50 protein-coding genes (2 of these 50 cut by a window edge) are annotated in these 57,671 nt (G+C 38.2%); 21 read left to right on the forward strand and 29 right to left on the reverse strand.

The window, feature by feature from the left end; genetic code table 11:
* A protein-coding gene (locus AC0L3W_RS09950) for an ABC-F family ATPase (RefSeq protein ID WP_409438994.1) crosses the window boundary here: on the forward strand, window positions 1-801 show its 3' portion. It extends 792 nt beyond the left edge of the window; only the last 801 of its 1,593 coding nucleotides appear in the window; its start codon lies off the left edge, out of view; the stop codon is at window positions 799-801.
* A gap of 92 nt (window positions 802-893) precedes the next feature.
* On the opposite strand, the gene chrA is transcribed toward AC0L3W_RS09950, so the two are convergent.
* Window positions 894-2,066 carry a chromate efflux transporter gene (gene chrA, locus AC0L3W_RS09955; protein ID WP_409438993.1) on the reverse strand — a complete coding sequence of 391 codons (1,173 nt, stop codon included), beginning with the start codon at window positions 2,064-2,066 and terminating at the stop codon, window positions 894-896.
* A 378-nt stretch (window positions 2,067-2,444) separates the two neighbouring features.
* A complete protein-coding gene (locus tag AC0L3W_RS09960) occupies window positions 2,445-3,458 on the reverse strand; it encodes a hypothetical protein (protein ID WP_290041126.1) in 1,014 nt (337 codons plus the stop codon).
* Between the two features lie 202 nt (window positions 3,459-3,660).
* Between AC0L3W_RS09960 and yddG the strand changes: the two genes are divergently transcribed.
* Window positions 3,661-4,572: an aromatic amino acid DMT transporter YddG gene (gene yddG / locus AC0L3W_RS09965; RefSeq protein WP_409438992.1), complete on the forward strand. Its 912-nt coding sequence runs from the start codon at window positions 3,661-3,663 to the stop codon at window positions 4,570-4,572.
* Between the two features lie 148 nt (window positions 4,573-4,720).
* A complete protein-coding gene (locus AC0L3W_RS09970; RefSeq protein WP_409438991.1) occupies window positions 4,721-5,011 on the forward strand; it encodes a putative quinol monooxygenase in 291 nt (96 codons plus the stop codon).
* 61 nt (window positions 5,012-5,072) lie between these two features.
* On the opposite strand, the gene AC0L3W_RS09975 is transcribed toward AC0L3W_RS09970, so the two are convergent.
* From AC0L3W_RS09975 to AC0L3W_RS09990, 4 genes are all read right to left on the reverse strand, one after another.
* Window positions 5,073-5,909 carry an aspartate dehydrogenase gene (locus AC0L3W_RS09975; RefSeq protein ID WP_409438990.1) on the reverse strand — a complete coding sequence of 279 codons (837 nt, stop codon included), beginning with the start codon at window positions 5,907-5,909 and terminating at the stop codon, window positions 5,073-5,075.
* A 77-nt stretch (window positions 5,910-5,986) separates the two neighbouring features.
* A complete protein-coding gene (locus AC0L3W_RS09980; RefSeq protein WP_409438989.1) occupies window positions 5,987-7,261 on the reverse strand; it encodes a TRAP transporter large permease in 1,275 nt (424 codons plus the stop codon).
* Window positions 7,262-7,321: 60 nt separating this feature from the next.
* Complete coding sequence (locus AC0L3W_RS09985; RefSeq protein ID WP_409438988.1) at window positions 7,322-7,822, reverse strand: TRAP transporter small permease; 501 nt, start codon at window positions 7,820-7,822, stop codon at window positions 7,322-7,324.
* Window positions 7,823-7,907: 85 nt separating this feature from the next.
* Window positions 7,908-8,891, reverse strand: coding sequence for a TRAP transporter substrate-binding protein (locus tag AC0L3W_RS09990; protein ID WP_290041134.1), 984 nt, complete (start codon window positions 8,889-8,891; stop codon window positions 7,908-7,910).
* Window positions 8,892-9,192: 301 nt separating this feature from the next.
* Here AC0L3W_RS09990 and AC0L3W_RS09995 point away from each other — a divergent pair, with 301 nt between their 5' ends.
* Window positions 9,193-10,107, forward strand: a complete 915-nt coding sequence (locus tag AC0L3W_RS09995) for a LysR family transcriptional regulator (RefSeq protein ID WP_409438987.1) — start codon at window positions 9,193-9,195, stop codon at window positions 10,105-10,107.
* A gap of 533 nt (window positions 10,108-10,640) precedes the next feature.
* On the opposite strand, the gene AC0L3W_RS10000 is transcribed toward AC0L3W_RS09995, so the two are convergent.
* The 7 genes from AC0L3W_RS10000 to cobT all read right to left on the reverse strand — a co-directional run bounded on the left by AC0L3W_RS10000 (window position 10,641) and on the right by cobT (window position 19,092).
* A complete protein-coding gene (locus AC0L3W_RS10000; RefSeq protein WP_290041136.1) occupies window positions 10,641-11,867 on the reverse strand; it encodes a type II secretion system F family protein in 1,227 nt (408 codons plus the stop codon).
* A gap of 151 nt (window positions 11,868-12,018) precedes the next feature.
* Window positions 12,019-13,704: a type IV-A pilus assembly ATPase PilB gene (gene pilB / locus AC0L3W_RS10005; protein ID WP_409438986.1), complete on the reverse strand. Its 1,686-nt coding sequence runs from the start codon at window positions 13,702-13,704 to the stop codon at window positions 12,019-12,021.
* 6 nt (window positions 13,705-13,710) lie between these two features.
* Window positions 13,711-14,133 (reverse strand): pilin, encoded by a 423-nt coding sequence (locus AC0L3W_RS10010; protein ID WP_409438985.1) that lies wholly within the window; start codon window positions 14,131-14,133, stop codon window positions 13,711-13,713.
* Window positions 14,134-14,829: 696 nt separating this feature from the next.
* Complete coding sequence (gene nhaD / locus AC0L3W_RS10015; protein WP_409438984.1) at window positions 14,830-16,272, reverse strand: sodium:proton antiporter NhaD; 1,443 nt, start codon at window positions 16,270-16,272, stop codon at window positions 14,830-14,832.
* A gap of 273 nt (window positions 16,273-16,545) precedes the next feature.
* Window positions 16,546-17,202 (reverse strand): histidine phosphatase family protein, encoded by a 657-nt coding sequence (locus tag AC0L3W_RS10020; RefSeq protein ID WP_409438983.1) that lies wholly within the window; start codon window positions 17,200-17,202, stop codon window positions 16,546-16,548.
* Between the two features lie 13 nt (window positions 17,203-17,215).
* A complete protein-coding gene (gene cobS / locus AC0L3W_RS10025) occupies window positions 17,216-17,977 on the reverse strand; it encodes an adenosylcobinamide-GDP ribazoletransferase (protein ID WP_409438982.1) in 762 nt (253 codons plus the stop codon).
* A 59-nt stretch (window positions 17,978-18,036) separates the two neighbouring features.
* Window positions 18,037-19,092: a nicotinate-nucleotide--dimethylbenzimidazole phosphoribosyltransferase gene (cobT, locus tag AC0L3W_RS10030; protein WP_290041143.1), complete on the reverse strand. Its 1,056-nt coding sequence runs from the start codon at window positions 19,090-19,092 to the stop codon at window positions 18,037-18,039.
* A 212-nt stretch (window positions 19,093-19,304) separates the two neighbouring features.
* Between cobT and srmB the strand changes: the two genes are divergently transcribed.
* Window positions 19,305-20,666, forward strand: coding sequence for an ATP-dependent RNA helicase SrmB (gene srmB, locus AC0L3W_RS10035; RefSeq protein WP_409438981.1), 1,362 nt, complete (start codon window positions 19,305-19,307; stop codon window positions 20,664-20,666).
* A gap of 152 nt (window positions 20,667-20,818) precedes the next feature.
* Window positions 20,819-22,354, forward strand: coding sequence for a hypothetical protein (locus tag AC0L3W_RS10040; RefSeq protein WP_409438980.1), 1,536 nt, complete (start codon window positions 20,819-20,821; stop codon window positions 22,352-22,354).
* 80 nt (window positions 22,355-22,434) lie between these two features.
* Here the strand turns inward: AC0L3W_RS10040 and dacB are convergent, their stop codons facing one another.
* Complete coding sequence (gene dacB / locus AC0L3W_RS10045; protein WP_409438979.1) at window positions 22,435-23,913, reverse strand: D-alanyl-D-alanine carboxypeptidase/D-alanyl-D-alanine endopeptidase; 1,479 nt, start codon at window positions 23,911-23,913, stop codon at window positions 22,435-22,437.
* A gap of 170 nt (window positions 23,914-24,083) precedes the next feature.
* On the opposite strand from dacB, the gene pyrB reads away from it, so the two are divergent.
* The 3 genes from pyrB to rraA all read left to right on the forward strand — a co-directional run bounded on the left by pyrB (window position 24,084) and on the right by rraA (window position 26,306).
* A complete protein-coding gene (pyrB, locus tag AC0L3W_RS10050; RefSeq protein ID WP_409438978.1) occupies window positions 24,084-25,019 on the forward strand; it encodes an aspartate carbamoyltransferase in 936 nt (311 codons plus the stop codon).
* A 9-nt stretch (window positions 25,020-25,028) separates the two neighbouring features.
* Entirely contained in the window at window positions 25,029-25,484 is a 456-nt protein-coding gene (gene pyrI / locus AC0L3W_RS10055) for an aspartate carbamoyltransferase regulatory subunit (protein ID WP_290041148.1), read from the forward strand.
* Between the two features lie 306 nt (window positions 25,485-25,790).
* Complete coding sequence (gene rraA / locus AC0L3W_RS10060) at window positions 25,791-26,306, forward strand: ribonuclease E activity regulator RraA (protein WP_290041149.1); 516 nt, start codon at window positions 25,791-25,793, stop codon at window positions 26,304-26,306.
* A 107-nt stretch (window positions 26,307-26,413) separates the two neighbouring features.
* Here rraA and AC0L3W_RS10065 read toward each other — a convergent pair whose 3' ends face one another.
* Window positions 26,414-26,647, reverse strand: coding sequence for a cell division protein ZapB (locus AC0L3W_RS10065; RefSeq protein WP_290041151.1), 234 nt, complete (start codon window positions 26,645-26,647; stop codon window positions 26,414-26,416).
* 172 nt (window positions 26,648-26,819) lie between these two features.
* On the opposite strand from AC0L3W_RS10065, the gene AC0L3W_RS10070 reads away from it, so the two are divergent.
* Window positions 26,820-27,053: a DUF1653 domain-containing protein gene (locus AC0L3W_RS10070; protein ID WP_290041153.1), complete on the forward strand. Its 234-nt coding sequence runs from the start codon at window positions 26,820-26,822 to the stop codon at window positions 27,051-27,053.
* 19 nt (window positions 27,054-27,072) lie between these two features.
* Here AC0L3W_RS10070 and cysE read toward each other — a convergent pair whose 3' ends face one another.
* A complete protein-coding gene (cysE, locus tag AC0L3W_RS10075; RefSeq protein WP_290041154.1) occupies window positions 27,073-27,852 on the reverse strand; it encodes a serine O-acetyltransferase in 780 nt (259 codons plus the stop codon).
* 27 nt (window positions 27,853-27,879) lie between these two features.
* Window positions 27,880-28,815, reverse strand: a complete 936-nt coding sequence (locus tag AC0L3W_RS10080) for a cation diffusion facilitator family transporter (protein WP_290041155.1) — start codon at window positions 28,813-28,815, stop codon at window positions 27,880-27,882.
* A 345-nt stretch (window positions 28,816-29,160) separates the two neighbouring features.
* Here AC0L3W_RS10080 and trmL point away from each other — a divergent pair, with 345 nt between their 5' ends.
* Entirely contained in the window at window positions 29,161-29,625 is a 465-nt protein-coding gene (gene trmL, locus AC0L3W_RS10085) for a tRNA (uridine(34)/cytosine(34)/5-carboxymethylaminomethyluridine(34)-2'-O)-methyltransferase TrmL (protein ID WP_409438977.1), read from the forward strand.
* Between the two features lie 50 nt (window positions 29,626-29,675).
* Here the strand turns inward: trmL and recJ are convergent, their stop codons facing one another.
* The 3 genes from recJ to xerD form a co-directional block, all read right to left on the reverse strand.
* Window positions 29,676-31,409 carry a single-stranded-DNA-specific exonuclease RecJ gene (gene recJ / locus AC0L3W_RS10090; protein WP_409438976.1) on the reverse strand — a complete coding sequence of 578 codons (1,734 nt, stop codon included), beginning with the start codon at window positions 31,407-31,409 and terminating at the stop codon, window positions 29,676-29,678.
* Between the two features lie 56 nt (window positions 31,410-31,465).
* Entirely contained in the window at window positions 31,466-32,221 is a 756-nt protein-coding gene (dsbC, locus tag AC0L3W_RS10095) for a bifunctional protein-disulfide isomerase/oxidoreductase DsbC (protein ID WP_290041160.1), read from the reverse strand.
* Between the two features lie 131 nt (window positions 32,222-32,352).
* Window positions 32,353-33,249 (reverse strand): site-specific tyrosine recombinase XerD, encoded by an 897-nt coding sequence (gene xerD / locus AC0L3W_RS10100; RefSeq protein WP_409438975.1) that lies wholly within the window; start codon window positions 33,247-33,249, stop codon window positions 32,353-32,355.
* Window positions 33,250-33,306: 57 nt separating this feature from the next.
* Here xerD and fldB point away from each other — a divergent pair, with 57 nt between their 5' ends.
* Together fldB and AC0L3W_RS10110 are read left to right on the forward strand one after the other, a co-directional pair.
* Window positions 33,307-33,825, forward strand: a complete 519-nt coding sequence (gene fldB / locus AC0L3W_RS10105) for a flavodoxin FldB (RefSeq protein WP_290041163.1) — start codon at window positions 33,307-33,309, stop codon at window positions 33,823-33,825.
* Window positions 33,826-34,266: 441 nt separating this feature from the next.
* The gene (locus AC0L3W_RS10110) at window positions 34,267-35,787 is read left to right on the forward strand and encodes a DUF3360 family protein (RefSeq protein WP_409438974.1); all 1,521 of its coding nucleotides are present in this window, start codon (window positions 34,267-34,269) and stop codon (window positions 35,785-35,787) included.
* Window positions 35,788-35,895: 108 nt separating this feature from the next.
* Here the strand turns inward: AC0L3W_RS10110 and AC0L3W_RS10115 are convergent, their stop codons facing one another.
* Complete coding sequence (locus AC0L3W_RS10115; RefSeq protein ID WP_409438973.1) at window positions 35,896-36,399, reverse strand: glycine cleavage system transcriptional repressor; 504 nt, start codon at window positions 36,397-36,399, stop codon at window positions 35,896-35,898.
* A 475-nt stretch (window positions 36,400-36,874) separates the two neighbouring features.
* On the opposite strand from AC0L3W_RS10115, the gene pflB reads away from it, so the two are divergent.
* The 3 genes from pflB (at window position 36,875) to rlmA (ending at window position 41,003) form a co-directional block, all read left to right on the forward strand.
* Window positions 36,875-39,160 (forward strand): formate C-acetyltransferase, encoded by a 2,286-nt coding sequence (pflB, locus tag AC0L3W_RS10120; RefSeq protein ID WP_290041169.1) that lies wholly within the window; start codon window positions 36,875-36,877, stop codon window positions 39,158-39,160.
* A 183-nt stretch (window positions 39,161-39,343) separates the two neighbouring features.
* Window positions 39,344-40,084, forward strand: a complete 741-nt coding sequence (gene pflA, locus AC0L3W_RS10125) for a pyruvate formate lyase 1-activating protein (protein WP_290041171.1) — start codon at window positions 39,344-39,346, stop codon at window positions 40,082-40,084.
* A 103-nt stretch (window positions 40,085-40,187) separates the two neighbouring features.
* Complete coding sequence (rlmA, locus tag AC0L3W_RS10130) at window positions 40,188-41,003, forward strand: 23S rRNA (guanine(745)-N(1))-methyltransferase (RefSeq protein WP_409438972.1); 816 nt, start codon at window positions 40,188-40,190, stop codon at window positions 41,001-41,003.
* Here the strand turns inward: rlmA and yfbV are convergent.
* Window positions 41,000-41,449, reverse strand: a complete 450-nt coding sequence (gene yfbV, locus AC0L3W_RS10135; RefSeq protein ID WP_290041176.1) for a terminus macrodomain insulation protein YfbV — start codon at window positions 41,447-41,449, stop codon at window positions 41,000-41,002. The genes rlmA and yfbV overlap by 4 nt on opposite strands.
* Window positions 41,450-41,728: 279 nt before the next feature.
* On the opposite strand from yfbV, the gene AC0L3W_RS10140 reads away from it, so the two are divergent.
* The 3 genes from AC0L3W_RS10140 (at window position 41,729) to AC0L3W_RS10150 (ending at window position 46,029) form a co-directional block, all read left to right on the forward strand.
* Complete coding sequence (locus AC0L3W_RS10140; RefSeq protein ID WP_290041178.1) at window positions 41,729-42,928, forward strand: acetate kinase; 1,200 nt, start codon at window positions 41,729-41,731, stop codon at window positions 42,926-42,928.
* 62 nt (window positions 42,929-42,990) lie between these two features.
* Complete coding sequence (pta, locus tag AC0L3W_RS10145; RefSeq protein WP_290041179.1) at window positions 42,991-45,156, forward strand: phosphate acetyltransferase; 2,166 nt, start codon at window positions 42,991-42,993, stop codon at window positions 45,154-45,156.
* A 270-nt stretch (window positions 45,157-45,426) separates the two neighbouring features.
* The gene (locus AC0L3W_RS10150; protein ID WP_409438971.1) at window positions 45,427-46,029 is read left to right on the forward strand and encodes a hypothetical protein; all 603 of its coding nucleotides are present in this window, start codon (window positions 45,427-45,429) and stop codon (window positions 46,027-46,029) included.
* Between the two features lie 114 nt (window positions 46,030-46,143).
* Here AC0L3W_RS10150 and AC0L3W_RS10155 read toward each other — a convergent pair whose 3' ends face one another.
* A complete protein-coding gene (locus AC0L3W_RS10155) occupies window positions 46,144-47,073 on the reverse strand; it encodes a class I SAM-dependent methyltransferase (RefSeq protein WP_290041183.1) in 930 nt (309 codons plus the stop codon).
* Window position 47,074: 1 nt separating this feature from the next.
* The gene (locus AC0L3W_RS10160; RefSeq protein WP_290041185.1) at window positions 47,075-48,196 is read right to left on the reverse strand and encodes an AI-2E family transporter; all 1,122 of its coding nucleotides are present in this window, start codon (window positions 48,194-48,196) and stop codon (window positions 47,075-47,077) included.
* A 351-nt stretch (window positions 48,197-48,547) separates the two neighbouring features.
* Here AC0L3W_RS10160 and adhE point away from each other — a divergent pair, with 351 nt between their 5' ends.
* Window positions 48,548-51,232, forward strand: a complete 2,685-nt coding sequence (gene adhE / locus AC0L3W_RS10165) for a bifunctional acetaldehyde-CoA/alcohol dehydrogenase (RefSeq protein WP_290041187.1) — start codon at window positions 48,548-48,550, stop codon at window positions 51,230-51,232.
* A gap of 93 nt (window positions 51,233-51,325) precedes the next feature.
* Here adhE and AC0L3W_RS10170 read toward each other — a convergent pair whose 3' ends face one another.
* Window positions 51,326-51,577 carry a hypothetical protein gene (locus tag AC0L3W_RS10170; protein WP_290041189.1) on the reverse strand — a complete coding sequence of 84 codons (252 nt, stop codon included), beginning with the start codon at window positions 51,575-51,577 and terminating at the stop codon, window positions 51,326-51,328.
* Window positions 51,578-51,830: 253 nt separating this feature from the next.
* On the opposite strand from AC0L3W_RS10170, the gene AC0L3W_RS10175 reads away from it, so the two are divergent.
* On the forward strand, window positions 51,831-52,286 hold the full coding sequence (locus AC0L3W_RS10175; protein ID WP_290041191.1) for a MerR family transcriptional regulator: 456 nt from the start codon (window positions 51,831-51,833) through the stop codon (window positions 52,284-52,286).
* A 258-nt stretch (window positions 52,287-52,544) separates the two neighbouring features.
* Here AC0L3W_RS10175 and AC0L3W_RS10180 read toward each other — a convergent pair whose 3' ends face one another.
* The 4 genes from AC0L3W_RS10180 to AC0L3W_RS10195 form a co-directional block, all read right to left on the reverse strand.
* Window positions 52,545-52,730, reverse strand: a complete 186-nt coding sequence (locus AC0L3W_RS10180) for a DUF1289 domain-containing protein (RefSeq protein ID WP_409438970.1) — start codon at window positions 52,728-52,730, stop codon at window positions 52,545-52,547.
* Between the two features lie 15 nt (window positions 52,731-52,745).
* Window positions 52,746-53,186 carry a hypothetical protein gene (locus AC0L3W_RS10185; RefSeq protein WP_290041195.1) on the reverse strand — a complete coding sequence of 147 codons (441 nt, stop codon included), beginning with the start codon at window positions 53,184-53,186 and terminating at the stop codon, window positions 52,746-52,748.
* Window positions 53,187-53,631: 445 nt separating this feature from the next.
* Window positions 53,632-55,089, reverse strand: a complete 1,458-nt coding sequence (cls, locus tag AC0L3W_RS10190) for a cardiolipin synthase (protein WP_409438969.1) — start codon at window positions 55,087-55,089, stop codon at window positions 53,632-53,634.
* Between the two features lie 189 nt (window positions 55,090-55,278).
* Window positions 55,279-57,671, reverse strand: partial view of a sensor domain-containing protein gene (locus AC0L3W_RS10195; protein ID WP_409438968.1) — the 3' portion only. 313 nt of this gene lie beyond the right edge of the window; 2,393 of the gene's 2,706 nt are visible here — the last part of the coding sequence; its start codon lies beyond the right edge, outside the window; it ends in the stop codon at window positions 55,279-55,281.

The raw sequence follows: 57,671 nt of genomic DNA on the forward strand, positions 1-57,671 counted from the left end.
TTACAAGAATTCGTAAGCCGTTTCTCTGCAAATGCATCAAAAGCAAAACAAGCTACATCTCGTGCTAAGCAAATGGATAAAATCCAGTTAGATGAAGTTAAAGCATCTAGCCGTGTTAACCCTTACATTGTCTTTAAACAAGAGAAGAAACTGTTCCGTAACGCATTAGAAACCGTTGCGATGACGAAGAGCTTCGACAACACCTTATTTAAAGACTTAAACCTAATGATCGAAGTAGGTGAACGCGTTGCTATCATTGGCCAAAATGGTGTGGGTAAAACAACCCTATTACGTACTTTAATGGGTGAAATTGAGTTATCTTCAGGTGAATACAAATGGTCTGAAAATGCACAATTAGGTTACTACGCACAGGACCACTCATCTGATTTTGAAAAAGACCAAAATCTAATGGACTGGATGGGTCAATGGATGCAAGAAGGCGATGATGAGCAAGTCGTACGTGGTACATTAGGTCGTTTACTATTTGGTGCAAATGACATCACTAAATCAGTTAAAATCATCTCTGGTGGTGAGCAAGGTCGTATGCTGTTTGGTAAGTTAATGATGAATAAACCAAATATCTTGCTAATGGATGAACCAACCAATCACTTGGATATGGAATCGATTGAATCATTAAACTTAGCCTTAGAAAACTATGAAGGCACTCTATTATTTGTCAGTCATGACCGTGAGTTTGTATCTTCATTAGCAACACGTATTATCGAAATCAAAGAAAATGAAGTGGTTGATTTCCACGGTACTTACGAAGAGTACCTAAAAAGCCAAGGTGTTGGTGAGTAACTTTAATGATTAACTTTTGCTATTCATTTAGCCATTAAGTTTAATGAAATCTAAAAATCCGATGCTTTTATAAGTATCGGATTTTTTTATGTTTAAATATAGCCTAACACCAAACCTATCATGGCGAATAAAAGTACTAGGTATACAATCGGAAACTTAAGATTTTTATGTAGGTAAACGCCAACTAGAATGATCGCCATATCTAAGCCATCAAAGACCGCACTTATAAACACAGGTTGATATAGCGCACTAATCAACAAACCAACAACTGCAGCATTAACCCCACTGATAGCAGCATTAATGCAAGGAATTTTTGCAAGGCGTTGCCAATTTTTTAAACAAGCTAATAGTAATAAGAAGCCCGGTAAAAATACCCCAAGTGTCGCCACTAACGCCCCTAGTAACGGCATTTCAGGCAACATAAAGTAGCCAATATAAGTCGCAAAGGTAAACATTGGCCCTGGCACCGCTTGGGCAATGGCGTACCCCGTTAAGAATTGATCCGACGTTAACTGTTCAGCAACGATATTTTGTAATAAAGGGAGAACAACATGCCCCCCACCAAACACTAAACTACCCGCTTGGAAAAAGTCTGAAAAGACTGAGAATAAAGGTGTAAAACTGGCTAAGAATGGGATGATGCACAGTAACAGAATAAACAATGATAACGGGCGGTAATGTAATGAGCGTAGAGGATTAAGAATCAAACAATGTGTTTTTTTATCGGTAAACTCCTGTTCTTTCATTTTAAATAAAACCACACCGGTTAACGCAGCAAGCAGTAATACCAGTAATTGAGTAATAACACTTGGCATAACCAGTAAAGCGCAAGCGCTTAGTAAACAAAGCGATATATGCGCTTTATCTTTACAAAATTGTTTATACATCATCAGAACGGCATCTAAAACAACCACAACCGCAAGTAACTTCAGTCCATGGATCACTGAATGAAATATACTATTGTCAATTAAGTATCCTGCACTGATGGCTAATATGCTCACTAACATAATAGACGGTAAGGTAAACCCTAGAAAGGCACATATTGCGCCCTTTAATCCTGCTCTGTGGTAACCGATAGCAAAACCAACTTGGCTTGAACCTGGACCCGGTAAAAACTGACTTAGGGCAACAAACTCAGCATATTGACGCTCGCTTAACCAAGCTAAACGTTGAACAAATGTCTCCCTAAAATAAGCGATATGAGCGGCTGGGCCGCCAAAACTATAACAACCTAAGAGTAAGAAAGTTTTAAATATGTTCCACATTGTCGACGCTTCCATTGTCAATTTTATCTATGCATTAATAGCAATTATGCAAGTCACCTAACTGATATAAGACCAACCCAATCAATTTGCATCATTTGTAAACTGAAGGTCAGCTTTTAACATTTAGCTTAAAATAACCAGTGATTCGCATGACTTGAACTCAAAAAATAAATACCAAATTGATTTTGACGGCAACTGCGGCATTTAAACAAATCAAAATTACATCAGTTAGATGACAGAAAAATGACAAGTGCAATATTTAATACATAAATTAAAGAAAAGACTGTCAAAGGAGGTTAGCAGAGATATGGGGAGTTATTTTCACTTTATCACTTTTTAAAGCGTTATTTGCTCTACTTTTACAGCAAAGCAATTTATTCAACTCACTGTGTTAGGTTTCGTCAAAACGAGGTGTAAATACTGTAGGTCATTATCCCAAAGCGTTAAAAACTGTCGACTTTTCTGTTTATTATTAAGGCATTTAGCAAAAAGAATTATTTTTGCTCCTTTTAAATCTTCGGCCTGCGTGATCTCATATCGCGATAACAATTCCTCTTTGAAATGACTAATAGGAATAGAGAGCTGTTTGTTATCAGCGACATTTAACCACAACAACTGGCTATCGCTATGACTAATGTTTCCCCAATACATTCTAGGAGCCACTTTTTCTAGCTGTTCAGCATCACGAAAATGCACAAATAAGTTTTTAGCTCGCCAACGATGTTTTTCACTGGTATGTACCCAAACATCAGAGGTTGCTAAAGAGCTTTTCTTGAATAGACTTTTTAGTAACGCGCTTAGCGTTTGTGTTACTGGTTTATCTGTTTGCTCACTTTGTTTAAGTACTGAATGTTCACGATCAGTGTTGTTTGATTTATTCGCTGTTGAACTCTCTATTTTTTTGATATCAGCTAATAAAGGCTTACTTTTTATAATACGCTTCGCAGTGAAGTCGATCGTGAATCCTTGCTCACTTAGTTTTAGCTTTTTTGATTTGTCTAACGATGCAACAGAATCGGCATCAGGGGCTACAACAACTTGAGGCAATTGATTACCCTTTGACTCCACCAGCACATGTTCTGATTGCAGGAGCTTACTCTCGCTGACTATGTTTTTATCTCGACTATGAGTATTTAGTTCTGAACACCCTGCAAGATGATAACGAGAGCCAAAGCAAGCCTGTTTACCATCTTTAGAGGCGCGTCTAAAATACGCAACTTGTAAGCATTCAGGACAGTACAAAGCGTGTCGATATTGCTCAATTTGTTCAGTTGGCAGTAATTTGAATTCAAAAATAGAAAAAATCGTTTGCGCTTTAGCTTCACCTTCCGCAGTCTGATAATGCTTAGTCGGCTGATGGCCTTTAGATAAAATACAAATCGCATCTAACATTCAATACTCACCTTAACAGTTAACCATAAAACAACTCGCTCTTTCCCATACACAGGCATAACCTCTACCTAGTCTATTAATAGGATAAGTTAGGATAGAATAACCTAAAATAGCATTGAATAATTAAGTTAATCTATTGCATCCACATGATTAATATCCATAATGAGGATCCGATTTTAATATAATGATAAACATGGTGTTTATGTCCTTTATTAATAAAAATAGATATACATTTTATGGCGTTTTTGCCATTTTGCTTTGGAGCTCTGTTGCGGCATTAATCAGAGATTTATCTGAGTTATTTAGCCCAATTGCAGGGGCAGCGATGATGTATAGTATCAGTGCTCTATTTTTAATGTGTGTGATGGGTGTTCCTAAGATTAAAGATTACCCTATGCGTTATTTACTCATTGGCGGTGGTTTATTTGTTACCTATGAAATCTGCTTAGCATTATCCTTGGGGATGGCAAACGATCGACATCAAGCCATGGAAATGTCCATTATTAACTACCTATGGCCGGCACTAACAATATTATTAAGTGTGTTAATTAACCCTAAGAAAGTGAATATTTTAGTATATCCGAGCATTCTTATTGCGTTCGCAGGTGTAGGATGGTGTATTGCTGGTGATCAAGACATTTCAATCAATACATTGGTTACCAATATTTCAGATAATCCAATCACTTATTTAATGGCTTTTTCAGCTGCATTTATTTGGGCTATCTATTGTGTGATCACTAAAAAAATCAGCAATGGTAAAAATGCCATTGTATTATTCTTTGCCGCCACCGCAATCACACTATGGGTAAAGTACTTTTTCAGCCATGAACCAAGCATACATTTCACGCTGCCTTCTACTTTAATCTTAGTGATTGCAGGGATCAGTATTGGTACTGGCTATGCATTATGGAATCAAGCAGTGATAGGCGGTAACATTATATTATTAGGCACGCTTTCCTACTTTACGCCTGTGTTCTCTACGCTATTCGCTTCTGTTTATTTATCGTTATCTTTAACAGGATCGTTTTGGCAAGGTGTCGCGCTAGTAACCTTAGGGTCTCTGATCTGCTTTTTAGTAACCAGATCAAAACCAGAAGGTAATCAAACTAGTTAAGAGTATTCACTTTATTAAAAATGGATGTTCGCTTTTACTTATCATTTATGAACATTAAAAATGACATTAATGTTCATCAAGCTTTTAGTCGTTTAATATAAATATTTAAACAATAACTCGCTGATGAATAATGATAAAGGAAACACCAATGACTCAACTTACTATTACTGCCAATATTATTGTTAAAAAAGATAAACTAGAACGAGTAACAACTGCACTGTTAAAATTGACCGCAGCAACACGCACAGAGCAAGGCTGTATCAATTACACGCTACATCAAGATAATGACGATGCAACACACTTCCTATTCTTTGAAACTTGGGAATCAAGAGAAGCATGGCAAGCTCATATGAACCATCAAAACCTCAAGAGCTATAAAGCAGCAACAGTAGGCTGCATAGAAAGTGTTAGCTTGAATGAAATGACTGATATCAGTTAAAAGCATTTATAACCCCAGTAGCAGAATGAGTAGAGTTACTCACAATGCTACTGGACGTTTACTACGCGCCGTAATTGATCGACGATGATAAGTTTCTAATACATTTAACAATTGCTAAAGGCACATCGGCACTAGTACTTGGATTAGTTATAGATGGGACACCTTGCCAATTTACTTGCAGCTTACCCACAGTACTGTCAAAGTCGATATAGGTATTCATGATTTCACTTGTTGGATCTGCAACGAGCTTCACCTTTGTCTGATCTAACCCTATGGTTGCCAGAGCAAGCATCGCACTTATATTACTGCTTTTAGGAAAAAGATTAGCCGATTCACGAGCCGTCCCTTCAAAGAAACAAGTAGGATCTTGTAATGAGTTGAGATCAATAAACTCTTCAGCAGGTGTGTTCTTCCATGAGGTCACCGGTTTTGTTTGAGTAATTGAAATATTATTCACTTCAGATAATGAGGCAGCTGACATCCAATCAACTGCAGGTAACGCTCCAGTGGAAAGTAAGATCTTCGCGCCAGATCGGTCCGCTGCCTCAATAAATTGAGTTAAAGCTCGATCATCAGTGAACAAACCAATGCTAGACACTAATAGGTCAATCCCTTTTGCTAATACCATTTCACCATAATGCTTTAAAGTAGGCTGCCCAGCGGCTTCTATCACAATGTCTGGCTGTGCAGCAAAAAACTCATCAATATCATCAGTAATAATTGATTTAAAATGTTCCGATTGATCTGCACTTAATAAAAGGTTTTTATTTTTATCTCTACACAGTAAAGATACAAGCTGCGCTTCGCCAACCTTGCCACTTTCGATACGATTAGCCACTTCTCGACCTATCGCACCTAAACCAATGATGCCTACTTTTAATTTTCGTATATGTTTCATTGTAACCCTTTGTTAAATATATATAGCAACGACATAGTTAATAGTTAGCCTGCTTTTTAATTCACTTTTACGATGGCCTAATATAAGAGGCTAGGTATTGCCAAACTTAACCAAGGTACATAAGTGATAATCACTAGCCCGATAATCATGATGGTTAAGAATGGAATACACCCTCTGAAGATCTCTAATAGGTTCATTTTTGAAATTGCCACGGCAACAAAAAGGTTTAAGCCCACAGGCGGCGTGATCATTCCCACGGAATAGTTAACCAAGTTAATAATGCCAAAGTGAACGGGATCGATCCCTGCATCTGTAGCAATCGGCATCATCAATGGCGCTAGTACAATAATCGCCGACACGCTGTCCAGGAAGAAGCCTGCTATTAACATAATCACATTTAACAATGCAGTGATCACAATAGAAGAATCACTTAATGAGAGTACTGAATTAGCTAAAATAGAAGCAGAACCCGTCATGGTCAGTAACCAAGAGAAAGCTGAAGCACCAGCAGTAATCAACAACAGAGAGCCCGCAGTTAACCCAGTGGTTTGTAATATTTCCCATAGCGCTTTGGCATTAACTTGCTTATAAATCACCATGCCAACAAATAATCCGTATGCACAGGCAACCGCGGCAGACTCTGTCGCAGTGAAGATACCGCTATAGATACCGCCTAGTAGAATTACCGGTAAACCTAATCCCCAAGCTGAACCTTTAAAAGCATCAACCACTTCTTTGAAAGTAGGGAAAGGCGCATTAGGGTATTTTTTTACTTTTGAATAAACCATGCAATAAGCGATGATTAAACCACCCAGTAATAACGCAGGTAATATACCTGCTGCAAACAATTGGCCAACACTAGTAGAAGTCACCGAACCATAAATAATTAATGCGATACTAGGTGGTACAATCGGCCCTAAGGTCCCAGCAGTGGTTAATAAACCAATGGCAAAACGTTTACTGTAACCAGCGGCTACTAACGCAGGAAACATGATGCTACCAATTGCTACAACCGTTGCAGGGCTTGAACCTGAAATAGAACCAAAAAATAAACAAGACAACACAGCAGCAGACGCTAAACCACCAGGCGCCCAACCAATCAATACTTGCGCTAGTTTAATTAATCGAGCAGATAACCCGCCCACGCGCATTAATTCGGCGGCTAAAATAAAAAATGGAATAGCCATTAACGAAAAGTTATTCATACCTGAGAACATTCGCATAGGTACGATCGTAGGATCCATTGTATTTGTCACCTCCATTGCACCAACAACAGAGAATGCAAGAGAGCCATAAATAGGCAGTCCCAGTAATAACAGGATTAAAAAAATAATTAACAAAAACATTATCATGTGAAAAACCTTACTGTGTAAAAAAGGACATTAATGAGATATTAGGATCTTTGTACTAATTTACGGTTGAGGAGACTGGCTCTTAATAGAATGATTCTTTAATACTGAATAAATGATTTCTGTATATCGGAATATTTGCAGTAATGCCGTCGCTGGAATAAAGGCATAAACAGAGGCGACAGGTATTCTTAATGCCGGTGAAAGCTGGCCACGCTCAAGCGTATTAAGAAAAAGATTTCCACCGTAATAAAATAATGCGATGCCAAAGGCAATGCCGATCACGGAGGAAATCAGAATAAAAAAAGGAATAATAAATGGCGGTAAACATGACTTTAATAGATCTAAGGTAATGTGTGTGCCCTTTCGAACTCCCAAACTGGTGGAAAGAAAGCTCATTGATATAATCAAATATAAAACCGCTTCCTCAGCCCAAAAAATAGAATCATTTAGTGCGTAACGAAAAAACACTTGTGTGAAGGTTAATAGTGAAGCCACTGCGAGTATGCTGGCGATAAAAAAGCCTTCTATTTTATCTAAGTACTTACTGATTAGCTCAAACATACCTTCCTCCCTACACTTGATTAATATTTTCGCGCTGAATAAAACGTTTGAACGCTATTAGCTCAAACGTCGATACTTACCGTGCTTACTCTTTCAGCTCATTAATATCAGCGTAAACATCATCTAATAGATCAGAAGTGATCGTTTCACGGAACTCTTCATGCACAGGTAAACTCGCTTTAACAAAGACTTGGATTTGCTCAGGGCTTAACTCTGTCACTTCAGTATGTTTTTTAATGTTGTCTAAAGCATCGGCCTCTAACTTATCTGTTAGATCACGTGAAACGTCTCTACCGTAGTTAAATGCATTGGTCATCACTACTTTTAGATCATCAGGTAAAGATGCCCAAGCTTTATCATTCATAATAGCGGCATAACCGTGGTAAGCATTAGCAGTTAACGTCATGTACTTTTGTACTTCGTAAAAACGCTTACTGGTGATATTGGCAATTGGATTTTCTTGCCCTTCGATAACACTTTGTTGTAACCCGTTATACACTTCAGAATAAGCCATCGCCGTTGGATTAGCATCAAAGTTACGGTAAGTACTTAATAGAATTGGAGATTGCATAGTACGCATCTTAAGCCCTTTTAAATCATCAGGACTGTTAATAGGACGTACATTATTGGTCATGTGGCGGAAGCCAGCGCCCCAGAAGTTTATTGCATGCATACCGTGACCATCTAAGGTATCTAGAATTTTGCGTCCTGTTGGACCATCTAATACTTTTTTCATCACTTCTTTAGAAGGTAATAAAAAAGGCAGATCTAGAATTTGCACACGTGGTTCAAAGTTACCTAGAGTAGCCGTAGGTGGGATAGCGATTTGTACCATGTTCATTTGTAACTGCTCGATGATTTCAACATCACCACCCAGTTGTCCTGCTGGTAAAACCATCACGTTGATGCGACCGTCAGACTTTTCATTCACTTCTTTAGCAAATGCACGTACTGCTTGGCCATTAGGAGTTTGGTCACTTAGTACATGAGCGAAGGTAAAATTAAATTCAGCCGCCAAAGTCGACGTACTCATGAATAGTGTCAGTGCTGCTATTATAGATTTTTTCATCATATTTCCCTATCGTTCTTCAGTTTAAGTCCAGTTAATCTTGCGAAGAAAAAACTAACACTCTCTTTGTGTTTGTCTTTTGATGGTTTCAAATTAGCCCCTTAGTCCTTTAAAAACAATAGAGCTTTATTTACAGTAGGTGTTAAAATATTTACAATCAAGGCTAAATTTTTGCTTTAAAAATAGACAATCTGTTATTAATTTAGTGGATAAATGAGTAATAAAATAAGCAGTATCAAAGGATAACAAGTACATCAATTAGCCTCTATTGCATATTAATCTCATTACATAAGGAGCACCAATGAGTAATGATAGCCCGGATCTATTGTCGATAAATTGGAATGACTTAAAGTATTTTATTGCTCTAAAACGCTATGGCAGACTTTCGTCAGCAGCACAAAAGATTGGCTGTTCTCATGTGACCATTGCCAACAGAATTGAACAATTAGAAAAATCTATCGGTACTAAACTCTTCTACCAAAATAATTTTGGCTTCCACCTCACCAAAGCCGGCGAAAACTTGCTGCCCTATGCTGAAAAGTGTGAAAGTACTCTATTGTTAGCAAATGAAAAATACCGAAACGAATTAAAAACGCGTTCCACCATTCGTATAGGTGTTACTGAAGGTTTTAGTAACTATTATTTAGCGAGTCGATTACCCATATGGTTACAAGAACAAGAGATAGATGTGGAGCTTATTTCGCTAGCCAGTAATACTTTTATTACCAGTGGCAAAGTAGATATCAGCATAACTGTTGGCCCACAAAATGGCGCTAATATCATTCAGAAAAAATTAACTGATTACACCTTAGGTGTATTTGCGAGCAAACACTACACGGCTAACCACCCAGCTATCAAAAGTAAGTCGGACTTTAAACATCACCCTTTTATTGGCTACATTGAAGAACAAGTTTTTACCAAGCAACTAAAGTATCAAAAAGAGGTTTCAACCACTGCAAGTTTTGTCTATAAATCAACAACCATAGGCACGCAAAGCCAAGCCATTAAATCAGGCCTAGGGCTAGGCATCCTTCCACACTTTGTTGCCTATGGTGAAACTCAATTAACGCAAGTATTACCGGAGTTAGTACTCTCTAGAGAACTATGGATATCAACCAGTAAAGACCTCCATCAGTTCAAAGATCTCAAACTCACCTGGGACTTTATCCTGAATTCATGCCAAGCAGATAAGCATATATTTCATTGTTTGAATTAACTTGTGGGTGAAGTAAAGTAGAAAAAATCAAAAGAAGCAGGCTGAAATAAGAACACAATAATAATAACACCAAACAAGCAGGCTAAAGCAAAAAACAGTAATAACCCAAAACATGCAGGCTAAAGCCAGCGCCCCAAAGTCAAAACATGTTTCGTAAGCTTGATAAATAACGTAATAATAAAAATATCGAACATCACTAGTAAGTCGCGACACCTATCAAGCAAAGCTTGGTATTCAGGCGCAGTGTATAAGAGTCATCGCATGCTGTTATATATATTGAAAACAACAATAGCAAAATACTAAGACAAATAGACTGCAGCAAAAAAACAGTAATCCCCCAAAACAAGCAGGCTGTAGCCAGCGCCACTAAAAAGATGCTATGTAACTTTCATAGAGAAACTAAATTTAGTCGCTCTAACTATTGCGTAATAGTCTAAATTAAGAGAAGAGTTTCCCTACAAGATCAATAAAGCGAACGGTTAAGTTCGCTTTTATTATTCATTTGAATGAGTTATTTAATCAAATAGCAATGATTAACCAATAACACTACCAAGTTCAAATATAGGTAAGTACATGGCTACAATCAAACCACCAACAACAACACCTAATACCACCATAATCATAGGCTCTAATAGACTGGTTAAACCATCTACAGCATCATCAACTTGCTGCTCATAGATATCAGCTACTTTTGCTAACATACCATCTAAATCACCCGATTCTTCACCGATCATCACCATTTGTGAGACCATATCTGGGAAAGCATCAGTGGTTTTCATTGCTACGTTGATTTGCATACCCGCCATTACTTCAGTGCGCATAGCATGCACAGCGCTTCGGTAAACATAGTTACCAGAGGCACCCGCGGCTGATAATAAAGCATCGACTAGCGGAATACCTGCAGCAGAAGTGGTCGATAAAGTACGCGCAAAACGCGCTACGGCCGCTTTATCTAGAATAGTACTAATAATAGGAATTTTTAAGACAAATTTATCGGTATTATTACGGACTTTCTCACTACCTCGATGCGCTCTTTTAAATAAAAATACAGCAAGAATAATAGCGCCGAATATCATATACCAATAATTTTGTACAATATCTGAAATACCTAATACAAATAGAGTAAAAGCAGGTAACTCCGCGCCAAACCCTGAAAAGATATCTTGGAACTGTGGAATAACAAACAACAGCAGTAGCATGGTGACGACAAAGGCAACAATTAAAACTGCAGCAGGATAAAACATCGCTTTTTTAATTTTTGATTTTAAGGCTTCGGACTTCTCTTTATAAGTCGCAATTCGGTCATAAATGGTATCTAAGGAGCCCGACTGTTCACCCGCTTCAACTAAATCACAATACAAATCATCGAAGTGTCTAGGGTATGAACGTAAGGTTTGAGATAAGGGCGTACCAGTGGCTACTTCATTACCTATCGAGGTCATTAACTTACGAAGAGATGATTTTTCATTACTTTTAGCAATTAACTCCAAGCTTTGCACCAAGGGTACACCGGCATTTAACATGGTAGCGATTTGACGAGAAACAATGGCAATATCCATGGGTGTCACTTTATCGCCAAAGGATAAAAGCGGTTTAGGTTTCTTTTTGATACGAGTAACGCTAACCCCTTGTTTGCGTAATTCTACCTTTACCTCATTTTGACTAGCGCCCTGCAACTCACCTGAAACTTTAGATCCTTTCCTATTAATACCGTTCCAAGTGAAGGTATTTAGCTCTATTACAGTGTTGTTATTGGCCATGAGGACTCTCTTAATGAAGTTATCTTAATATAGTGGAACACAGCTTATACTGTTTCTCATTTTTTATGTTTTTTTACTATACTTTTTTCTGCTTTATTAGTGGTTTACCAGTGCTTTAACTTACAAAAAATAACTGGTATTTCCTGACCTTTTAGGTAATACGAGTGACCTCATTAAGGCTGGTGATACCATTTAATGCTTGTTTAATAGCAGATTGCCTCAGAGTATACATGCCCTCTTTTTCTGCGATATCTGCAATTTGCATGGCATTACCATCATTTAAAATAATATGGCCTAATTGATCAGACATCTCCATTACTTCATAAATACCGACACGGCCTTTGTAACCGTCAGTACATTTAGAACAGCCGACAGGCTGATAAAGGTTATGTTTTTCTGCTAATTGTTCTTGAGTAAAACCAATATGCAGAAGCTCTGAGTCTGAAATCTCTAGCGGTGCTTTACATTCACTACATAAACGTCGACCTAGTCGCTGCGCGATAATTAACGACACTGAAGAAGCAATATTAAAAGCCGGTACGCCCATGTTCAATAAACGCGTTAAAGTTTCAGCAGCTGAGTTTGTGTGTAAAGTAGATAAGACTAAATGACCGGTTTGTGCCGCTTTAATGCCAATCTCAGCAGTTTCTAAATCACGAATCTCACCGACCATGACAATATCCGGATCTTGACGTAGGAAAGAGCGCAACGCAGAAGCAAAACTTAAACCCGCTTTATTGTTGATCTGAACTTGATTAATACCGGTTAAGTTTATCTCCACAGGATCTTCCGCAGTAGAAATATTTCGCTCAACGGTGTTCAAAATATTTAATCCCGTATATAGAGAAACGGTTTTACCACTTCCTGTAGGTCCTGTAATTAATATCATGCCCTGTGGTTTAGCTAACGCATTTAAGTACTTGGCTTTTTGCTCATCAGTATAGCCCAATTTGTCGATATCTAGATTCGCCGCTGAGGAGTCTAAGATGCGCATTACGATCTTTTCACCCCACATAGTAGGTAGCGTACTGACACGTAAATCTATATTGCGTTTATTGGATATTTTAAGCTTGATACGACCATCTTGCGGTAAGCGTCGTTCTGCAATATCTAATTTTGACATTACCTTTAAGCGCGCTGAAAAGCGATTGGCTAGGTTAACCGGAGGAGAGGCAAACTCATGTAAAATACCGTCAACACGAAAACGAATACGATATTTTTTCTCATAGGGTTCAAAATGTAAATCTGATGCACCTTTGCGTACGGCATCCAATAACACACCATTGATATACTTTACGATAGGCGCATCATCATCAACGGCTTGCGCTTCATCTAAACGAGACTCAGAATCATCAACTTCAATATCGTCAATGTTGCCCATCTCTTCAAGGGAGCTAGTCCCATCATCTAAAATGGCATCGATGGCTTCAGAAAGTTTCGTTTCTTCGATTAACAACGCTTCAGTATGCATACCAAAGCTAAAACCAAAGTCTTCTAATGCAGAGACATTAGTCGGGTCAGCCATGGCGATGTACAAGGTTTTTTGTTGTACATACACAGGTAAGGCATGATGTTTCTCTATTAGTTTAGGGTGAATAAACTTATCAGGAATCTCTTCCAGATTTAAAGACTCACTGTCTAATAGAGGAATACCATACTCCGCTTCGCAGAACTCCGCTAACGCCACACTATCGATATAGTTATTTTCAACTAAATAGGTGGTTAAGGCTTTCTGTTCAGAAACTGCGGAAGCAGTAATTTGAGGCAGTTTACTGAGGTCAAGCAAACCACGAGCGGCTAGGCTAGAAGCCAAGCCGCTAATCTGATTACTAACCATTAAAAGTTATTCACAACCTTTAGGAAGCAAACTAGTGTCAGATACATTAGTTGCAGTACAAGTGAATGTACCAGCAGAATAATTTAATTGTATAGTCGCTGATGTTCCGATTGAGCCATTGCTAAATGCACACTCTAGACCGTCAGTAGTATTTGTTCCATCATCACCAATAGAGATAGCACTACAAATCTCTGAACTTGTAGCTAAGCCAATACTTGCCGCGCTACCAAACTCTGCAGCTGTTGTACCTTCACTACGCTCGATTGTGTAACCAGCTTTGCCGGCAGAAATTTCAGCTAAACCACCAGCAATTTCTGATTTAACCACGTAATCCTGATAAGCAGGCAGTGCCACTGCTGCAAGAATACCGATAATCGCGATAACGATTAATAATTCTATTAATGTAAAACCCTGTTGTATTTTTTTCATTTTTATATCCTTAAGCTTTGTTTAGTATTGTTTAAGTGTGATACCAAACAATAATTGATTTTTAACTTATACCTCTAACTACTCAACAATCATTAATAAAGATGATTCAAAAGTAAGCAAAGATAATCCTGTTAATTTACTATATAAAGTAACTACAAGTAACTATTAAAGTAATTTTGCAACATCCCTTTGCTACAATTTACATTGCTCACAAAAGAATAATTGTACCGCCATTTTATGATGACTTCATTTAAAATAGTTTTTAATTTCAGAAAAACCAGTTTAAAGGTCACATAATACGAAGTTATACAAAAAAGTTATGCATTACTATTCTAATTTTATTGTCAAAAGCCATTATCAACGAGTTAATGTTTATAACAATTGAGCAAGTAGTACCCTTCCCCACTATTTGCCGATTATTTATACCAAATAATTAATAGACAAGTAAAGTTTAATTATGGCTGAACATTGATAACAGCCTAAATTAGTTAGCTTTTATCTTATATATTAACCTAGCTCTCATTATTAGGTTGTATACAGAACAAACAATTCACAAATAGGATGAAGAAAATCTAATTTATAACGAAATGATGACCCTTTTGTGAAAAAATAAAATCAGCCATACATTCCTAATTAGGTATAGCTGATTTTTTAGTATATTACTAGCGTTATGGTGGTGATTTAATATTAATAGTTTTAAAAATAGACAGCATTAAACCAAAGGTGCGCAAAGATACTCGCTACATAACCTAGTGCAATTACCGGTGCCCATTTTAAATGCACACCAAAGGTATAAATCCCTCGCGCTTGTCCCATTAGCGCAACACCCGCAGCACTACCAATAGATAACATGCTCCCACCGACACCAGCCGTTAAAGTAACTAGTAACCATTGTCCCTGGCTCATCACAGGTTCCATACTTAATACTGCGAACATCACCGGAATGTTATCTACTATCGCAGATAAAACCCCTACAGTGATATTGGCATAAGTTGCATCCCAATTACTGTACATGGCTTCAGAGATCATGCCTAGATAACCAATAAACCCTAAACCACCAACACATAACACAACACCATAAAAGAATAATAAAGTATCCCATTCTGCTCTTGCTACTTTGTTGAAGATATCAAAAGGAGCACCATCACCTAAACCACGTAGTCGTTCATGCTCTTTTTTATCAACCGTATGAGCCATTGCATATTGGTAATGGTGCTTTTGTGTTTTGCGCAGAAAGAAAGCAAAAAATTGTAAAATACCTAAGCCAGTCATCATGCCTAATACGGGTGGCATACCTAAGAATGAATGCCCCGCCACAGCAAAGAAGATAGTTAATAAAAACAGTCCAACGATACGTTTAGCACCACGCTTCATGATCACAACTTCACCGTCACCTTTAGCTTGGTCTTTAGAAATAAAGAAACTCATGATGATAGCAGGCACTAAGTAATTAACCGCAGAAGGGATAAATAACGCAAAGAAGGTAGTGAATTCAACCATGCCTTTTTGCCAAACCATCAGGGTAGTAATATCGCCAAATGGGCTAAACGCACCACCAGCATTAGCAGCTACAACTATGTTGATACATGCGATGGAGATGAATTTTTTATTGTTGCCACCGACTTTCATGACAATCGCACACATTAACAGTGCTGTCGTTAAGTTATCGGCAATGGGGGAGATAAAGAATGCTAACACACCGGTTAACCAGAAAATCAAACGCAGTGTAAAGCCTTTATTCACCATCCAAGCGCGCAATGCATCAAACAATTGACGCTCTTCCATGGCGTTAATGTAAGTCATTGCGACTAAAAGGAAGAAGAACAGCTCAGCATACTCTAATAGGTTATGACGAAAAGCGGCTTCCGCATCATTGCTCATACTATGTTGAGAATAATAAAAGCCAATCATGCCCCAAATAATACCTGCCGCTACCAACACAGGCTTTGATTTACGAAGATGTATTACATCCTCCAACATCACTAAACAGTAGGCAATAGCAAAAAACAAAATTGCAGCATAACCAATGCCATGTGAGGTTAAATCAATAGTTTCTCCGGTACTAGCCATCAAGCTAGAAGAGAAGAACACGGTAAAAAATGTCAATATGACACCGAGTCGCGAGGGCAGCTTTAACATTACGTTTTCCTTAAAGTAAATAAATTGAAGCATTAAATTTCGCCAGATTCTAGCATATGCAGGAACGTGCAATGTACGTTAACAAAGTGCTAAATATGAAAACTTTGAAGCCGAATGCAATAAAACTTAAAAGATCCAAAAATAATAAATTTAATCAAAGAGATAAGGCTTATTATTTCAAATTTCTGAGCAATAATTTAAGCAAGTACTGAAGATACTAGCCCTTAACAAACGAAGAAAAGATAGTGTAGATCAATAAACTCGTGGTTAATGTCATAAAATATGATTAATAGCCGTGCATTGCGATAATTGATTTTGTTGTGGCACAACACGTAAGATCGATACGCTTAATTTATCAATTTTTAAGGTTAACGCATGGTCTAAAGGTATTTTTAAGAAGTGACTAAGAATAGAACGAATAACGCCAGCATGGGTTATCAATATAATATTCTGAGTTTGTTTCGCTGTAGATAAGGATTCATTCAGTTGATGCCAAGCAGTCACCACACGTTGATCAAACTGCCTTGCACTTTCTCCCTTAAAAAATTGATAATCGAGCAGATCAGCACTCCAATCATCGATGGCTTGTTTTCCAATCGATTGCCATGTTTTACCTTCCCAATCCCCAAAGTTAATCTCTTGAAAAGCAGTATTCGTTTTTAAGGAAGTAGAAACTGGTTGAACAGCTTGTTGTAATCCCTTCGCTAATTTTAGACAGCGAGTTAAAGGGCTACTGATAATTTGCATATGCTCACTTGCTGGACATCGAGCTTGAACGTAATTTGTTAAAGATTGGAGGTCTTGAGCATAGCTTTCTGTCAACTCACAATCTAACTGCCCGTAACAAATATCAGAGTCTAAATTCACAGCGCCATGACGCACTAAGTAAATGTTATGCGCAATGGGAAAATGCTTGTTAGAGTCTGACATATATCACCAATACTTAACTTAAGGCTGCAATACAAGCGAGCAAGATTAATAGTTCATTCAATTGCTGTAACAAACCTAAACAATCTCCGGTGTAACCATCAATGCTGTTATTAAAATAACGCTGCCAAAAAAAGGTATTGGCAATTAACAATGACAAAACAAGCACAGCAGCAGTGATTGGCAGTAATAACAACACTAATAAACTTAAAGCTATTGCGTTAAAAAAGTAGTGTCGAGGTAAAGATTGTGACGATTGTATGGATTTACTACTTTGCTCCTGTCTCGCATATTGGCTGTATTGCATTAATAGCAAGGTACTCGCTCGGCTTAAAACAGATGCAACAATAAGGGTAATAAATAAAGTGCAACTACCTATTTCCGCTAACTGTGTAAAAGAGAGTAACTTTAATGCGATTAGCATGACCAAGGCGATCACACCGTAAGCACCAATTTGACTATCCTTCATAATCGCTAGGCGTTGCTCTTTGTGATAACCACCACCAAAGCCATCGACGCTGTCGGCTAAGCCATCTTCATGTAAAGCACCAGTAAATAGCAAGCCAGCCATTAACATCAGCAATACACTGATACTTTCATTAAAAAACAAGTTAGCAAACACATAAACTAAAATGCACACAAGTGCATATAACAAACCAACAAAAGGAAAGTAAATATTACCAAGGTGGAAAGGGTAAGCTTTAAAGTCCGTTGATGCAGGAACAGGTACACGCGAGAAAAAGGACAATGCATAACAGCATAACGTCCATTGTTTCATGATTAGCTGCCGCATTTTATATTTAAGCCTTATTTCTCGCATTGAATTTAGATGGGTACTTACTGGCTACTATCGGAAACACCGGCATCATTAAAAGAAGCCATCTCATTTAAAAAGGTTAACCCTGACACTAACAATGGATACGCAACGGCTACGCCAGAGCCTTCACCCAGACGCATTCCTAAATTTAATAATGGTGTTGCTTGCATATTATTTAATAGCAACTGATGTGCTTGTTCATCAGATTGATGGCAAAATTGTGTATATTGTAAAAAGTTATCATTGATCTCGCTGGCGACTAATGCCGCGCTTGAAGCGATAAACCCATCTACCAATACTAACATTGATAATTCAGCAGCTTTTAACATCGCGCCGACCATCATGGCGATTTCTAATCCGCCCACCTTTTGTAACACCGTCATTGCATCCGCATCATGTAATTGATGCTTTTGTATTGCTTGGTCAATAACCCGCGCTTTTAATAATACAGTTTGGTCAGTAATACCTGTTCCTTTACCTGCACATTGTTGACCCGATAAAGATAATAGCGCCGACATAATGGCAGCAGCAGAAGTGGTATTAGCAATGCCCATTTCACCAAATCCAATCACATTACAGCCTGCTTTATGCTGTTGTAAAACGACTTCTGCACCTTGTGCAATTGCAGCTTCACATTGTTGTTCTGTCATGGCAGCACTCTGTGCAAAGTTTTGTGTGCCTAGGGCGATAGGTTGATTAATAAAGTTCTCGGCTTGAAGATGGTCGAAGTTAGCCTTTACACCGGCATTAACTATCTTTAAATCAATATTATGCTGTTTAGAAAAGCAATTAATGGCAGCGCCGCCATTCAAGAAGTTTAATACCATCTGCTCTGTGACGACTTGTGGGAATAAACTCACGCCCTCTTCCGCAACACCGTGATCCGCGGCAAAAATCACCACACTTGGATGATTAAAAACAGGCGTTAATGTTTGTTGTAATAAACCCACTTTAAACGCCACAGACTCCAATAAGCCTAAACTACCTTGCGGTTTAGTTTTAAGGTCGATTTTTTCTTGTAAAGCATCAACAAACTCTGAAGTAACTTTATCTAGCGGGGCAACAATATTAAACACACAACTTCCTTACACTTAAATCAATGAACTGACAGAATACACGTTTATTGCATTATATGAGGTAAATACAAGATTTTATCTTATGGTAAATCAATTTTATCGCAATCCAAGCATTTCCTAAGAATAAATGCGTTAATTAGTAGACAATTCCCCCCCTAAACACAATCTTTGCTTTATAATGTGCTTTTTGTTTTATTGTATTGGAAAATCTCATGTCATTTGCATCGCTTGATCTTGATCAGCATTTATTAAACGCCGTTGCTAAAATGGGCCACACACGCCCTACAAGTATTCAAAACCTAGTGATCCCACCCGCAATGGATGAACGAGATATCATGGCCAGCGCGCCAACAGGTACAGGTAAAACCTTGGCTTTCTTGTTACCTGCGGTACAACGCTTAATTGATTATCCTCGTCGTAAAGGTGGCTCTGCACGTATTTTAGTATTAACCCCAACACGAGAGCTTGCTGTACAAATCAGTGAAGTCGCTGAACAGCTAGTAGAAGGTACTAAACTGGTTGTTGGTAATATTATTGGTGGTATCTCTTATCAAGAGCAAGAAGATACCATTATGGGCACTGTTGATATTGTGATCGCAACCCCAGGCCGTTTAATGGAATACATTGATGCTGAAGCCTTTGACTGTCGCGAAGTAGAATGCCTTGTATTAGATGAAGCAGACCGCATGTTAGACATGGGATTCATCGCAGAGATGGATCGCATTGCAGGTGAAGCTCGCTGGCGTAAAATGACAGCCCTTTTCTCAGCAACTTTAGAAGGCAAAGGGTTACGCGAATTTGCACGTGACGTATTAAAAGATCCAGTTAAATTAGATGCAGAAGTAACACGTAGAGAAAGCGGCAAAATTTTACAATATGTACATTTAGCTGATAACCCAGAGCATAAATTAAAATTATTAGCTGCAATCCTGGAGCAAGAACCTGAGCATGAACAAGTTCATAAGATGATTGTGTTTGTAAAAACACGTGATCGTCTTGCTCAGTTAGTAGCGCAACTTGCTGAACTGAATATCCGTTGTAACTACCTACGTGGTGAAATGGATCAAGAAAAACGTAACTTATCATTACGTCAGTTCAAAGAAGGCACAACCAACATATTAATTGCTACCGACGTTGCTGCTCGCGGTATTGATGTACCAGACATTACCCATGTTATTAACTATGATATGCCGCGTAGTGCTGATGTTTATGTACACCGCATTGGCCGTACAGCACGAGGTGGTAAAAAAGGTACAGCGATTTCAATTATAGAAGCGCATGATATTGATATCTTAGCTAAAGTGGAACGTTATACCGATCAAATCTTAAAACGCCGTGTGATTAAAGGTTTACGTCCTGCGCACAAAGAAGCTAAAACAAGTTTACGTAAAACTAAAAAACCTTTAACTAAAAAAGGCAAAGCACGCGAAGAAGAAGTAAAACGCCTACAAAAAGAGAAGCGTCAAAAGAAAAAACAAGATATGGGTAAACAGCGCCACCGTGCAATTAAAGCCAAAGGTAAACCAAACTGGGCAGGTAAAAACAAAAAGCAAGAGGAAAATGTTGATAAATAATTAACTTTATTAAGCAATGTTTGTCAAAACAGTTAACTTCTCTTAGAATTGAGAAGTTAACTATCTGAGCTTACAGACAATTATTTTCAGACTGTTATAGTAATTATAATAAAGGTTTTTATTTTTCAGCTGAAACTGTCTAAAGGTCAATTATGCGTCTATCTTATCCACTGTTAATTTCAACGTCATTAATCACCCTATTATCAGCCTGTGCTTCCACTCCACCTGAAATCAATACAGAAACAGCAAGTGTGTTTTCAACACTTCCTCAAGCAACACCCTTTTCTCATATATTAGGTACTAGCTTCAGGGGGCAACTCAGCTATAAAAATAACCAAGCTTATTTCACACCTTGTAACGATCCAGAGCAGTATCCGATACAAACAGAAGAGCCTTTAGCTGAAATCTATCAGCAGATAGGTAACAGTCAATCAGAACCGGTTTATATAGAGTTCGCTGGTGAAATTAGCTTCACAGATAAAAAATCAAGTTCATCAGTTGTTACACGTATCGATAAGGTGCATCACATGGCATTAGCTAAATCCTCACTTCAATGTGCTAAAGCCGTTGATAGTTTTAGTTTTAAAGCGACTGGTGACATGCCCTATTGGCGTATTAACATCCATGAAAACCAGCTCTACTTTGCAGCTAAAACCAGTAACCAATCTTATACTATTACTAACTCACAAATAGAGACTGATAGACAACATGTTCTGCATGCCACCGATGACAATGATCAGCGACTCACCCTAAAAATTGAACCAGGGCAATGTTACTTGTCGGACCATAAAGAGTATTGGGGTTACACCACTAAGGTGGAGAGCGTAGATGGTCAATTCTTTGGTTGCGGTGAACTAGGCGAATTGGATAATGACCAATCCTACACTGGTGAGTACCTCAGCCAAGCTATACAGCAACAAGAGATTAACCTATCGTTAAATGACAATCATACCGTTGTATTCCAGCAAGGTGAGTTATCAGAGCAAAATATTAAAACGGGTTTTTGGAAAAGTAACACCCCTGATTCAGTAGTGGTTATGTTAACTAAAGAAGGCGATAAAAATATTCGTGAAGAGCTGGTGTTTAAACGTGAAGGGCTCAGTTTAATTTGCACTGAAATCAATAATAATAATGTGTTAACGCCACTAAAACATCCAATTTCCTTTGACAAAATGAATGCAAAACACGGTGATATAGACAGTGAAACCATCCAAGTAACACGTCAACTTTCTCCACAACAACTTGATGCACCAAATCAAATTGATGTAGAAGTACAAAAAGCAGTACGCAAATACTTCAAAATACACAGAACAGATCCTAAAAACACACGCTTTAACTCAGTCCGATTTGACCTGAATGGCGATGGTAAAGAAGAAGCTATCGTTCTATTAGACTGGTGCTCAAGTAACGGCTGTGAAATGTTAGTCTTTGAACAAAAAGATAAGGGCTTAGTGTTCTCAAGTCGCGTATCGCGTATTCAAGCACCTATTGAAGTAGCACAAACACAGCACTTTTCTTGGCAAGACTTGCTAGTTAAAAAGAATAATCAATGGCTACAGTTAGAATCAGATGGCTTGAGTTACCCGCTTAAGGTCAGTGATGCAAAAGCTATTGATGCACCATTACAATCAACTGGCGTATTGTTGTTTGCTCAAGGTAGGCCGACCACTTGGTTTTCTATTAAATAACGGCTCATTAAGCCATAGCAGTAAGTCACAGTAACAAGGGGAATTATCTTATCGGATAGTTCCCCTTTTTAATTGCTTCGCTATTTAGGTGTTGTACCTTCATAAATGTGTTTAAAGAAAGCTTTTTCAAAGAGATAAACTGACGCTTTTTCAACCCTAGGTATAACCGCTCGAGTAACACTATTTTCTTGGTTATAACCATTAATCATCAATACAAACAATTTGTCACCAGTTGGGCTTTTTACAATGCCAACTAAGTTCGCGACACCTTTTAATGAGCCTGTTTTAGCAATGACTTTACCCTTTAAGGCTTTCGCATTAACGCCTTTATGGTACCTTAATGTTCCATCCACTCCTGCAACGGATAAACTATCCAGCAAACCTAATTTAGCTTCTTGCTGGTACACAAACTTCATTACCGACATAAATAATTCAGCACTCATTAAGTTATGACGAGATAACCCTGAACCATCAGCAATATAAGCGTTTTCTAAGTCGATTCCCTGCTCTTTTAAGATCGCTTTCATCGCTTTAGTACCATTACGGAAATTACCCGCTTGTTGGAAATAATGTGCGCCAACGGTTTTAAATAAACTATCCGCAATCAGATTATCTGAATCTTTCATCATCTGCTTTAATAACGCAGATAAACTCGGAGAAAGATGTGATGCTAAAACAGAAGAGGAAGCGACAGTCTTTTGATAATCTAATGTCGCTACTTTTACGTCTCCGATCAAATTGATACCAACTTGCTTTATTTCCGCCTCAACTATTTTTTGCGCATAGGTATTTGGGTCGTTAACCGCGAAGGCTAATGGGAACGCTCGTTTACGCGGTACCATACAGCCCCATAGATGGTATTTATTATGGCTATCACGAGTTAGTTCTAAATCACAAAATAGTGTATCACGCTGTTCTTTGGTCACTACATCAACATCTGCGGTGATATCAACAGGCTCATAATCAGGAACAAATAACCTCGCCTTTTCAGCTTGCTCCGCAGGTACGCTTAAATTTCCTTGCACACAATTACGATTAACGATAATGGCACTTGTTGGAGAGGTATAACATACGCCTAAATCATTCCAAGCCTGCCCATTACTCCATTGATAACCGTTAAATGCACTATTATCTAATAAAAAATCGCCTTCAATTTTATTCACACCAGCACGCTTTAGCCCCTGCAATAATTGCTTAATATGCTGACGAGTTAACGTCGGGTCACCGCTAAAGTGCAAACTTAAATCACCTTTATAGATACCCGCTTTTAATGCTTTTTTATCACCTTGAATAGCGGTTTGGTAACGAAAATCGTCACCTAAATATAATTTAGCCGTGGTCGCCGTTAATAACTTTTGAACACTGGCCGGTGTTTTTAACGTTTCTTCTTGAAAACTTGCGATCGTTTTCTTGCTATGGGGGTCTAACACCAGATAAGAGACTTGAGTCCCCTTGGGTAAGAGAGATTGTAGTTGCTGCCATTGTTGCGCTAAAACAGGACTACTTAAAACACTGACACTTAAAATACTACTAATAAAAAACCAACACACTTTTAACATATAAAACCACTTAAACGAGAAATCAATTTTGAGGATAACCTTTATCCCAACACCATGCGATGAAAATTTAAAGGATTAATAACAACAAAAGCAATTGATAGTGATATAATTTTGCGCGTTATCTGCTTCACTTATCCCAGAACTTGGCCAGACAATATGAGTGTAAAAAAATGAATAATCCGCTGTACCAGAAAAATATCATCTCCATCGCTGATCTATCTCGTTCCGATTTAGAATTAATATTAGAAACTGCCCACTCTTTAAAACAAACCCCCCAACCGACGCTATTAAATAACAAAGTGATTGCCAGCTGTTTTTTTGAAGCATCAACACGTACTCGTTTGTCTTTTGAAACCGCGGTACAACGTTTGGGTGGTAGTGTGATCGGCTTTGACAGTGGCGGTAATACCTCACTGGCACAAAAAGGCGAAACCCTAGCGGATTCGGTGAAAGTAATCTCATCTTACGCTGATGCTTTCTTTATGCGCCACCCGCAAGAAGGTGCTGCGCGCTTAGCCTCTGAATTTACCTCTGTGCCTGTGATTAATGGTGGTGATGGGTCAAACCAACACCCAACACAAACCTTATTAGACCTATTCACCATTTATGAAACACAAGCAAGATTAGATAACCTTAATATCGCTTTTGTAGGTGACCTAAAATATGGCCGAACTGTGCATTCTTTAGCACAAGCTTTGTCACTGTTTAACTGTAACTTTTACTTTATTTCACCTGAAGCTTTGGCAATGCCTGACTACATTATTGAGGAACTAACTGAACGAGATATTAGCTTCTCTTTACATACCAGCATTGAAGAAGTCGTTGATGAATTGGATGTACTGTATATGACGCGCGTACAAAAAGAGCGCTTTGATGAAACTGAATATCAGCACATGAAATCAGCCTTTTTATTGAATGCAGGCATGTTGAAAAATGTAAAAGACAATCTTAAAGTATTGCACCCATTACCGCGTATTGATGAAATTAATCAGGATGTGGATAACACACCTTACGCCTATTATTTTCAACAAGCACAAAATGGTGTATTCGCTCGCCAAGCATTGCTCGCTTTATTATTAACTAACCACTTTCAAGCAAAGCCTTAGGAGTTGATCATGCAAAAGAAATTACAAGTAGAAGCTATCGAGCAAGGTTCAGTAATTGATCATATTCCTGCACACCAAGGTGTGAAAATACTGAAGTTCTTTAAATTTACTCAGACCAATGAAAAGATCACCATTGGTCTTAATTTGGCAACAAAAAGCGGTGAAAGCAAAGATTTAATCAAAATTGAAAACACCTTCTTTAATGACAAACAGGCCAACCAATTAGCTTTATTCGCACCTAATGCAACGATTAATCAAATTAAAGATTTTAAAGTGGTTAATAAGTTTAAAGTACAATTACCAAGTTCATTTATTGATGTTTTATCCTGCCCTAATAGTAACTGCATTAGCCATAATGAACCTGTTCAAAGCCGTTTTTATGTCAAACAGAAAAAGACTTTGAAACTTAAATGTCATTACTGTGAAAAGTCTTTTAATCGCGCGACTTTTGATGAATTAGATTAATTAACCTCAATACTAGATAAGAAAAGTGAGTCACCACCGCTATTTATACAGATTTCTACGTTAAATTATTTATCAATAACCAGTTGTTGCTCCAATAATTTGCCTTGAACGACGTACAATTAGCGGTACGGCCTAATAAATGATCTAACTATCTGATTTTATATAATGTTTCGCTTCCGTTAACCCGAACTGATGTTAGTTAGATCTGGTTAAAAAATATTCAACAAATATCCGAGAATAATATTGAATTAGAGTGCGTTACGTTTATACTGATTACAAACTTCATCATTAAAAGTGAGCATTTATATGCAATACAATACTTCTGTTTTATGTGATATCTACGCCGATACAATTGATGTAGCTGAACCGCTATTAACCAATTTTGGTGGACGTAACTCTTTTGCGGGGGAAGTCGTCACCGTAAAGTGTTTTGAATCAGTGGGACTAATCTACAAGGTATTAGAAGAAAATGGTGCAGGTAAAGTGTTATTAATTGATGGTGGTGGCTCTTTACGTCGTGCTTTAATCAATTCACACATTGCAGAGCTTGCCGTAGAAAACGATTGGGAAGGTATTGTTGTCAATGGTTGTGTACGCGAAGTGGACTCGCTAGAAGAGATGGATATTGGTATTCAAGCAATTACGGCGATGCCTGTAGGTGCAGATGACGATGAAATTGGTGAAATAAATTCACCGGTCAACTTTGCAGGTGTTACTTTCTTACCAGAAGACTTCTTATATGCTGATAGCACAGGAATTGTTATTTCTCCTGAACCATTAGTATTAGACGAAGAAGATGCCGACGAAGACGATGTTTTCTAGCGGTTAATAATACCAAGTATATAATTGGTATAACGACAAAAAGACAGGCATAAAAAAACCAACATTATCGTTGGTTTTTTTATTTACAGTATCTAAAACATCGATTATTAATCTACGTTAGTCTCTGCTTGATCAATTTTTCCAACTAGTGCGCTTAGACGATCTTGCCATTGCTGATGCTCATTGTTTAAACGGTCGTTATCTGATTGTAGTTGTTCAGCTTTACCTGCTAGGCTCGCTTTATCTTCTTTAAGCTCTTCAATTTCCATTTGCAGCAATGCAATAGTCTCTACAGCTTGGTTAATTTTGTTTTCTAATTTTTCTAATAGCTCGAATGTCATTTAAAGACCCTTAATACAAAGTAAATGGTTAACTGGAATTCAACGAGAATAAGCATTCCACGGCGCTTATTCAACCTTTGTTTTAATTTTAATGAAAAAAAGATGCAAATCGTCTTTAAAGTCTCATTATGTTAAGCTTATCGCTGCAATTTGGAATTATTTGAGAGGAAAAATGTCAGCAAAATTAACCATGGGTAAATACCAGCATTACAAAGGTAATTTTTACCAAGTTGAAGATATTGCCATTCACAGTGAAACCGATGAAGAGATGGTAATATATCGCCCTTTATACGGTGAAGGGCGATTATGGGTTAGGCCGTTAACTATGTTTGTGGAAAATGTACTCATAGATGGTAAAAGCCAACCTCGCTTTGCATTAGTTGAAGATACCGATAAGATTAAATAGACCACTGCCATTTACCCTGTCACAAGTTCTGCTCCATAGACAGGGAAGGCATATCGCAAGACGGTCTGCCCACTACTTTGGCAGGGACACCAGCAACTGTAGTGTGTGCAGGTACGGCTTCTAACACTACACTACCCGCGCCAATTTTAGCCCCCATACCAATCTCAATATTGCCAAGTACTTTTGCACCAGCACCGATCATCACTCCTTGACGGATTTTAGGATGGCGATCACCACTCTCTTTACCTGTACCGCCAAGTGTCACTCCTTGTAGAAGAGAGACGTTATCTTCTATCACAGCAGTTTCACCCACTACTACACCTGTTGCATGGTCAAACATGATCCCTTTGCCAATCGTTGCGGCAGGATGCACATCAACACCAAAAATCACTGAACTGCGGTTTTGCAAATAAAAAGCTAAAGCAATACGCTTTTGTTGCCATAACCAATGCGCAACACGGTGAATCTGGATCGCATGAAAACCTTTTAAGTACAACAGTGGAATCGAATACTCTTCTACAGCAGGGTCTCGGTCTTGCACAGCTAAGATATCTGCCATTGCACTTTCAATCAGAGTTGGATCACTAGAAAAAGCATCGTCGATTACTTCTCTTACTAGGATGCCTGGCATAGTGCGGCTGTCTAGACGATTAGCTAATTGATAACTCAACGCAGAGGCTAAATCTTTATGATTCAAAATAGTAGAATGGAAAAAACTCGCCAAAATAGGTTCACTTGCTGAACTATCCCAAGCCTCTTGTCTGATCTTTTCCCAGAGGTTCTTTACGTTACATTGCATTTTTTATCCTTAAACTATTCTGTATCGTTATTTTGTTGATGAGTCAGCTTGTATGTGATCAATGGAGTTTCTTTCTGGCACCACTGAAATAGGGTCAAGGTGAATTAAAATATCAGCCCCAGGGAAATCAGTTTCTAAGATTAACTCAAGATCATCCGCTTTCTGATGCGCATCAAATAGCGTTTGCTCATCATCTAACTCTAAATGTAACTGTATGAATTTAATATAACCTGAATAACGCGTTCTTAAATCATGTACACCACGCACCCCTTTAACACTGTATGCGCGTTTAATAATTAACTCTTGGTCTTCTTGAGGAAGTTGTTTATCCATTAATGCATCAATAGATTGAATACCAATTTCCCACGCGCCATACAATATAAATAGGCTAACACCAATTGCAAATACACCATCAGCCCAATGCCAACCATAGCTGGCTAAGATAATCGCCAATAACACAGAGCCATTCAGCATGATATCGGTACGATAATGTAAGGCATCAGCTTTGATCGCCATGCTATTGGTTTTTCGTACCACGTAACTTTGAAATAAAACTAATGCTAAGGTAACAAGTAACGAAAAGACCATGACTGAAATGCCGACATTACTTGCATGAATCGGCTGATTGTTAACTAAAGCAGAAACACCATTGATCATTAAAAAGATAGAAGAACCTGAAATGAAAGCTGCTTGAGCTAATCCCGCTAAACTTTCAGCTTTACCGTGGCCAAAACGATGTTCTTTGTCAGCAGGTTGTAAGGCAATTTTGATCGCAAATAAATTAATAACCGAGGTTGTTACATCCATTAAAGAATCGGTTAACGCAGCTAAAATACTTGATGAACCAGTCATAAACCAAGCAATTAATTTTACAATAATTAACAATGAGGCAGCTATAATTGCTGCATGGCCAGCTCGGTTAATTAGGTAAGCATACTGTTGTGAGTGCGATGATTGAGTCACGGTATTACCACTTTGAAAACTATCGGGCGAGTATTATACCCATTATCATTTCAGATACAAAACACCACTAATAATGTACAGCACTAAACTATATTGCTGTGAATTCCATCACTTCATTGGCAATCAAGTATTTTAACGAGTAATAGTATATCTCCTATTTATTTTGTTACTAATCAATCAATTAAATACAATTTATAAAACATAAATGTAATTGTTAATAGATTTGTTTTGATTGTTAAATAGCAGTTCGTAATGACATTAATGTTTCATTACTTTTATTTTCCCTAAAACACCCATAAAATAAGCCCTTGCCGCATTTAAACTGACCAAAACAAGAGTAAACAGATGATTGAAGTTGCATTATACGAACCTGAGATTCCACCAAATACCGGAAATATTATCCGCCTGTGCGCTAATACAGGCTGTGTATTGCATTTAATTGAACCACTTGGTTTTGATTTAGATGAGAAAAAAGTAAGACGTGCTGGACTTGATTACCATGAAATGACCAATGTTCATATCCACAAAGATTACGATACCTTCTTACAAGCTGTTGAAGGTAAGCGTTTACTAGCTTGTACCACTAAAACCACGACGTACCACCATAATGCCAACTTTCAAGATGGTGATGTATTGTTATTTGGTCCAGAAACTCGGGGTTTGCCTGCGAGCATATTAGATGCATTACCACTACAACAAAAATTGCGTATCCCAATGCGCGCAGATAGCCGCTCAATGAACTTATCTAATGCAGTATCTGTATTTGTCTATGAAGCATGGCGTCAACTAGACTTCCCAGGGGCAGTTTAAACTAACCTAAACCAAACAAGGTAAGTAAGCACTTACCTTTCACTCACTTACTATCTCGGCTCTAACAGCTGTACTAATAACTGTGCGGTTCTTTGCCCTCTAAATTCATTCACATCTAGACTATATACACAGAACACTTTTTTCACCGAAAGATTAGGCCAAACTTCTGGATCGATATTAAAGGCAATGGCATCAATTAACTTTCCTTGGTGCTCTAACATCATTTTAAGATGTTTTTGGCCAACGATACGTTGTTGTTTTAATTCGAATACACCATCAAATACAGGCGCAGGGAAACCTTGCCCCCAAGGCCCCGCGTCACGTAGCTCTTGCGCAATACATAAATCTAATTGATCCGGCGTTAATTGCCCGTCAGATAAAATAACATTTTGTAATAGGTGCTCCTCCACTTGTTCTGCTAATACTTTATTTAAGGTGTCATTAAACAGCGTAAAGTCTGTCTCCAATAAGCTCAGCCCTGCCGCCATCGCATGCCCACCAAACTTTAAAATCACGCCTGGAATCGTTTTATCAACCACATCCAACATATCGCGAATATGTACGCCAGGAATAGAGCGGGCAGAGCCTTTAATTTCACCGTCGTTAGCGCGGGCAAAAGCAAAGGTTGGGCGGTAATACCTTTCTTTAATGCGTGATGCGACTAGCCCAATGACACCTTGATGCCAATCAGCTTCAAATAAACATAAGGCTAACGGTAAGTTATCTTGATCAATGGACAGCTTTTGCAAATTAGCGAGTGCTTCCTGCTGCATACTTTGCTCTATCTCACGGCGAGACACATTTAAACCATCCAACTCTGTCGCTAAGGTATTTGCATGCAATGGGTCATCGCATAATAACAGTTCCACACCATGGCTCATCTCATCCAAACGCCCTGCCGCATTTAACCTTGGACCTAATGAGAAACCTAAATCTGTTGCCACCAGCTGTTGTTGGTTGCGTTTTGCAACTTGAATTAATGCGCTAATGCCAGGACGGCAATATCCAGCTCTGATACGCGCTAAACCTTGATGTACTAACGTACGGTTATTAGCATCTAATTTCACGACATCAGCCACAGTGCCTAACGCGACTATGTCTAAGAAATTTGCCAAATTAGGCGCAGGGTATTGTGTAAAACAGCCTTTTTCTTGCATTAGCGAGCGCAGTGCTAACATTACATAAAATGCCACACCAACCCCGGCTAAGTTTTTACTAGGAAAGTCACAGCCAACTTGGTTTGGGTTAACAATGGCATCGGCAATTGGGGTTTCTTCCCCAGGTAAGTGGTGATCGGTAACCAATACCTTAATGCCAAGCTTGTTAGCATGCGCAACACCACTAATACTAGAAATCCCATTATCTACTGTCATTAGCAGTTCAGCGCCCTGCTGCACTGCTAAATCAACAATTTCAGGGCTTAAACCATAGCCGTAATCAAAGCGATTAGGTACAAGATAATCCACCTGTTGAAAGCCCAACGCTCGCAATGACAAGACACTTAATGCAGTACTAGTTGCACCATCGGCATCAAAATCCCCAACAATAATAATTTTTTGTTGTGCTACATAAGCCTCGTATAACAAGTTACACGCGTCACTCATCCCCTTTAATTGGTTGGCATGAATCAAGGTTTTAGTGCTGTTATCTAATTCAGTATTATCGGTAATACCACGACTTGCATAAAGCTTGGTTAATAGAGGTGAGCAAGATAATGACAATATGCTATCGTCACATTGAAGCGGGCGTTGTTGAACTTGTGTTTTATTAATTTCTAGAGACATAAAAACTGCACGATAAGGAATTATCAATGCAGTTTACAAATAGCTGATGTACTAGTCTATTTTTTTTGCTCTAATACTTGCAGTAAACGTTCTGGTGGTAAGTAACCCGGCATAGCCGTACCATCTTCTAGGAAGATAGTTGGTGTTCCTGTGATACCTAATGCGACGCCTAGATCATATTGTTCTTTCACTGTGTTATCACAAGTCACAGGCTCAATGTTACGACGTTTTTTAGCGTCATCCATTGCACCTTTACGATCCTCTGAACACCATACTGATACCATAGTATGATAAGCATTTGAGTTAACGCCACCACGTGGGAAAGCTAAATAACGCACTGTAATGCCTAGGTCATTATACTCTTGCATTTGTGAATGCAATTTCTGACAGTAAGCGCAACTAGTATCAGAGAAAACAGTAATGACATGTTTTTCATCATCAGCTTTGTAAATGATCATATCTTTTTCAAAGTCTTTGATTTTTGCAAAGTGTTCTGCACTATTTGCTTTACGCACTTCATCAACTTTAGCGCTAGTTAAGTTATTCATGCCATTATCTAAATCATAGATATCGCCATTTAATAAAAACTGACCGTCTTCACTAATGTAATAGATAGCACCTTGGCTAACAATTTCATATAACCCTTTAACAGGCGACTCATCGATAGAGTCCACTTCTACTTTTAATGATTGTAACTTTTTAGTAAGTAGTTCGTTCACTTCTGGTGAAATAGCCGCAAAGCTATTGGTGCTAAGTAGCATCCCAGCAACTAATGCACCTACCGTTTTTTTAACGTTCAATATGGACATCATGACCCCTGAAAAATTAAATTAAAGACGATTGATTATGCCTATCTTAATAACTAATGTGAATGCCTTTATATCTCATATTAGCCTCTGTGATAAATCACCTCTGTGCGACTTTAGTATAAGAACACCATTAATTAAGCACGAGGGTGATGTTCTTCATGTAATAGTTTTAACCTATCTTTTGCAATATGTGTATAGATTTGCGTTGTCGATAAATCACTATGGCCTAACAGCATTTGTACAACACGCAAATCAGCACCATAGTTCAACAGATGTGTTGCAAAAGCATGGCGTAATACATGTGGTGATAAGGCTTCTTTGTCTATGCCTGCTAATTGCGCATAATGTTTAATACGATGCCAAAAGGTTTGCCTTACCATTTGTGTACCACGACGGCTTGGAAACAACACGTCGCTACTCTGGCCGGACAATAACACTGAGCGCATCTCTTCGATATAACACTCTAACCAATATACTGACTCTTCTCCCAATGGCACTAATCGGGTTTTGTTGCCTTTACCAGTAATTCGGATCACGCCCTGTTTTAGGTTAATCTCTTCCATGGTTAAACCGACTAACTCTGTGACACGTAAGCCCGTTGCGTATAACACCTCTAACATCGCCTTATCTCTGAATTGAATCGGATCCCCCAATTCTGGTGCTGCAAGTAATGCATCCACTTCAGATTCCGATAATGATTTGGGTAAAGGTTTCACGATTTTAGGGCTTTCTAACTTAGCACTTGGATCATCTTCGCGTATTTTTTCACGACATAAATACTGGTAATAACGACGAACAGCACTCATCAAACGTGCTGTAGAGGTGCTTTTATAATCTATCTCCCCTTTTAACCTATTCTCAAAGTAATCACTGAGTTGACGTGCTGTTGCATCACTTAATGTGGCATTGTGTTTAGCGAGGTATAATTCAACTAAAGAGAGATCATGACGATACGAATCCAGCGTATTTTTAGATAATCCACGCTCTAACCACAGTGAATCTAAAAATTGTTCGATGCTTAATACTTCCATTCCTACTGCCTTAACGGTAAATTAGCGCCTCTTTTATTTTTCTTCAAAAGGTCGCATATGAAAATCGGTTTATTTTATGGCTCTAGCACTTGTTACACAGAAATCGCTGCAGAAAAAATTCAAGCAGAGCTAGGCGAATCATTAGTGGACCTATTTAACATAAAAGATGAGGGATTAAGCAAGGTAAATGATTACGATATTCTCATTTTAGGCATTTCTACGTGGGATTTTGGCGAACTTCAAGAAGATTGGGGTAAGTTATGGGATCAAATCGACGGCTTAACTGTCAATGGGAAAATTGTCGCTATTTTTGGTTTAGGCGATCAAGATGGTTATAGCGAATGGTTTGTAGATGCAGTAGGTATGCTACATGATAAATTATTACCACAACAACCTAGGTTTATTGGTTACTGGCCCGTTGAAGGCTATCAGTTTGATGCTTCTAAAGCACTCACAGAGGATGGCCAATACTTTGTTGGTTTAGCCTTAGATGAAGATACACAATACGAACTAAGCGACCAACGTATTAGTGAGTGGTGTTTGCAGATCTTAGAAGAGATACAAGAATTATTATAAAATACCTATTCAAGTCATTCTGTAATAGAAATACAAACTGAAAACGATCAAGTAACAGCGTGATACATTGCAGCTATATAACTGCATAACAGCGCTGTTAACCTTCACTCCATATAATACTGCATAGTTTAAACCTTATTTTTCAAAAACTTATAAAACCCTATTTCTAAGAAAATTAATATTGCATAATCAGTTTCCATCATTGAATAGAAGCTATCCGCGCTACATATTTTTACACTTATCTGACCTTATTATCATTGTTATCTTATTTTTATGTAATTAAATTTCAATATCGTAACTCTCCTGATCCAGATCAATCACCTCTATCCCACTTTGGTTAAGCTACAAATATAAAATTTATGAACATTATTTAACCTAATTCTAGTGACGAGCACTACCGAAAAAGTTTAAATTTAACCAGAGTAAAGGAGTACCTCCTCAATGCCAAAAAACAACAAAACCAAGAGCTATAAAGATCTGCACAAGCCAGCCAGCGAGTTTGCCTCAAGAGCAGATTATCTAAATCATGAATTACAAATCATGAAACCACGTCGTTATCGATTAAACCTACCGGGGCGAGACTTCAATTTTGAATGGGAAGATCTCGTACCAGCAGTAGCAGGCACTATTGGTATCATTGCTATGTACTCAGCAGTAATGATGTCATGGGCAGATGGCCTAACAGAGCAATGGGCACATATCACCCTAGGAAAAGACTTCGCTATTGAAGTCGCTCGTGTAGAGATGTTAATACCAGCCTTTCTCTTCTGTATTGTTGCCTCTGGTTTTGTAAACCCTAAAGCAAATTTAGCAGGTAACCATGGACCAATGATTCCGCTAATAGGAGCTATTGCACTTGCTGGAGCACACCCGCTAGCATTAGCTATATTGCTAGGTATTTTTGGCTTATTACTAAGTTACTTTAAAGGCGGATCTAAACTAGTGAACCTCACCAGTGAAGGCGTTGCCGGTGGATTATTAGTCTTTTTAGGCTTTACTGGTGCATTCAGTCAAATAGGTCAAATTCAAGACTGGGCTAAAGGTTTAGCATCGGCAGATGTGGCTACAGGCAGTATGGGTTACATTGGGCTAGTCGTACTCGCTGCCAATATTGTTTTATATGCCATTCTAGCCAAAATAAACAAACGTTGGCTAGCTATCCCAGCTTGTGCCATCACAGGCCTACTTATTGCCCTAGCTTTTGGTGCAGGATTCGACTTAACCTTTGAAACAGAAATGGGATTGCCTAATTTAAACCCTGTTTATTGGTGGGGAAGTACGACTGAAGGTTGGATGTTAGGTTTACCTAATCTAGAGCACTTTATCGCCTCTTTACCTTTTGCTATTTTAGCCGTGGCGATGTGGTCTCCGGACTTTTTAGGGCACCGTATATTTCAAGAGTTGAACTACCCAAAAGACACTGAAGAAGTATTAATGGATGTCGATGATACGATGACCATGTGTTCAGTTCGTCAAATGGTGGGTACTGCAGTGGGTGGTGGTAATATCACCTCTTCATGGGGGACTTATATGATTCCAGCGGCCATTGCTAAACGCCCTATTCCAGCTGGCTCTATTATCCTAGGTAGCTTGGTGATGCTAATTGCATTCTTGGGCTTCCCAATGGATATTGCAGTTTGGCCTCCAGTAATGCGTATCGCGTTATTGGTGGGTGTTTTCCTACCGCTACTAGAAGCAGGTATGCAGATGATTAAAAATACTAAAGACTCTCAAGCTGCGGGTATTTGTATCTTTACTGCTGCGGTATTTAATCCTGTCTTAGCTTGGGCTTTAACCATGTTACTTGATAATAACGGTTTAATTGGTGATAAAGAGCGTGCTAAACGTTTATCATTTTTAGATAAGGTGATTATTCCAGGCTCGGTATTAATCGTGTGCTTTATTGCTATGGTCGCTGTAGGTATGTTTGAAAAACAATATGGTTTACCTGCTTTATTATAAAGCTTATTAACTACACACAGAAAAGGCGCTGTTCATAGCGCCTTTTTTATACCCCAATTTCACTCAATAAAAATGCAGATTAACCTAAACCACTTACACAGCGTTAACCTAGGATGCCTTAATATCAACAACCAAGTCCGGTGAAATTTGTTGTAATGATATGAGTAACTCATGCTGCTCAAAGTGCTGTGCAGTTGAAATTTGAAAGTGACTGGTAAACACTGTTTCACCAATGCCTGGTACACCAATACGATTACATTCCATATTTTGCACTTGTAGCTCATAGTCATTTAAAACAGATGAAATATCCCTTACTAACCCTAATCTATCTTTTGCATCAATAGTCACTGAAAAGTGCTTAACTTGCTGCGGTTCCACTAAAGGAATCACTTCCCAGCTGACATTCAAGCCTAACTGCTTAATTTCATTGATCAGTATTTCAAGGTACAGCTGATCAAGTTCGACTTTAATTAATCCAGCCATCATGTTGTCGATATGGTTGATTTTACTGTTTAACCACTTACCTTCTAAAGCATGTGTTTTTTCCGATAAAATATTCACTAAATTAAATTGATACTGACCTGTGATCGTCAATAGTATTTGATTGTTCATATGAATTAGCTCCTTTAGTTTTATTTAAACAACAAGTTTTCACTATTATCACTGGTTCAATTCCCCACTTCTCTGACCTCAAACATAAAAAACACAATATTGTTAATGCTGAAGGGCTTTAATCGTTATTAATAAACACGATGTAAAAGAAAACTGTAATTTTATTACAAGTCTACGTACAAGTTGATGTGAATCAATTTTTGAAAATCAGCCTTTGCTAAACTAGTAACTAATCCATCACGGGGTAACTTCTAAGATGCAAATAGACAACAGAACAAACAAGCTTCTAGCTTATCAAATGACCAACCAATACAGCGCAACTGCTGACCAAGCATGCCAGCATTTTTTATCTGACTCTTATATTACGCTGATGTTGAAGCCACTTATTGTTCTGTTATTTACCATCATTTGCATTGCCCTAGGACAAACAAATTCTAACTATTTTTTTAATCACTAACGGTAAAGGTAAAGCTTTATGACTAAATTAAACGAAGCATTTGAATCAGCATGGGAAGGTTTTGCAGGCGAAACATGGAAAACTGAAGTCAACGTGCGCGATTTTATCCAACAAAACTACACACCATTTGAAGGTGATGAAAGTTTTCTAGCAGATGCGACTAAAGCAACAGATGAGCTTTGGGAAAATGTAATGGTGGGCATTAAACAGGAAAATGCAACGCATGCGCCTGTTGATTTCGATACGGATGTTGTTTCTACTATTACCGCACATGACGCTGGCTACATTAACAAAGACCTAGAAACAATCGTGGGCCTACAAACTGAAAAACCATTAAAACGTGCGCTTATCCCGAACGGCGGTATTCGTATGATCGATGGATCTTGTAAAGTGTACGGTAAAGAACTAGATGACGGTATTCGTACTATCTACTCTGAATACCGTAAAACGCATAACCAAGGTGTATTTGATGTTTACACTGGCGATATTCTTAAATGTCGTAAATCAGGTGTGTTAACAGGTTTACCTGATGCCTACGGTCGTGGTCGTATCATTGGTGATTACCGTCGTGTTGCTTTATACGGCATCGACTTCCTAATGGCAGAAAAAGCAGCACAGCATAAAAGCTTAGAAGCAGAACTGATCGCTGGGACTTCATTAGAAGACACCATGAAACTGCGTGAAGAGATTTTTGAGCAATACCGTGCACTTGACCAAATGAAAGTAATGGCTGCTAAATATGGTTCCGATATTTCAGGTCCAGCGACTAGTGCCAAAGAAGCAATTCAGTGGACTTATTTTGGTTACCTAGCGGCAATTAAATCACAAAATGGCGCAGCAATGTCATTTGGCCGTACTGCTTCATTCTTAGATATCTACATCGAAAAAGATCTTAAAGCAGGTCTAATCACAGAAACAGATGCACAAGAATTAATTGACCACTTAGTAATGAAACTACGTATGGTTCGTTTCTTACGTACGCCTGAGTACGATGACCTATTCTCTGGTGACCCAATTTGGGCAACTGAATCAATCGGTGGTATGGGTGTTGATGGTCGTACATTAGTGACTAAAAACTGCTTCCGTTTTTTACATACTCAATACACTATGGGTCCTTCTCCAGAGCCAAACATTACTGTTTTATGGTCTGAAGATTTACCAATTAACTTCAAAAAATACTGTGCAAAAGTATCTATCGATACTTCATCTATCCAGTATGAAAATGATGACTTAATGCGTACTGACTTCGATAACGATGATTATGCAATTGCTTGTTGTGTATCTCCAATGATTGTTGGTAAACAGATGCAATTCTTTGGTGCACGTGCCAACTTAGCAAAAACACTTCTGTACGCAATTAACGGCGGCGTTGATGAAAAATCTAAAATGCAAGTGGGTCCTAAAACATTGCCAGCGATCACTTCTGAGGTATTAGATTACAATGAAGTTTACTCAAACCTTGATCACTTCATGGACTGGTTAGCAGAGCAATACGTGACAGCACTTAACTGTATTCACTACATGCACGACAAATACAGCTATGAAGCAGCATTAATGGCACTTCATGACCGTGATGTTTCTCGTACAATGGCTTGTGGTATTGCAGGGCTTTCAATTGCAGCCGATTCATTAGCAGCTATTAAATACGCAAAAGTTAAACCTATTCGTGACGAAGATGGTATTGCAACTGACTTTGAAATTGAAGGTGATTACCCTAAATTTGGTAACAATGATCCACGTGTTGATGATATTGCATGTGAATTAGTTGAAACTTTCATGAAGAAAATCAAATCACGTCCAATGTACCGCAATGCACGTGCAACACAATCAATCCTTACTATTACTTCTAATGTTGTATACGGTAAGAAAACAGGTAACACACCAGACGGTCGTCGCGCAGGTATGCCATTTGCACCAGGTGCAAACCCAATGCACGGACGTGATGAAAAAGGTGCAGTTGCCTCATTAACATCAGTTTCTAAACTACCGTTTGCTTACGCACAGGATGGTATCTCTTACACATTCTCTATCGTACCAAACGCACTGGGTAAAACCGATGATTCACAAAAATCAAACCTAGCAGGTTTAATGGATGGTTACTTTAAACACACACCAGACATTGAAGGTGGCCAACATTTAAATGTAAATGTAATGAACCGTGACATGCTACTAGATGCGATGGAAAACCCTGATAAATATCCACAGTTAACGATTCGTGTTTCTGGTTACGCAGTACGCTTTAATTCATTAACTGCAGAGCAAAAACAGGACGTTATTACACGTACCTTTACTGCTAGCCTGTAACTCTCAATTTGTATTTGTAGAGAGTAAGATAACGGGCTAACCTTTCAAAGGTTTCATCTTAACGGGTGAAACCTTTATTTTTACCATTAACCAAATATTATTTAACTGTTCTTTTCCATCAAATTGAATAAGTATGAGCAATATTAAGAGCACAATTAAATAATTTATTTTAGAGGTAACTTTATGCCAGTGACTGGTCGAGTACATTCAATTGAAACCTGTGGCACCGTTGACGGGCCAGGCATTCGCTTTATCATTTTTTTACAAGGTTGCCTAATGCGTTGCCAGTATTGTCATAATCGCGACACTTGGGATACCGAAGGCGGCAAAGAGATGACTGTCGACGAACTCATGAAAGAACTATTACAGTATCGCCACTTTATGAATGCATCAGGCGGAGGGATCACTATTTCCGGTGGCGAAGCCATGTTACAACCTGAATTTGTACAAGCTATGTTTGAAGCTTGCCGTTTAGAAGGCATTCACACTTGTTTAGACACTAATGGATTTGTACGTAAAATTGATGATAGAACCAAAAAAATCTTAGACAGTACCGACCTGGTACTGTTAGATATAAAACAGATGGATAACAAAAAGCATATCGACCTCACTCATGTGAGTAATAAATACACCTTAGAGTTTGCTCAGTATTTGGCTGACCATAATCAAGCGGTGTATTTACGTTATGTCGTTGTACCGGGTATAACCGATAGCCTAGAGGATGCACATGCATTAGGTAAATTCATTCAACCAATGAAAAATATAGAGAAGATTGAAATGTTGCCTTATCACGAATTAGGTCGACATAAATGGATTGAGATGGGTGAAATATATCCACTAGAAGGAGTTCACCCTCCAACCAAAGAGGTCATGACAGCGGTACAACAAGTCTTATTAGAATATCATCCGAGCGTTATTTTTTAACAAAATACTCACCCATATCCATCTCCTACTTTTATCTCACTTGTTAAGGCAGTTTGTACTGCCTTTATGTTAAGCTTAGCTTTTTTGATTGAGCAGTAACATTATGACCTCTTTTATTTGCCCGCTTTGCCAAACCCCCTTTACACGAACCAACAACACACAAGTTTGTGAAAATAACCATCACTTTGATATTGCGAAAGAAGGTTATTTAAATCTACTGCCCGTGCAGTCTAAAAGCTCTAAGAACCCCGGTGATAATCAAGAGATGATGATAGCAAGACGTGCATTTCTTAATACTGATGGTTACTTACCTTTAGCCAATAAAGTCGCAGAGGTCAGTAAGCATTATTTGGCGGGTAACGAGCAAGCACGTATTTTAGATCTCGGTTGTGGGGAAGGTTATTACACCAATATCATCAAAGAAAAATTGCCAAACTATGACCTATGTGGTGTAGATATTTCTAAAGTAGCAGTACGTTATGCAGCAAAACGCTATAAAAGTATCGATTTCTGTGTCGCTAGTGCTTACCAGATTCCACTAGCAGATGACACACTAGACTTAATGATCCGTATCTATGCGCCTTCAAAAGCTGAAGAACTTCAGAGATTAATCAAGAAAAACTGTTATTTAATTACAGTAACACCTGCGCCACGTCACTTATATCAACTAAGAGAAGTCATTTATGAACAAATAAATGCACATGCTGAAGACAATGAAGCGGTTAATGGTTTTAGCAAAATAGAGAAAATAGGCTTAAATTACACACTAGAAATTGAAAGTTCACAGCAATTAAAAGACCTGATTAACATGACTCCCTTTGCTTGGAAGTTCACAAAAGAGAAATTAGATAAACTACTAAATCAATCAAAATGGCAAATTGAATGCGACTTCAATATTGAAATATTTCAAAAAGATTAAATTAATTCATTATTGTAGAGAAAATTATCGCCACCTTTTTTAAAGCCTCTATTAAGTAACTTTGCTAGGTCAATAAATCGAGGCTTATCGACCATTACCTGTTGACCAGATTGTTTACCATTAACAACTTCAATAATTTCCACATACCAAGCAAACAGTGATGGTGAAAGGGTTTGCTGTGATCTTTTACCTAACCATAATAAACAATGAATAGGTAAACCAATCAAAAACAGGATAAAAGTAGCGGTACTCGGCCAAGAAAAATAAGTAGGCAACAGGATATAAAGTGAGGCAACAAAGACGATAAAAATAGGAAATATTTTAATCAATAGCTGCGTATAACAAACCATTTTACTATCAATAAATAATGAATATAGGCAACTTTGTTTAGGCCAAGTCTTTAAATATTGATCACCTTTTTTTACTAAATCAAAAAATATAAACAATGCAACTCTCCTTAAAAAAGATTAGACCTTTATCCCATAAATAACATTCCGCTTAATTGAACAAAAAATATTCAAATTTTAATTGATTTGGAATAGTTTTTAGCAAATTGTTATTTGTAATTTTATTACATACGGGTAAAATTACCAATATAACTTAATGTGAGCAAGGTCAACGAATGCTGAGTACTAATTAAGTTGTACCTAATCATTATATACTAGCTTAATATCAGGCTTTGGTTTGATATTTTTTGTTAATTCTTTACTGAATGGAATTTTTTCATGAGCAATAAATTAGTCCTTGTACTTAACTGTGGTAGTTCTTCGCTTAAATTTGCTGTTATTAATGCAAACAATGGTGATGAAATCATCAGTGGCTTAGCAGAATGTTTTAACCTTCCTGATGCACGCATCAAATGGAAATTTGATGGTAAGAAGGAGTCAGCTAAACTTCCTGAGAACAGTGCTCACTCTGCAGCGATTAGCTTCATCGTTGAAGAAGTAGTCAACAAAGTTGAAGGTCTAGCAGAGCAATTTATTGCTGTTGGGCATCGTATCGTTCACGGTGGTGAAAAGTTCACTCAATCTGTGATTATCGATGACGCAGTATTAGAAGGTATTGAAGAGTGTGCATCACTTGCACCTCTACACAACCCAGCTCATATCTTAGGTATTAAAGCAGCACAAGAAGCTTTCCCTTCTTTACAACAAGTTGCTGTATTTGATACTGCTTTCCATCAATCAATGCCAGCTAAAGCATTCCTATACGCTTTACCTTACAACCTATACAAAGAATCTCATATTCGTCGTTACGGCATGCACGGTACTAGCCACTTATTCGTGACTGGCGAAGCAGCTAAAGTATTAAACAAACCAGTATCTGAAACTAACATTATCTCTGCTCACTTAGGTAATGGCGCATCAGTTGCGGCTATTAAAAACGGTAAATCAGTTGATACAAGCATGGGGATGACTCCACTTGCTGGTCTAGTAATGGGAACACGTTGTGGTGATATTGACCCAAGTATCATTGAGCACCTAGTTGAACGTAAAGGTTACAGCCTGAAAGGTGTAATGGATATGTTACAAAAACAAAGTGGTCTATTAGGTATTTCTGGCCTATCTAGTGACTGTCGTGATATCGAAGATAACTACAAAGAAGGTCATGAAGGTGCAACACTAGCTATCGAAATGTTCTGCTACCGTCTAGCTAAATACATTGCTTCTTACGCTGTACCACTAGGCCGTATCGATGCAATCGTATTCACTGGTGGTATCGGTGAGAACTCTGACATCATTCGTGAAAAAGTATTAGACCTACTGACTATCTTTGGTTACAAAGTCGATGCAGAGAAAAACAAAATTGCATTATTCGGTACTCAAGGTGTCATCACTGCTGAAGATTCACCTATCGCAATGGTTATCCCAACTAATGAAGAATGGGTTATCGCACAAGATTCTGCTGCATTAGTATCAGCATAATTACCACTAATTTTTAAAGGGAGTCTATACTCCCTTTTTTTGATCTTATAAAAGGAAAGCTCATGGCACGTACAATAATGCTTATCCCAATCGGGGCTGGTGTTGGTGTTACTTCAGTTAGTCTTGGTATGGTTCGCGCAATGGAGCGTCAAGGCGTTGCAGTTAACTTCTTCAAACCAATTGCTCAACCTCGTCAAGGTGACCACGGTACAGAACGTTCAACAACGACTCTACGTAACTCATGCAACATCCTACCTCCTGAACCTTTTGCAATGAAATACGCTGAAAACCTTATTTCTTCAGGTCGCACTTCAGAATTGCTTGAAAATATTGTTGAGCGTTTCCGTGAAGGCACTAAAGACAGCGATGTAATTATCGTTGAGGGTTTAGTACCTACTGATAAACACCAGTTTGCCAATAGTGTTAACTACAGTATTGCTAAAGCACTAGGTGCAGAGATGGTATTTGTTACTCATCCAAGTAACGATACCTCTCAACAATTGAAAGAGCGCATGGAAATTGCAGTTTCTTCATTTGGTGGTAAAGACAATGAGCGTATTGCCGGTTGCATCATTAATAAAGTGGGCGCGCCAATTGATGAAAATGATAAAACAGGTATGGATATCACAGAGATGTTCGACATTCCTGAAGCAAGCATTAATAACAATCTTGAAGTGTTACAAATGTTTAGCAAAAGCCCATTGCCAATCTTAGGTTGCATTCCATGGAGTGCTGAACTAATTGCCCCTCGTGTTAAAGATTTAGCCGTTCACTTAGAAGCAAAAATCTTAAATGCAGGCGATTTAGAAAACCGTCGTTTACACTCTGTTACTTTCTGCGCACGCTCTATTCCAAACATGGTTGAGCACTTTAAAGCAGGCTCAATGCTAGTGACTTCTGGCGACCGTAGTGATGTAATTATTGCAGCTTGTTTAGCAGTAATGAATGGCATGAAGATCGGTTGTTTATTATTGACGGGTGATTACACACCTGAAGAAGAAGTAATTAAACTGTGTCAAAGTGCAATGGATGCGGGTTTACCTATTCTATTGATTAAAAGTAACACATGGCAAACAGCTCAACGTTTACAGAACTTCAACATGGAAATTCCAGTTGACGATCTAGAGCGTATTGAAAAAGTACAAGAGTACATCGCAAGCCACATTGATAAACACTGGTTAAACACGTTAACTGAAGATTCTTCATTATCACGTCGTTTATCACCACCAGCATTCCGTTACCATTTAACAGAGTTAGCACGTAAAGCAAACCAACGCATCGTGTTACCTGAAGGTGAAGAGCCACGTACTATCCAAGCAGCAGTTATCTGTGCGCAACGTGGTATCGCTAAACCTGTATTACTAGGTAACCCAGAAGAGATCCACCGCATCGCAACACAACAAGGTATTGTTGTGACAGATGAAGTTGAAATCGTAAATCCTGTTGATGTGATTGAGCAATATGTAGCGCCTATGGTTGCATTACGTAAAGGCAAAGGTTTAACAGAAGTTGTAGCACGTGAACAACTGCAAGACACAGTAGTACTAGGTACTATGATGTTAGCGGAAAATGAAGTAGCAGGTCTAGTATCTGGTGCAGTTCATACTACAGCAAACACAATCCGCCCTGCTTTACAGCTAATCAAAACAGCTCCAGGTGCGAGTTTAGTATCTTCAATCTTCTTCATGCTATTGCCTGATCAAGTATTGGTATACGGTGACTGTGCAATCAACCCAGACCCAACAGCTGACCAATTAGCTGATATCGCTATTCAATCAGCTGACTCAGCGATTGCCTTTGGTATTGATCCTAAAGTAGCGATGATCAGTTACTCTACAGGTAACTCAGGTGCAGGTTCAGATGTTGAGAAAGTACGTGAAGCAACTAAGATTGCACAAGAGCGTCGTCCAGACTTATTAATCGACGGCCCTCTACAATACGATGCAGCTGTGATGGAAAATGTAGCGAAGAGCAAAGCGCCAGACTCTAAAGTAGCTGGTCAAGCAACCGTATTTATCTTCCCTGACTTGAACACAGGTAATACAACGTACAAAGCGGTACAACGTAGTGCTAACTTAATCAGTATTGGTCCAATGCTACAAGGTATGCGCAAACCTGTTAATGACTTGTCTCGTGGAGCATTAGTAGACGATATTGTTTACACCATTGCACTTACAGCAATTCAAGCAACACAAGCTAGTGAAAAAGCGGCGTTAATCGAAGGTTAATCTTTACTTAACAAGCTAACCACAACATTAAAGCCCCGTTTAACTACTAAAGTTAAACGGGGCTTTTTATTATCTAAACGATTATCTAAACGATTATCTAAACGATTATCTAAACGATTATCTAAACAGTCATCTTAAATAACTTTACAGGAGGGAATAACTAATCAGTTTGTCCTCTTTATAATACTTACCACACAGAAGTGAGTGATTTTAACCAGTAAAATAAATCAGCAAGTTAATGGAATTGGTATTATGTCACGGAGAGATACAATGAAATATTTTTTATGTACCAGCCTAATGATCATCAGCTTGTTTGCACAAGCTAAGCAAGCTACTAGCGATTTAGGTTACACCATGCAAATTCCTGATAGTTGGTCGCCACTAACAGGGCCAGAAATAAAAGCGAATCCTGATCTTTTTAATTTCGATCAAATAGAAGGCATTCCACCAGCATTGTTAGAGCAGGTTATACCAGTTATCCAATCTGGCAATATGGCTCTTTATTTTATTCCCAATAATACAGAGGATGCTGTAAGTAGCTTTACCGATAACATTAATGTCATGAAGCAAGTAGGGAGTGTACCTAATAATGCCAATGAGCTTGCTGAAGTCTGTGCCAGTGCAAAATCAGAGCTAAGCAGTCTCTTTCAACGCGACATTACACTCTATGAGTGTAAACAAACTGAAGTGATAGGTAGAAATGCTCTGTATGCTAAATTTGATGGAGGCTTAGAAGGCACTGTCTCTATGCAATATCATATTTCCCTGTCTGAAAACGTCTTCTTAATGTTTACCGCAACAGCTAAAGTTGATACTTACAAAAACCTGGAGAATGCATTCAATCAAGCGATTAACACTGTCAGTATTAAATAACTCGCTGTACTTGTAAGTTCATTGATAACAAAATAAATAAGCTATAAAAAAATAAATAAGCTATAAAAAAGAAGCGATATGCGCTCCTTTTAAATACAACTTAAAATATATCTACTACACAGGCTGTAATGTCACTAGCACGCATTTTAAGCCTTTATCGGGTTCAATATTAATAAATTCACTCGGTGGTTTTATGATATCGATAACTTTAGCTTGAGGGCAATGCTCAGCAAGTGAATCGGTAATAAATTGGAAATCCAAATCAGGGCTATTTAGGCATAATAATGCCTGTCCGCCATCCTTTAACAATTCAGGTAAACGGCGCATAATTTTAGGGTAATCACGCTTAATATTAACACTCCCCTTCTGCAAAGAAGGCGGATCAGCGACAATAATATCGTAAGGTCCTAAACGCTTAACCTTGCCCCAAGACTTGAATAAGTCATGTCCCAAGTATTTTACTTTATCTAAATCATGGCCATTTAAACGATGGTTATCACGCCCTACCGCCAATGCCGCTTTACTCATATCTAAATTAACGACTTGCTCTGCGCCACCTGCAATGGCAGCAGCAGAAAAAGCACAGGTATAAGAGAATAAGTTAAGTACTCGTTTACCTTCACTATGTTCTTTTAACCAAGTTCGACCATTTTTCATATCCAAAAAAATACCGTAGTTTTGGTTTTTTCCTAGGCTGATTTTGTAAGATAAACCATTTTCATCGGCAGTATAATCCGTGAACTCTTCACCGTATAAAACAAAGGTAGGCGCAAGTTCACGACAACGAAACTGCACTTGGATACTTTCTACAGTAAAACCTCTGTTGTTTAACTCTGCTAATAGACATTCACTTAAATTAGCCAACCATTGGTCACTTTCTTCTTTATAAAGAATAATCAGAGCAACTGGTGATAACCAATCAATATTGAAATGTTGGTACTCAGGGTAATTAAACCCTCGGCCGTGAAATAAACGCGCCATCTCTTTCTCTTGCCCTGCTTTTATTTCAGGGAAATGCATTTTTTCTAGCAATGCTGTAAACATATTATTTTTCTTCTTTATTAGTAACGTTAACTAAACTCTCTGACACTGTATTTTGTGATTCAGCATCTATTTTGTCTTGATCGATATTTTCTAGCACTTCAACCTCTTCATCAGAGCTTAATAAAATAGCAACCCAACGCCCATCTTCACTGCTCTCTAAGGCAATCTTTAAAATCATGGTTAATGGTACAGATAAAAGCATGCCAACCATACCCAATAACCAGCCCCAGAATATTAATGATAGAAATACCACTAAAGTTGATAAGCCTAAACTACGCCCCATAAAGCGGGGTTCAACCAAATTCCCCATGATCATATTCACACTCACAAACAACCCGACTACAACCGAAGCATAACCCGCTCCAAGTTGTAAAAATGTTAATATCACCGCAGGTACAGCTGAGATGATTGAACCAATATTAGGAATATAATTAAGAAGGAATGCTAGCAAAGCCCACAACACATAAAACTGCACACCAATTGCCCATAACACGCAGCCAATGATCAAACCTGTTGCCAAACTGACTAGCGTTTTAATTGCCATATATTGGTTAACCATTTTTAAAAAATGGTCTAGCTTTTTATCTGTTTCCGCGGAATCATTAAAGGCCATATGCAGCTTTTTAGTAAATACCTTGCCTTCCGCTAACATAAATACCACGGTTAATAGCAGCAGAAAGATATTACCCAGTACACTACTGAAACCACTTAAAGTAGAGGTTACTAAGTTCATCACTTTACTTGGATCAAAATAGCTCCCAACCTCATCCATAGACAAAGCAATATCATGTCCAGCTAACCACTCGACAAGCCAATTTACCTGCTCAGTGAGCTGTGCTTCATAAGTGGGAATAGCTTTTCTAAAGTCATTTACAGCAGCACCAATTACACCTCCTAAGACGATGAAAAGAGAGAAAATGGTGGCAATAACTAATGTAATCGCCAATCCTCTTGGTAGTTTTTTAGACTCCAGATAATTAATCGCAGGGTTACAAATAATTGCCACAAATAAAGACAATAAAAAAGGAACAACAATCGGAGCAGCCACTTTTATCCCAGCTAAAGAGATAACCAAAGCAGAACAATACAGCGCGGTGCGAGCTGCTGTAGAAGTATTAACCATATTGCACTTTCCTTAATAGATTTGGTTGTAAATAAGGTTATTAGCGCTAAGTATAATGGATAGACTAACAATAATAACTAAGAATTTAACCACCTGAAATATAAACATATTATATTACTAATAAGCCTGTTTTAGAGGCATTTTTCCGATTAAAAAACACTTTTAGTAATAAGTGACCTAAATCTCTTTAAAAATAATAACAATCCGCACATTAAAGTGATCCTGATCAATATGAGAATCCCCATTCTTCCTATAATCAAATTGAAAGTTATTTACTAAGTCTGTTTTTACCAAGTCACCTTAATAAAGCACTTTTAAAGATTTTAAATTTATTAAACTTTGGAGAAATATATGACTGTAAGCAATGTCACTGAACTAAATGCAATGGTTGCTCGAGTGAAAGCAGCACAAAAAGAATTTGCTAGCTACTCACAGGAGCAAGTTGACAAAATTTTCCGCGCCGCTTCATTAGCCGCATCTACAGCACGTATCGAACTTGCTAAAATGGCAGCGACTGAATCAGGCATGGGTATTATGGAAGATAAAGTGATCAAAAACCACTTCGCTTCTGAATTCATTTACAACAAATACAAAGATGAATTAACCTGTGGAGTGATTGACCGCAACGAAGAAGGCGGCACTATCACGATCGCAGAGCCTGTTGGTATCGTGTGTGCAATTGTACCAACTACGAACCCGACCTCTACAGCCATCTTTAAAGCATTAATTTGCCTTAAAACTCGTAATGGTTGTATCTTCTCTCCACATCCTCGTGCAAAAAATGCAACAAACTATGCAGCAAAAGTAGTATTAGACGCAGCAATAAAAGCAGGTGCTCCAAAAGACATTATTGGTTGGATTGACGTACCATCAGTTGAACTTTCAAACGCATTAATGAAGCATGACGATATCAACCTGATTTTAGCAACAGGTGGTCCTGGTATGGTTAAAGCAGCTTACTCTTCAGGTAAACCAGCTATCGGTGTAGGCGCAGGTAATACGCCAGTTGTAATCGATGAAACTGCTGATATCAAACGTGCTGTTTCTTCAATCTTAATGTCTAAAACATTCGATAACGGTGTTATCTGTGCTTCTGAGCAAGCAGCGATTGTAGTTGAATCAATCTACGACGAAGTGAAAGCACGTTTTGCAAAATACGGTGCAGCAGTATTAAACAAAGCAGATGCAGAGAAAGTGCGCAAAGTATTAATCATCGATGGTGCACTAAACGCTAAAATCGTAGGTCAACCAGCATACAAAATTGCAGCATTAGCCGGCGTTAAAGTACCAACATCAACTAAAATCCTAATCGGTGAAGGCTTAGAAGCATCTTGGGATGATGAGTTTGCACACGAAAAACTATCTCCTACATTAGGTCTATTTAAAGCAAAAGACTTTGAAGATGCAGTGCGTCAAGCAGGTATCGTATTAGACATAGGTGGTGTTGGTCATACATCAGTACTTTATACTGACCAAGATGCCAACGCAGATCGTATCGCTTACTTTGGCGATAAAATGAAAACAGCACGTATCTTAGTAAACACACCTTCTTCTCATGGTGGTATTGGTGACCTTTACAACTTTGAATTAGCGCCTTCTTTAACACTAGGTTGTGGTTCATGGGGTGGTAATGCCATTTCTGAAAACGTAGGTCCAAAACACCTTATCAATAAGAAAATTGTTGCGAAGAGAGCTGAAAATATGTTGTGGCATAAACTACCAAAATCAATCTACTTCCGCCGCGGCTGTTTACCAGTTGCAATGACTGACCTTGAAGGCAAAAAACGTGCGCTAATCGTGACTGACCGCTTCCTATTCAATAACGGTTACATCGACGACTTACGTAGCATCTTAAAAGAAAAAGGTATGGAAGTTGAAGTATTTCATGAAGTCGAAGCGGATCCAACATTAGCGGTTGTTAAAGCGGGTGCAGCAGCATGTTTAAGCTACCAACCAGATGTAATTTTAGCCGTTGGCGGTGGTTCTCCAATGGATGCAGCTAAAATCATGTGGGTAATGTACGAGCACCCAGAAACTGACTTTGAAGATTTATCAATGCGCTTTATGGATATCCGTAAACGTATCTACAAATTCCCTAAAATGGGGTCAAAAGCCGAGTTAGTATGTATCACAACTACATCTGGTACAGGTTCTGAAGTCACACCATTTGCGGTTGTTACCGATGAAAAAACTGGTCAAAAATACCCATTAGCAGATTACGAGCTAACACCAAACATGGCGATTGTTGACGCTAACCTAGTCATGGATATGCCTAAATCTTTATGTGCATTCGGTGGTTACGACGCAGTAACTCACGCAATGGAAGCTTACGTGTCAGTACTAGCAAATGAATACTCTGACGGTCATGCTTTACAAGCACTTAAAATGTTAAAAGAGTACTTACCAAGCTCTTACAAAAACGGCAAGAAAGACCCAATTGCACGTGAGAAAGTACATAACGCAGCAACAATCGCAGGTATGTCATTTGCCAATGCATTCCTAGGTGTTTGTCACTCAATGGCGCACAAACTAGGTGCTGAGTTCCACATTCCACACGGTTTAGCGAATGCGTTATTAATCTCGAATACAATTCGTTACAACGCAACCAATAACCCAACTAAACAAACTGCATTCTCACAGTACGATCGCCCTAAAGCACGTGCTCGTTATGCAGAAGTAGCTGCACACTTGGGCTTCATTGAAGGTAACACTGAAGATAAACTAAATGCTCTACTAAACTGGTTAGAAGAGTTAAAAGTTGCATTGGACATTCCTTTATCAATCCAAGCGGCAGGTGTAAACGAAGCTGAGTTTATGGCTAAAGTAGATGAGCTAGCAGAGCATGCATTTGATGACCAATGTACAGGTGCAAACCCACGTTACCCATTAATCGCAGAGCTAAAAGAAGTATTAATCGCTTCTTACTACGGTAAAGCTTACGCAGATGTTGTAGACGCACCTGAAGTTGAAGTAAAAGCAGAAGTAAAAGAAGAGAAAAAAGTAGCAGCTAAAAAAGTGAAAGAATTAGTTAGCTAATCAACTCCCTTCAAACAACCTTATCAAGCCTGCTATATGCAGGCTTTTTTATTACTAAACCATCACTCTAAAATGACCAGACTAATAATAAAACTAAGTTACTTTTTCAGGGGCTAGCTTTGATGTCAAAAAATAGATAATGGCACTTTGTACAAGTAGAGAAAAACTCATTGAAACGGTATACCAGTCATTATAAAAAGTAACAATGTCATTACCCAATATCCCAGTCTTTTCAATAAAGTAGAGTGGCCAGGTGCAATATAAATTTGATAAACCAGCATCTAAAAAAACTAACATAAATAAAGTCATCACTGAAAAAACAAATGAAATAGTAAATAACTTCATTAGCAATACCTCTTAGTTATCCAAATCACGCCTCGTTAAGAGACAAAGCAGTCATTTAAATTAGCAACACAAGCTTAAAAGACAAGTCTTTTTCATTTAAAAGAATTATTTTGTAACAAAAGTCACTAATCTATCTCGGCTCTATTAAAAACTAACACTTAAATAAAAAGGAAAAATACAAACTATTTTGCTTTTTGTGTAAATACCTGCTTGACTCTGTACCTAGGTACAGAGTATAGGATAGGAGCTATCGATGAATGAGAACAAACCGATTACCATTGGCGTACTGGCTAAAGCAGCAAATGTTGGCGTAGAAACAATTCGCTATTACCAACGCAAAGCCATTATTAAGCAACCACCAAAAAACAATGGGTTTCGTCATTATTCTAATGAAGATATTCGAGTGATTCGCTTAGTGAAAAAGCTTCAAGGAGTTGGTTTTTCCTTAGATGAAATTAAGGATTTTCTCATTTTCGATCATTGTTGTAGTCAATCACGATCAGTGGTGAAGCATAAATCATTAACTAAAATTGAAGAAATTAAAACACAGATTTCTGAATTACAGACAACTATCAAAGCTTTAGAAGTATTTTCAAACTCTTGTGGTACTGACAAGAACATAGAGACTGATTGTCATTTATTAGATTGTTTTGAAAATCATTGGCAGTGCTGTAGTACTGAGCCAGCCCCTAACCTAACTGGAGAATAAACATGAGTGAAGTATGTAAATGTTGTGAAGACAAAAAAACACCAGACTGTTGTTGTAATACAGATAGTTGTAAATGCGCAGAAAACTGTGCTTGTGGCGATTGCTGTATTAATTCGGATTGTTGTTAATCCCTTTAGCACCTGAATATGTAAACTGCCTATCTATTAACAGTCGCTCTTTACTGAGATCAGGTAGGCAGTTTTTTAATAAACAACCTCAACCTCATACGAGGTATCATTTTTTAGCTTTCAGCACTGTTTAGCTTATTTCAACCTTAATTTTTAGCATTCTCTTTTTAAGCTCTTTTTGAAGGTTGGTAATGTTATATGGCGTCATGGATTTCCACTTTTGGCACTCAGTTTTTGTTCTGCCACATCCCAAACACCACCCTTTACTACCTGAAAAATCACACTGATCAATACAAGGGCTTTTTCTTTTCTTCATCTCTGCTATCTCACTTTATTGAAGTTCAAGTAACACTTGATCAATACTTTCTTCTAAAACTCGAAGACGATTAAACTCTTCAAATAAACGTTGCTCTAGGTTTTTAAAATTAAGCGGCAGTGTTCGCTGACAAATACCATAGCTACTATCGAGATTTTTATACCCATTCCAGCTTTTAATTCGCTTCTCTTCTAACGCCATAAATTGACGAATAAATTCAGCCTGGGAAGGACAATCTTCTTCAACGTGCATACAAATAGGAAAGGACTTTTGTTTAATCTGAGGCCCTTCTATAAAGGTTTCAAAGTGAATACCACCTTGGTTTTGATTAAACCAATTATGTTTGGAGAGCTGCATATAATTACCACGATTATAAATCTCCCAACCGTCATCGAACCAACTCGCTTTCTGAAGCATTTTTTCAAGGTTACGAAATACACCTTTTACATCTTTCATTAAATTTATTCTCATCCATTATTGTGTAAATTTGCACAAACATGCCTTTAAAAACAGCCCACAAATTGCCAATCTAAATTCAAGCCAATAAAAGATTATCAATTAACAAAAGAGAGATAACAAGGTGTTCATTAAATGGGATATCTGTTTTGATAAATCAAACCGAGAGCAGAGAGGAATAATAGAGCCCTTCCGCTAAGACAAAAAACAGGCTAAAGCCAGCGTCCCAAAATCAAAAGATTCTGCGCACTATATTAGGTAAGTTCACATAACAAAAGTCAAAACAAGAAGACTAAAGCTAGCACCCAAGGTCAAAAGGTGCTTTGTGCTGTATTAAGTAAGCTCACACGACAAAAATCAAAAAACAAGCAGGCTAAAGCCAGCGCCCCAAGGTCAAAAGGTGTTATGTGATCTATTAAGTGAATACCGATTCCAAAAAACTAAGCTACAACAGCGGGCTAAACAGGTACAACACACCTTCTAAAATACGTTTAAAGAAAGGTCGCTTGCGCCACTTCTCTAAAGTTAACTGATTAGAGGCTAATGTATAATGCATCTGAGCAGTAAGTAGATCGCCAGCAAATTTCGGATTATCAATTAACATAGTCATTTCAAAGTTTAACCAGAAACTACGTAAATCTAAATTCACCGTGCCCACCAGCGCTAACTTCTCATCAATAACAATACTTTTGCTATGTAATAAACCACCGTAAAACTGATGAATCTCTACGCCTGCTTTCAATAGGTCCTCAAAGAAAGCGCGTGATGCGTACTTAACCATCAAGGAGTCATTCTTAGCGGGTAAAATAATTTTTACATCAACACCACGCATGGATGCGACCTGTAATGCGGTTAACAGACTTTCGTCTGGAACAAAGTAAGGGGAGGTTAATACTAAGCTGTATTTAGCTTCGTAAATAGCCGTTAATAATACTTGATGAATACCTACTTTACCAAACTCGGGCCCCGATGGAATCAGCTGTGAATTTTCATCACCAACTAACGAGAATAAGGAACGATTTGCAGGCGGTAGATCAAGGTGTTGTGCAGTCTCTAAACTCCAATCCCAAATAAATAAGCCTTCCATATGTTGTACGATTGGTCCTTCACAACGCACCATTAAATCGATCCATTCACCAATCCCCTTTTCTACTTTAAAATAAGCGGGATCAACCAAATTCATGCTGCCAGTGTAGGCAATATGATCATCAATACAGACAAGCTTTCGGTGTAGGCGCAAATCTTGTCGTTGGAATAATAGTCGGAATGCACCTACAGGTAGGCCTTCCACGACTTCAACCCCAGCTTTACGTAATTGTGCAGGTAGGATGGATTTAAAAAAATCACTACTTCCCACTGAATCTAAGAGTAACTTACAGGTGACACCACGTTGTGCAGCGGCTTTTAACTCTTCTAATAATTGGTCAACTAACCCACCTTGATTACAAATATAAAACATTAAATAACAATGCTTTTTAGCTTCTCGAATCTCTTTGGTTAGCTCTAATAGTATATTGTCAGTAGTGGTTAATAAGGTATGTTTATTACCCTTTACCATTGGCATATTGGTGTAGGACTCAACAAAAGATTGCATTGAACGCGCATTTTCGCTGATGAGTTCTTTATCTTGTTTGTAGGTATTGGCTTGCTCTTCTATCCACTTTAAAAAAGCACCAGAGAGCAATTTTCGACGTTTACTGCGTTTCGCACCTAGGTTTAATTCTCCAAAGATTAAGTAGCCGATCATGCCAACTAATGGCACGGCAAAGATTAAAAATAACCAGGCAAGTGAAACACCAATCGGCTTGCGCTTAATGATCACACGTAAGGAGATAAGTGTTAAAAAACTAAAATACAGAGTCGCTGAAAATACAAGGTATACCTCGCTTTCTAGCCAGCTCATATTTATGCCTAGGTTTGCCATTACAGTCCTATCAGTCAAAAGAAAAAGAGAGCAACACACCCAGCCTGATCGTTGCCATACTGACTGCGGTGGTTAATTAGAGAATATGATTAATAACGCGGATGGTATCAAAAATGTCACAATAGGATAGTTATTTTTAGCTATCCTATTGTGGGCTATGGGGTTTGGCTACTTTCGCTTATGGCATCTTAAGTAAAAAGTCGCTTCTGAAGCGCTCATCGCTTCTTTGGTTGGCTGGTTTTTATCAGCAATAAACTGATGATCATTAATCAGCTGTTCTCTTGGATCATTGTCGATCGTATCACCAACCACATCAATACCTAAGGAGTTAGCTAATACAAACACTGATTTCAACATTGCCTCACCGGCTAGATAACCAGGCACGCCTTGAATAAAGTGTTTAGATATTTTGAACTTATCAATATTCAGTTTATCGATACAATACAACACTGAACGTTCAGCACCAAAACCGTCAACAGTAAAAGAGATACCCAAGCGACTCAGGTTTAGTAAATTTTCTTGCACTGTATAAAGATCATTACTAAATAGGGCTTCATCAATTTCAAACTCAAACCAATTCGCCTTAGCCCCAGTATCCAAAAATATTTTTTGAATCGATGCTATTAATGAAAGCTGCGATAATTCCGCTTTTGATATATTGAATGCAATGCGCCCAAAATTAATACCAGCATGATGCCACTTCACAGCTTGTTCAACCGCTTTAGTAAACATTTTCATGCTTAATTCAACCATCAAACCAGACTGCTCAGCAAGCATTAAGAAACGCTCCGGCAGCAAAGTTCCGTGCTCAGGATGATGCCATCTCAAGACACATTCCACTGCCACAATTTGGCGCTTATTCAAATCAAATTGTGGTTGATAATAAACATCAAATTGATTTTCATTTAATGCCACTTTTAACTCATTTTCTAATGCAAGTTGGTTAGTCGAGTTAATAGTTAATTCGTTTGTGTAAAAGTGGTAAGCACTGCTTTTATCATTCTTACTACGGTACATTGCATTTTCCGCATTCGATAAAATACTGTCCACATCTGAACCATCATCGGGACAAATACTAATCCCGATAGAGGTTGTCAAGTTTACCGCAATACCTTCCATGGTCACCGTTCCAGAAAACTGTTGGGTAATTTGTCGTGCAATTAATGCCACTACCTGCTCGTTTTCTAACTCTTCAATCACTAGTGCAAACTGGTCATCACTGATACGCGCTATAATATCTTTATCAGATGCAAGCTCTTTGAGGCGTTTAGCTATGCCTCTAAAGATAACATCACCTTTATTATGGCCATAACGTTCATTAACAGCTTTAATACCTTTAATTTCAATATGTAACACACCAATAGCCGTTTGTTTGTGATTAGCACGTGCTATCGCTTTTTCTAGGTGAGTGAACAGTGCTATACGGTTATTTAGCCCAGTCAATGAGTCATGTTTAGACAGGTATTGAATCTTCGCTTCGTAATCTTTATTTTGGGTTAAATCGGTGAATACAAAAACACGATTATTCATGTTGTCACTGCCGTGTTTGACTTCATTAACCTCTAACCAGAAATAGCCTAGGTAACCCATCTTAGTATAGAAACGGACATTACCTTGCCACTTACCCTCTTTTTTAATGCCAACTTCGATATCATCAAATAATGTACAAGAGTCAAAACCGTCTGCAAAAGAGGTAATATTAACGTCAATTAACTCTTCTTTAGAATAACCAGAAACGCTGAAGCAAGCGTCATTAGCAGTGATCACTACCCCTGTATTATCGGTAACTAAAATACCATCTCTGCTATTTTCAAACACCACGTTGGCCAATCTTAATTGTTTTTCGATAATGCTTTGTTCGGTAATATCTCGACCAATTGCAAAGAGCCCTTGAACTTCACCATGTTTATCGCGAAGTGGCACTTTTTGCATGAAGATAAAGTGCTTTTCCCCATTGTTATAGGTTAAGTACTCATTGTTTGCATAAGTCTCATTGTTACTCATGACTTGTGCATCTTGAGCCTGGCACATTCTTGCCTGATTTATTTCAAATAGTTCATCATCAGCTTTTCCAATGATCTCAGCTTCAGAGCAGCCAACAAATTTTTCAAACTGTTTATTACAACCAATAAAACGGCTATCTAGATCTTTAAAGAAAATAAGATCTTCTGATAAGTCTGCCGTTGCGCGTAGCATCAAGCGTTCTTTCTCAATAGTCGCTTTAACTGCATTCATTTCTGAAATATCAAAGAGCATACCGACGCGCATATTACAGCCCACATCGACTTCTTCACGTAATAAAAATTCACGCTTTTCGCCACAACATTCTTCTATATTGCATTCCAGCATTAAAGGTTGATTTGATTTGACATCAGCAGTGTCAGACTTAATTAATTGCGCAGCAGTACCATCAGGTAAAAGTGTAGATAGCTCTTTACCAACCAATACATCAGGTGAATAACCAAAAATATTTGAGAAATAGGAATTACACGCAATGATAAAACCATCATTACTTTTATAGTAGATAGGAATACTTATGCAGTTAAGTGTTGATTTAATTT

The organism is Psychromonas sp. KJ10-5, from assembly GCF_055808325.1.

Excerpts from the sequence above, each read along its gene's own strand:
- chrA (WP_409438993.1), bottom strand. The coding sequence starts at position 2,066 with ATGTGGAACATATTTAAAACTTTCTTACTCTTAGGTTGTTATAGTTTT.
- AC0L3W_RS09960 (WP_290041126.1), bottom strand. The coding sequence starts at position 3,458 with ATGTTAGATGCGATTTGTATTTTATCTAAAGGCCATCAGCCGACTAAG.
- yddG (WP_409438992.1), top strand. The coding sequence starts at position 3,661 with ATGTCCTTTATTAATAAAAATAGATATACATTTTATGGCGTTTTTGCC.
- AC0L3W_RS09970 (WP_409438991.1), top strand. The coding sequence starts at position 4,721 with ATGACTCAACTTACTATTACTGCCAATATTATTGTTAAAAAAGATAAA.
- AC0L3W_RS09975 (WP_409438990.1), bottom strand. The coding sequence starts at position 5,909 with ATGAAACATATACGAAAATTAAAAGTAGGCATCATTGGTTTAGGTGCG.
- AC0L3W_RS09980 (WP_409438989.1), bottom strand. The coding sequence starts at position 7,261 with ATGATAATGTTTTTGTTAATTATTTTTTTAATCCTGTTATTACTGGGA.
- AC0L3W_RS09985 (WP_409438988.1), bottom strand. The coding sequence starts at position 7,822 with ATGTTTGAGCTAATCAGTAAGTACTTAGATAAAATAGAAGGCTTTTTT.
- AC0L3W_RS09990 (WP_290041134.1), bottom strand. The coding sequence starts at position 8,891 with ATGAAAAAATCTATAATAGCAGCACTGACACTATTCATGAGTACGTCG.
- AC0L3W_RS09995 (WP_409438987.1), top strand. The coding sequence starts at position 9,193 with ATGAGTAATGATAGCCCGGATCTATTGTCGATAAATTGGAATGACTTA.
- AC0L3W_RS10000 (WP_290041136.1), bottom strand. The coding sequence starts at position 11,867 with ATGGCCAATAACAACACTGTAATAGAGCTAAATACCTTCACTTGGAAC.
- pilB (WP_409438986.1), bottom strand. The coding sequence starts at position 13,704 with ATGGTTAGTAATCAGATTAGCGGCTTGGCTTCTAGCCTAGCCGCTCGT.
- AC0L3W_RS10010 (WP_409438985.1), bottom strand. The coding sequence starts at position 14,133 with ATGAAAAAAATACAACAGGGTTTTACATTAATAGAATTATTAATCGTT.
- nhaD (WP_409438984.1), bottom strand. The coding sequence starts at position 16,272 with ATGTTAAAGCTGCCCTCGCGACTCGGTGTCATATTGACATTTTTTACC.
- AC0L3W_RS10020 (WP_409438983.1), bottom strand. The coding sequence starts at position 17,202 with ATGTCAGACTCTAACAAGCATTTTCCCATTGCGCATAACATTTACTTA.
- cobS (WP_409438982.1), bottom strand. The coding sequence starts at position 17,977 with ATGAAACAATGGACGTTATGCTGTTATGCATTGTCCTTTTTCTCGCGT.
- srmB (WP_409438981.1), top strand. The coding sequence starts at position 19,305 with ATGTCATTTGCATCGCTTGATCTTGATCAGCATTTATTAAACGCCGTT.
- AC0L3W_RS10040 (WP_409438980.1), top strand. The coding sequence starts at position 20,819 with ATGCGTCTATCTTATCCACTGTTAATTTCAACGTCATTAATCACCCTA.
- dacB (WP_409438979.1), bottom strand. The coding sequence starts at position 23,913 with ATGTTAAAAGTGTGTTGGTTTTTTATTAGTAGTATTTTAAGTGTCAGT.
- pyrB (WP_409438978.1), top strand. The coding sequence starts at position 24,084 with ATGAATAATCCGCTGTACCAGAAAAATATCATCTCCATCGCTGATCTA.
- pyrI (WP_290041148.1), top strand. The coding sequence starts at position 25,029 with ATGCAAAAGAAATTACAAGTAGAAGCTATCGAGCAAGGTTCAGTAATT.
- rraA (WP_290041149.1), top strand. The coding sequence starts at position 25,791 with ATGCAATACAATACTTCTGTTTTATGTGATATCTACGCCGATACAATT.
- AC0L3W_RS10065 (WP_290041151.1), bottom strand. The coding sequence starts at position 26,647 with ATGACATTCGAGCTATTAGAAAAATTAGAAAACAAAATTAACCAAGCT.
- AC0L3W_RS10070 (WP_290041153.1), top strand. The coding sequence starts at position 26,820 with ATGTCAGCAAAATTAACCATGGGTAAATACCAGCATTACAAAGGTAAT.
- cysE (WP_290041154.1), bottom strand. The coding sequence starts at position 27,852 with ATGCAATGTAACGTAAAGAACCTCTGGGAAAAGATCAGACAAGAGGCT.
- trmL (WP_409438977.1), top strand. The coding sequence starts at position 29,161 with ATGATTGAAGTTGCATTATACGAACCTGAGATTCCACCAAATACCGGA.
- recJ (WP_409438976.1), bottom strand. The coding sequence starts at position 31,409 with ATGTCTCTAGAAATTAATAAAACACAAGTTCAACAACGCCCGCTTCAA.
- dsbC (WP_290041160.1), bottom strand. The coding sequence starts at position 32,221 with ATGATGTCCATATTGAACGTTAAAAAAACGGTAGGTGCATTAGTTGCT.
- xerD (WP_409438975.1), bottom strand. The coding sequence starts at position 33,249 with ATGGAAGTATTAAGCATCGAACAATTTTTAGATTCACTGTGGTTAGAG.
- fldB (WP_290041163.1), top strand. The coding sequence starts at position 33,307 with ATGAAAATCGGTTTATTTTATGGCTCTAGCACTTGTTACACAGAAATC.
- AC0L3W_RS10110 (WP_409438974.1), top strand. The coding sequence starts at position 34,267 with ATGCCAAAAAACAACAAAACCAAGAGCTATAAAGATCTGCACAAGCCA.
- AC0L3W_RS10115 (WP_409438973.1), bottom strand. The coding sequence starts at position 36,399 with ATGAACAATCAAATACTATTGACGATCACAGGTCAGTATCAATTTAAT.
- pflB (WP_290041169.1), top strand. The coding sequence starts at position 36,875 with ATGACTAAATTAAACGAAGCATTTGAATCAGCATGGGAAGGTTTTGCA.
- pflA (WP_290041171.1), top strand. The coding sequence starts at position 39,344 with ATGCCAGTGACTGGTCGAGTACATTCAATTGAAACCTGTGGCACCGTT.
- rlmA (WP_409438972.1), top strand. The coding sequence starts at position 40,188 with ATGACCTCTTTTATTTGCCCGCTTTGCCAAACCCCCTTTACACGAACC.
- AC0L3W_RS10140 (WP_290041178.1), top strand. The coding sequence starts at position 41,729 with ATGAGCAATAAATTAGTCCTTGTACTTAACTGTGGTAGTTCTTCGCTT.
- pta (WP_290041179.1), top strand. The coding sequence starts at position 42,991 with ATGGCACGTACAATAATGCTTATCCCAATCGGGGCTGGTGTTGGTGTT.
- AC0L3W_RS10150 (WP_409438971.1), top strand. The coding sequence starts at position 45,427 with ATGAAATATTTTTTATGTACCAGCCTAATGATCATCAGCTTGTTTGCA.
- AC0L3W_RS10155 (WP_290041183.1), bottom strand. The coding sequence starts at position 47,073 with ATGTTTACAGCATTGCTAGAAAAAATGCATTTCCCTGAAATAAAAGCA.
- AC0L3W_RS10160 (WP_290041185.1), bottom strand. The coding sequence starts at position 48,196 with ATGGTTAATACTTCTACAGCAGCTCGCACCGCGCTGTATTGTTCTGCT.
- adhE (WP_290041187.1), top strand. The coding sequence starts at position 48,548 with ATGACTGTAAGCAATGTCACTGAACTAAATGCAATGGTTGCTCGAGTG.
- AC0L3W_RS10170 (WP_290041189.1), bottom strand. The coding sequence starts at position 51,577 with ATGAAGTTATTTACTATTTCATTTGTTTTTTCAGTGATGACTTTATTT.
- AC0L3W_RS10175 (WP_290041191.1), top strand. The coding sequence starts at position 51,831 with ATGAATGAGAACAAACCGATTACCATTGGCGTACTGGCTAAAGCAGCA.
- AC0L3W_RS10180 (WP_409438970.1), bottom strand. The coding sequence starts at position 52,730 with ATGAAGAAAAGAAAAAGCCCTTGTATTGATCAGTGTGATTTTTCAGGT.
- AC0L3W_RS10185 (WP_290041195.1), bottom strand. The coding sequence starts at position 53,186 with ATGAAAGATGTAAAAGGTGTATTTCGTAACCTTGAAAAAATGCTTCAG.
- cls (WP_409438969.1), bottom strand. The coding sequence starts at position 55,089 with ATGAGCTGGCTAGAAAGCGAGGTATACCTTGTATTTTCAGCGACTCTG.